The organism is Sulfurihydrogenibium sp. (genome assembly GCF_027448985.1).
Taxonomy (GTDB): Bacteria; Aquificota; Aquificia; order Aquificales; family Hydrogenothermaceae; genus Sulfurihydrogenibium.
The window spans coordinates 1-48,249 of record NZ_DAIDMN010000002.1 but is presented as its reverse complement, the minus strand read 5'-3'; the positions used below and the strand labels follow the sequence as shown (position 1 = coordinate 48,249).

General features: G+C 33.0%; 45 protein-coding genes and 2 other RNA genes. 17 read left to right on the top strand and 30 right to left on the bottom strand.

Translation table 11 applies throughout. The features are described from left to right. The 3 genes from NE054_RS00505 to NE054_RS00495 form a co-directional block, all read right to left on the bottom strand. Window positions 1–653 (bottom strand): Sir2 family NAD-dependent protein deacetylase (locus NE054_RS00505; RefSeq protein ID WP_297887072.1); only part of this gene is annotated, 653 nt, incomplete at its 3' end. Beyond that, window positions 653–2,026: an ATP-binding protein gene (locus tag NE054_RS00500; RefSeq protein ID WP_297887070.1), complete on the bottom strand. Its 1,374-nt coding sequence runs from the start codon at window positions 2,024–2,026 to the stop codon at window positions 653–655. The genes NE054_RS00500 and NE054_RS00505, both read right to left, overlap by 1 nt. Window positions 2,027–2,085: 59 nt before the next feature. Then, on the bottom strand, window positions 2,086–3,432 hold the full coding sequence (locus NE054_RS00495; RefSeq protein WP_297887068.1) for a glucose-6-phosphate isomerase: 1,347 nt from the start codon (window positions 3,430–3,432) through the stop codon (window positions 2,086–2,088). Window positions 3,433–3,531: 99 nt separating this feature from the next. Between NE054_RS00495 and NE054_RS00490 the strand changes: the two genes are divergently transcribed. Next, window positions 3,532–5,136: a PEGA domain-containing protein gene (locus tag NE054_RS00490; RefSeq protein ID WP_297887066.1), complete on the top strand. Its 1,605-nt coding sequence runs from the start codon at window positions 3,532–3,534 to the stop codon at window positions 5,134–5,136. 32 nt (window positions 5,137–5,168) lie between these two features. On the opposite strand, the gene NE054_RS00485 is transcribed toward NE054_RS00490, so the two are convergent. The 5 genes from NE054_RS00485 to kdsA form a co-directional block, all read right to left on the bottom strand. Then, complete coding sequence (locus NE054_RS00485; RefSeq protein ID WP_297887064.1) at window positions 5,169–5,486, bottom strand: cytochrome c; 318 nt, start codon at window positions 5,484–5,486, stop codon at window positions 5,169–5,171. Window positions 5,487–5,499: 13 nt separating this feature from the next. Then, window positions 5,500–6,705 carry a molybdopterin-dependent oxidoreductase gene (locus NE054_RS00480; RefSeq protein WP_297887062.1) on the bottom strand — a complete coding sequence of 402 codons (1,206 nt, stop codon included), beginning with the start codon at window positions 6,703–6,705 and terminating at the stop codon, window positions 5,500–5,502. Between the two features lie 95 nt (window positions 6,706–6,800). After that, window positions 6,801–8,057 carry a 23S rRNA (uracil(1939)-C(5))-methyltransferase RlmD gene (gene rlmD, locus NE054_RS00475; protein WP_297887060.1) on the bottom strand — a complete coding sequence of 419 codons (1,257 nt, stop codon included), beginning with the start codon at window positions 8,055–8,057 and terminating at the stop codon, window positions 6,801–6,803. After that, on the bottom strand, window positions 8,050–8,937 hold the full coding sequence (locus NE054_RS00470; RefSeq protein WP_297887058.1) for a hypothetical protein: 888 nt from the start codon (window positions 8,935–8,937) through the stop codon (window positions 8,050–8,052). Before NE054_RS00470 ends, rlmD begins: the two co-directional genes overlap by 8 nt. Next, window positions 8,927–9,715 (bottom strand): 3-deoxy-8-phosphooctulonate synthase, encoded by a 789-nt coding sequence (kdsA, locus tag NE054_RS00465; protein ID WP_297887056.1) that lies wholly within the window; start codon window positions 9,713–9,715, stop codon window positions 8,927–8,929. Before kdsA ends, NE054_RS00470 begins: the two co-directional genes overlap by 11 nt. 103 nt (window positions 9,716–9,818) lie before the next feature. On the opposite strand from kdsA, the gene NE054_RS00460 reads away from it, so the two are divergent. Continuing rightward, window positions 9,819–10,967, top strand: a complete 1,149-nt coding sequence (locus NE054_RS00460) for a TolC family protein (protein WP_297887054.1) — start codon at window positions 9,819–9,821, stop codon at window positions 10,965–10,967. A gap of 23 nt (window positions 10,968–10,990) precedes the next feature. Here NE054_RS00460 and NE054_RS00455 read toward each other — a convergent pair whose 3' ends face one another. Next, entirely contained in the window at window positions 10,991–11,416 is a 426-nt protein-coding gene (locus NE054_RS00455) for a pyridoxamine 5'-phosphate oxidase family protein (RefSeq protein WP_297887052.1), read from the bottom strand. A gap of 76 nt (window positions 11,417–11,492) precedes the next feature. After that, window positions 11,493–11,897 (bottom strand): adenosylmethionine decarboxylase, encoded by a 405-nt coding sequence (speD, locus tag NE054_RS00450; protein ID WP_297887050.1) that lies wholly within the window; start codon window positions 11,895–11,897, stop codon window positions 11,493–11,495. A 227-nt stretch (window positions 11,898–12,124) separates the two neighbouring features. Between speD and tig the strand changes: the two genes are divergently transcribed. The 9 genes from tig to NE054_RS00405 all read left to right on the top strand — a co-directional run bounded on the left by tig (window position 12,125) and on the right by NE054_RS00405 (window position 22,959). Then, window positions 12,125–13,420, top strand: a complete 1,296-nt coding sequence (gene tig / locus NE054_RS00445) for a trigger factor (protein WP_297887048.1) — start codon at window positions 12,125–12,127, stop codon at window positions 13,418–13,420. Next, window positions 13,413–14,021 (top strand): ATP-dependent Clp endopeptidase proteolytic subunit ClpP, encoded by a 609-nt coding sequence (gene clpP, locus NE054_RS00440; protein ID WP_297887046.1) that lies wholly within the window; start codon window positions 13,413–13,415, stop codon window positions 14,019–14,021. Before tig ends, clpP begins: the two co-directional genes overlap by 8 nt. Then, complete coding sequence (clpX, locus tag NE054_RS00435; RefSeq protein ID WP_297887044.1) at window positions 14,022–15,239, top strand: ATP-dependent Clp protease ATP-binding subunit ClpX; 1,218 nt, start codon at window positions 14,022–14,024, stop codon at window positions 15,237–15,239. Window positions 15,240–15,241: 2 nt separating this feature from the next. After that, complete coding sequence (gene yihA, locus NE054_RS00430) at window positions 15,242–15,826, top strand: ribosome biogenesis GTP-binding protein YihA/YsxC (RefSeq protein ID WP_297887042.1); 585 nt, start codon at window positions 15,242–15,244, stop codon at window positions 15,824–15,826. Between the two features lie 3 nt (window positions 15,827–15,829). Further along, window positions 15,830–16,597, top strand: a complete 768-nt coding sequence (trpA, locus tag NE054_RS00425; RefSeq protein ID WP_297887040.1) for a tryptophan synthase subunit alpha — start codon at window positions 15,830–15,832, stop codon at window positions 16,595–16,597. Beyond that, window positions 16,598–17,218 carry an imidazole glycerol phosphate synthase subunit HisH gene (gene hisH / locus NE054_RS00420; RefSeq protein ID WP_297887038.1) on the top strand — a complete coding sequence of 207 codons (621 nt, stop codon included), beginning with the start codon at window positions 16,598–16,600 and terminating at the stop codon, window positions 17,216–17,218. 361 nt (window positions 17,219–17,579) lie between these two features. Continuing rightward, on the top strand, window positions 17,580–18,749 hold the full coding sequence (locus NE054_RS00415; protein WP_297887036.1) for a TolC family protein: 1,170 nt from the start codon (window positions 17,580–17,582) through the stop codon (window positions 18,747–18,749). Continuing rightward, window positions 18,746–19,798, top strand: a complete 1,053-nt coding sequence (locus NE054_RS00410; protein WP_297887034.1) for an efflux RND transporter periplasmic adaptor subunit — start codon at window positions 18,746–18,748, stop codon at window positions 19,796–19,798. Before NE054_RS00415 ends, NE054_RS00410 begins: the two co-directional genes overlap by 4 nt. Beyond that, window positions 19,795–22,959, top strand: coding sequence for a CusA/CzcA family heavy metal efflux RND transporter (locus NE054_RS00405; protein WP_297887032.1), 3,165 nt, complete (start codon window positions 19,795–19,797; stop codon window positions 22,957–22,959). The genes NE054_RS00410 and NE054_RS00405 overlap by 4 nt, the downstream gene beginning before the upstream one ends. 33 nt (window positions 22,960–22,992) lie before the next feature. On the opposite strand, the gene glnA is transcribed toward NE054_RS00405, so the two are convergent. The 3 genes from glnA to NE054_RS00390 all read right to left on the bottom strand — a co-directional run bounded on the left by glnA (window position 22,993) and on the right by NE054_RS00390 (window position 26,355). Next, window positions 22,993–24,414, bottom strand: a complete 1,422-nt coding sequence (glnA, locus tag NE054_RS00400; RefSeq protein WP_297887030.1) for a type I glutamate--ammonia ligase — start codon at window positions 24,412–24,414, stop codon at window positions 22,993–22,995. A gap of 28 nt (window positions 24,415–24,442) precedes the next feature. Continuing rightward, window positions 24,443–24,781 carry a P-II family nitrogen regulator gene (locus NE054_RS00395; protein WP_297887029.1) on the bottom strand — a complete coding sequence of 113 codons (339 nt, stop codon included), beginning with the start codon at window positions 24,779–24,781 and terminating at the stop codon, window positions 24,443–24,445. A gap of 149 nt (window positions 24,782–24,930) precedes the next feature. Beyond that, window positions 24,931–26,355, bottom strand: a complete 1,425-nt coding sequence (locus NE054_RS00390; protein ID WP_297887028.1) for an aldehyde dehydrogenase family protein — start codon at window positions 26,353–26,355, stop codon at window positions 24,931–24,933. Between the two features lie 192 nt (window positions 26,356–26,547). On the opposite strand from NE054_RS00390, the gene NE054_RS00385 reads away from it, so the two are divergent. From NE054_RS00385 to typA, 3 genes are read left to right on the top strand one after another with little or no spacing between them, the layout of a single operon-like run. Then, complete coding sequence (locus NE054_RS00385) at window positions 26,548–27,831, top strand: ammonium transporter (RefSeq protein ID WP_297887027.1); 1,284 nt, start codon at window positions 26,548–26,550, stop codon at window positions 27,829–27,831. Between the two features lie 13 nt (window positions 27,832–27,844). Then, window positions 27,845–28,528, top strand: coding sequence for a gamma-glutamyl-gamma-aminobutyrate hydrolase family protein (locus tag NE054_RS00380; protein ID WP_297887026.1), 684 nt, complete (start codon window positions 27,845–27,847; stop codon window positions 28,526–28,528). 29 nt (window positions 28,529–28,557) lie between these two features. After that, the gene (typA, locus tag NE054_RS00375; RefSeq protein WP_297887025.1) at window positions 28,558–30,390 is read left to right on the top strand and encodes a translational GTPase TypA; all 1,833 of its coding nucleotides are present in this window, start codon (window positions 28,558–28,560) and stop codon (window positions 30,388–30,390) included. Window positions 30,391–30,418: 28 nt separating this feature from the next. Here the strand turns inward: typA and NE054_RS00370 are convergent, their stop codons facing one another. The 15 genes from NE054_RS00370 to NE054_RS00300 form a co-directional block, all read right to left on the bottom strand. After that, the gene (locus tag NE054_RS00370; RefSeq protein WP_297887024.1) at window positions 30,419–31,639 is read right to left on the bottom strand and encodes a sigma-54 dependent transcriptional regulator; all 1,221 of its coding nucleotides are present in this window, start codon (window positions 31,637–31,639) and stop codon (window positions 30,419–30,421) included. After that, entirely contained in the window at window positions 31,636–32,460 is an 825-nt protein-coding gene (locus NE054_RS00365) for a hypothetical protein (protein WP_297887023.1), read from the bottom strand. The genes NE054_RS00370 and NE054_RS00365 overlap by 4 nt, the downstream gene beginning before the upstream one ends. Before the next feature lie 8 nt (window positions 32,461–32,468). Beyond that, the gene (gene gmhA / locus NE054_RS00360) at window positions 32,469–33,053 is read right to left on the bottom strand and encodes a D-sedoheptulose 7-phosphate isomerase (protein ID WP_297887022.1); all 585 of its coding nucleotides are present in this window, start codon (window positions 33,051–33,053) and stop codon (window positions 32,469–32,471) included. A gap of 25 nt (window positions 33,054–33,078) precedes the next feature. Next, window positions 33,079–33,429, bottom strand: a transfer-messenger RNA (tmRNA) gene (ssrA, locus tag NE054_RS00355). A gap of 49 nt (window positions 33,430–33,478) precedes the next feature. Then, entirely contained in the window at window positions 33,479–33,913 is a 435-nt protein-coding gene (locus tag NE054_RS00350) for a universal stress protein (protein WP_297887021.1), read from the bottom strand. Between the two features lie 15 nt (window positions 33,914–33,928). Further along, window positions 33,929–34,939: a YeiH family protein gene (locus NE054_RS00345; RefSeq protein ID WP_297887018.1), complete on the bottom strand. Its 1,011-nt coding sequence runs from the start codon at window positions 34,937–34,939 to the stop codon at window positions 33,929–33,931. Between the two features lie 94 nt (window positions 34,940–35,033). Next, window positions 35,034–36,935: a DUF3488 and transglutaminase-like domain-containing protein gene (locus NE054_RS00340; protein WP_297887016.1), complete on the bottom strand. Its 1,902-nt coding sequence runs from the start codon at window positions 36,933–36,935 to the stop codon at window positions 35,034–35,036. Then, entirely contained in the window at window positions 36,932–37,825 is an 894-nt protein-coding gene (locus NE054_RS00335; RefSeq protein ID WP_297887014.1) for a DUF58 domain-containing protein, read from the bottom strand. Before NE054_RS00335 ends, NE054_RS00340 begins: the two co-directional genes overlap by 4 nt. Further along, window positions 37,789–38,712, bottom strand: a complete 924-nt coding sequence (locus tag NE054_RS00330; RefSeq protein WP_297887012.1) for a MoxR family ATPase — start codon at window positions 38,710–38,712, stop codon at window positions 37,789–37,791. Before NE054_RS00330 ends, NE054_RS00335 begins: the two co-directional genes overlap by 37 nt. 2 nt (window positions 38,713–38,714) lie before the next feature. Next, on the bottom strand, window positions 38,715–39,557 hold the full coding sequence (gene panC, locus NE054_RS00325; RefSeq protein ID WP_297887010.1) for a pantoate--beta-alanine ligase: 843 nt from the start codon (window positions 39,555–39,557) through the stop codon (window positions 38,715–38,717). Beyond that, the gene (locus NE054_RS00320; protein WP_297887008.1) at window positions 39,557–39,991 is read right to left on the bottom strand and encodes a hypothetical protein; all 435 of its coding nucleotides are present in this window, start codon (window positions 39,989–39,991) and stop codon (window positions 39,557–39,559) included. The genes panC and NE054_RS00320 overlap by 1 nt, the downstream gene beginning before the upstream one ends. A 19-nt stretch (window positions 39,992–40,010) precedes the next feature. Beyond that, on the bottom strand, window positions 40,011–40,685 hold the full coding sequence (locus tag NE054_RS00315) for a rhomboid family intramembrane serine protease (RefSeq protein WP_297887006.1): 675 nt from the start codon (window positions 40,683–40,685) through the stop codon (window positions 40,011–40,013). Beyond that, window positions 40,672–41,889 carry an MFS transporter gene (locus tag NE054_RS00310; protein ID WP_297887004.1) on the bottom strand — a complete coding sequence of 406 codons (1,218 nt, stop codon included), beginning with the start codon at window positions 41,887–41,889 and terminating at the stop codon, window positions 40,672–40,674. The genes NE054_RS00315 and NE054_RS00310 overlap by 14 nt, the downstream gene beginning before the upstream one ends. 12 nt (window positions 41,890–41,901) lie before the next feature. After that, window positions 41,902–42,888, bottom strand: a complete 987-nt coding sequence (locus NE054_RS00305) for an NAD(P)H-dependent glycerol-3-phosphate dehydrogenase (protein ID WP_297887002.1) — start codon at window positions 42,886–42,888, stop codon at window positions 41,902–41,904. Between the two features lie 77 nt (window positions 42,889–42,965). Beyond that, the gene (locus NE054_RS00300) at window positions 42,966–43,658 is read right to left on the bottom strand and encodes a ChaN family lipoprotein (RefSeq protein WP_297886999.1); all 693 of its coding nucleotides are present in this window, start codon (window positions 43,656–43,658) and stop codon (window positions 42,966–42,968) included. Between the two features lie 37 nt (window positions 43,659–43,695). Here NE054_RS00300 and mutS point away from each other — a divergent pair, with 37 nt between their 5' ends. The 3 genes from mutS (at window position 43,696) to NE054_RS00285 (ending at window position 47,681) form a co-directional block, all read left to right on the top strand. Continuing rightward, window positions 43,696–46,263, top strand: a complete 2,568-nt coding sequence (gene mutS / locus NE054_RS00295) for a DNA mismatch repair protein MutS (RefSeq protein WP_297886997.1) — start codon at window positions 43,696–43,698, stop codon at window positions 46,261–46,263. A 75-nt stretch (window positions 46,264–46,338) separates the two neighbouring features. Then, a complete protein-coding gene (locus NE054_RS00290; RefSeq protein WP_297886995.1) occupies window positions 46,339–46,539 on the top strand; it encodes a YgaP-like transmembrane domain in 201 nt (66 codons plus the stop codon). After that, window positions 46,536–47,681, top strand: a complete 1,146-nt coding sequence (locus NE054_RS00285; RefSeq protein ID WP_297886993.1) for an exonuclease SbcCD subunit D — start codon at window positions 46,536–46,538, stop codon at window positions 47,679–47,681. Before NE054_RS00290 ends, NE054_RS00285 begins: the two co-directional genes overlap by 4 nt. A gap of 2 nt (window positions 47,682–47,683) precedes the next feature. On the opposite strand, the gene rnpB is transcribed toward NE054_RS00285, so the two are convergent. Then, an RNA gene (rnpB, locus tag NE054_RS00280) (RNase P RNA component class A) lies at window positions 47,684–48,026 on the bottom strand. A gap of 30 nt (window positions 48,027–48,056) precedes the next feature. After that, window positions 48,057–48,249, bottom strand: a 193-nt coding sequence (locus NE054_RS00275) for a YraN family protein (protein WP_297886991.1), incomplete at its 5' end; no start/stop codon positions are given.

Here is a 48,249-nt window from a genome sequence, read left to right as displayed (position 1 = left end):
ATTGTAAGGTTTGGTACTTTACTTTTACTCACCACTTTTTCTAACCAAATGCTATATCTAAACTCCTGACTTTCCGTTCTTGTTGGTATCCAGCTAAAATCTCCAAACATCAAGATGTTAGGTCTTGCGATTCTTCCACAGTTTTTACACACAGGTAAAGGTTCTAACGCTGTAAAACTATCCATATCAACTTTTACTTCTACTTCTTCCGCTGACCAGATATCATCACAGCAAGGTAATATACACTGTAAATGGTGGATACTTCCGTGAATTTCAACTATGTTTTTTTCATCAAAACCGGCTTTTTGAAACTGTCCATCTACATTAGAAGTAAATACAAAGTAGTCGTTGTTTTTACTTTCTACCAACTTTTTTAACAGATAAAATCCTTCGTGAGGTTTTGTATTTCTGTAAAGATTCAATCTGTGACCATAAAATGCCCATGCTAATTTAGGATTTTCTATAAACCATCTTGGATTTGCTAAATCTTGAAAGTTAAGTCCAAGTTTTTTTGCGTAAGGGTAAGCTTTCCAAAACCCTTCTCTTCCTCTAAAATCCGGAAGTCCAGAATCTACTCCCATTCCAGCTCCGGCTGTTATCAAAACACTTTCCGCCTCTTGTATAACCCTTTTTGCTTTTTCTATATTGTCCATCAAAACTCCTCCAAGCTGAAGAGAAAAATATTTTTATTCTTTTTACTAAAATTTATCAAATCTTGTGTAAATCCTCTCCTTGAAAAAATTGCAAAGTATTCATCTTTTTCTTTGTAACCTACTTGTTCTGATTTAACTTTTAAATCCTCTAAAACATTTAAACCAACAGGACTGTCCCAGTATTTACACTCACCAAACAGTATCTCCTTTTCTCCTAAAGCAACTACATCTATTTCTGTATCTTTATCCCACCATTTACCTATTCTTTTAATAGAAAAGGGTAAATCTAAATTTTGTATCAAGAAATCTTTTGAAACATCTTCAAATATTGAGGAAACGTAATGTCTAAACTCTGTTTTTATTTTGTTGATGACAAAGTCGTATCTTTCTGTTTCTAAATAACTTTGATATGGAAAAACGTATCTAAACCAGAAATTGAAAAAGTTATCTTTTATAAAGTAAAGTCCCTTTTTACTCTTATTTGGGTTTTCTTCCGTTATAGGTATTTCTCGTTTTATTATTTCAAGTTCTATTAGTTTTTCTATGAAAGATGTTAAATTTTTCGTTTCCATACCAACTTTTGAAGCTATTTTTCCAATTTTATGTTCTCCTTGTGAAATTACCTGTAGTATTGAAAAGTAGGTAACAGGGTCTCTAACTTCATCTTTTAGGATAAATTTTGGTTCTTCGTAAAGGAAACTGTTCTTGTAAAGGATAGATTCTTTTATATTTTCAAAAATATCTTTGTTTTCATCTATAAACTCAATGTACTTTGGTATTCCACCAATTACACTATAAAACTGAAGAAGTTTATCATTGTCATTTAAATTAAAGAATTTTTTAAAATTAAAAAAGTTCATTGGCTGAAGTCTTATTTGAGAAGTTCTTCTGCCGTACAGTGGACTGGAATAGTTTAAAGCTATATCATACATAAGACTTATCAGTGAACCTGAAATGATAAACATTACATCTTTATTTTTGAGAACCGTATCCCATATACTTTGAAAAATAGAAGGTATGGCTTTGTTTACTTTTGCAAGGTACTGAAATTCATCTATCACTATTATTATTTTTTCTTCATACTCTTTTTGGAATATATACTTAAATAAAGTTTCCCAATCGTTTATTTGTAGAGATTTTAATAAGTCGTCTTTTAGGCTGTCTGAAACTATATTTTTAAATCTATCAAGTTGTAGTTTCTCACTTTGTAAATCTGCTAAGAAGTATATTGATTTTTTGTTTTCTATAAACTTTTCAATAAGGGTTGTTTTCCCTGTTCTTCTTCTTCCGTATATTACAACAAAAGAAGAGCCTTTTTTTCTGTACTCTTTTTCAAGAGTTTGAAGTTCGCTCTCTCTGTTTATAAATCTCATAAGTTTTCCTTTTTTTTCGTTTTGAAATTATTATAATCTAAAAACGAAAAATTCAAAAGTTATTCTACCTTTAAGGTATACTTTTCTTTGTCAAGATTTTCAAATTCTTTTAATTTATCTTCGTAACCTTTTCTTCCCATTAAGCCGTAGGCAAAGTTTTTACCTTCTTCAACCGCTGGTTGGTCAAAAGGATTTATTTTGTATAGGTATCCGGTAAATCCGGTTGCAAGTTCGTATATGTAGATAAGCATACCAAGGTTGTATGGATTTAGCTCATCTATCGTTATTGTAAGGTTTGGTACTTTACTTTTTGTTAAAGCTGCTCTTGTACCAAGTAGTTCAATGTCAAGAATCTCTTTTAGTGTGTATCCGGATAGATAGGAAATATCGTCTGGTATATCAGAAGGTATTTTAAAGTCCCTTAAAGAGTTTTCAACTTTTATAAATGTAATTATCTTATCTTTAGGTCCTTCTCTAAATAACTGTATCTGAGAGTGTTGGTCTATACTACCAATGGCTTTTAAAGGTGTTTGTCCAAAACCTTCTTTACCAAGACTTTCTGCCCACAACTGTCTGTACCAATCTACAAATGAAGATAATCTTTCAAAGTATGGCATCATAACGGATATGGATTTTCCTTTCTTTTGGGAAACTATGTAATGAATAAGTCCTATGAGGTAAGCCGGATTTTCTAACACATTAGAGTTTTCACTACATATTTTATCCGCACTTTTTGCCCCTTCCAAAAGGCTGTCTATGTCTATATTACATACTGCCGCTGAGAGTAGTCCTACTGCTGTTAAAACTGAAAATCTTCCTCCGACCTGCGGTGGAATATCCAAAGTTTTTATTCCTTCTTTTTGACCAAACTTTCTTAAAAAGCCTTTTTCTGGGTCCGTGGTAAAGATAAAATGATTTTTGTAATTCTCCCCAAGAAGTTCTTTTAGGGTCGTATAAATGATGGCAAAGTTTGCCATGGTTTCTACCGTTGAGCCAGATTTTGTTATTACGTTAAACATAGTTTTTTTAACATCTATTAAATCAAGAATGTTACCAAATTTTTCTGGGTCAACGTTATCCATGATATAAAACTTTGGAAATTCAAAGTTGTTGTAGTTAAATCCGTTGATAGCTTCTTGAAGCATCTGATTCCCAAGAGCTGAGCCACCAATTCCTATAACTACGAAGTAATCAAAATTTTCCCTTATTTCTTTTGCAATAGCCTTTATTTCCTTTGTATCCTGGTAAGGCAGTTGTGTAAAGTAAAAACTGTTTTCCCTCTCTCTTTGAATTTTTTCATGGATTTCTTCTACGATGAATTTGTACTCTTCAAACTCTTGAAAAAGTATTCCATCCTTTTCACCGATTAATTCTGCCATTACGTTTGTATAGTCTATCTTTAACATCTTTTCCCCCTATCTGTTGGTTTACAATATTTTATGATAAAAATCAAAAATTTGTTTTATAATAATGTTAGTAAATACTAACTATATGAGAGGTGTGGTATGAGAAAGTTTTTTTCCGTCATTTTAGTAGCTTTTTTTTCGGTTTTTCTTTTTTCCTGTGAAGGAAAGGGAAAACTCTCAATAAAAGAGCCCCCTGGAGCAGATGTTTACATTAACGGTAAGCTGGTTGGAAAAACTCCTTTGGAAATTGAGTTGAAAGAAGGAAAGTACAATGTAGAAGTAGCAACGTCTGAATTTGATAGAGATAGACAAACTGGTGTTTGGGTTTACTACGATAAAACAACGGAGCTGTCATTTAAACCAAGACCAAAAGGTATTCTTGAAGCAAACACCATTCCACAAGGTGCCATTGTTATGGAAGGTAGAAACTACCTTGGTACTACACCATTTAAAGATTACCTTGATGTAGGAAAACATCTTATAATTTTTAAGCTTGGTAATGTAGGAACTTCCAGAAAGGTTGTTATTGAGTACGGTAAAACTACAACTTTAAATGTGAATCTTCAAAAGGCAGTTGTTCACTTAGATACAGAGCCAAAAGATGCAGTTGTTTACGTAGATGATAAAAAGTTGGAAACTATCCCTGCAACGGTTGAGCTGGACGAAGGAGTTCATAAAATAACTGTAGAAAAAGACGTTTACAAGGATTCTTTTACTTTAAAGTTTAAAAAAGGTGATGAGTTTAATGTCAAGTACACTCTGGAAGATGTTCAGCTTCCTCCCGTTCAAGCTTACGGTCCTCTTGCAATAACAAAAGATTATAAACATTTTGTTTCTCTTGGAAAAGCCGGAATATACTTTTGGGATTTGAGTGATTTAAAACCTCACGTTTCTTTATGGGACCCTGATGATATAAGAAACTTTGATAAATTTACCACTTTTGCCGTTTCTGATGATGGAAAGTACACAACCGGATTAAAACCAATAAAAGCTTTAGCTTATAAATATAAGGATATGAAAAATCCTGTTAAAGTGTTGGTTTGGGATAACTCAACATCTATGGTTGTTTTGAATAAACTTTACGATGCTAATGTATCTTATATGGCTTTTGGAAAAAATGGCGGTAGTGTTTATCTTTTTGGAAAAGATGGAAAAGGCTTTATAATAGATGCTAAATCCGGAAATAAGATTAAAGATGTATCCATCGGTGAAAGTATATCCGTTGTAAAAGGGTATTTAAATAAGATATACATAGGCTTAGAAAGTGGAAAGTTGATGGTTTACGATACAACTTCGGACTCTGTTGTTTCTACAAATCCGGTTCATAACGGAAGAATAAACGACATTCAAATATCAAAAGATGGAAAGTACTTAATAACAGCATCTAACGATAAAACTGCAAAAGTTTTAAACATAAATGATTTATCAGCTGTGAAAACTTTCTCTTCATCTTCTGCTATACTTTCTGCTAACTTATCACCATCCAACAGTAAAGTGGCATTATCAAAGGCAGATAAAACGGTTGATGTGTTGTCTTTTGATGGAAATAAACTCTACACGATAACAAACTTGCCTGCTGTAGCTGTTTCTGTGTTGTTTACTTCTGAAGATGTTGTACTGACTGCTTCTTCTGTTGAGAATCCGGTTCTAAACCTTTGGTACAACGGAAAACTACTTAGAAAATGGGTTCAAACAATAGAGTAGAGAAAAAAGAGTCCCCTGCGGGACTCTGCTTTTTATTTGTTAGTGTAATTTTCATTTAAATACTGGATAATCTTCTCAGCGTTCTCCTTGGAAATTGGAGCTTTAAATTCGTCTATCATCTGGTAAACAACTGTTCTCCACATGTCTTTTCCGGATTTTCCTTTCGCTTGTCCAAAGATGTATCCTGGAGAATGACACATTAAACAGTTTTGTTCAAACACATCTTTATATTTTCCTTCTTTCATCTGCCAGTTGTAGTATGGTAAATCTATTTTGTAAATATCTTTTTCTTCTGCTTTTACAAAGCTTATAGATAAAGCTGTAAGACTTAATATCAACAGTTTTTTCATAGCAAACCTCCTTTTAAAATACTTTTATTGTAATACTATCAATACCGTTCCACATGTATCCTCCCGGATTCCATCCGGCTTCAAATGGTTGTGTCTCACCGTTTTTATTTATAGCTTTTACCATTACCTTAATTTCACCTTTATTTTGTGGTTTAAAGTAGAAAAACCACTCTCTAAATGAGTACCTTCCAAGGTCTGGTCCTAAACTTGCCTGCTTCCAACTTTTACCACCATCTATTGATACTAAAACATCACTTATTCCGTAACCTTGGTCAAAGGCAACACCTGCAACTTTTATTACTTGTCCCAATTTTACAACCGTGTTATCTTCAGGTGTTCCTATAACAGATTTTACATTCATTTGAGTTATCATCCTTGCTTTTTTTGGTTTTTCACCTGGTTCTACACAATGACATGCGTTATCCGGAATGTGGTAAGCCGTTTCCATCCAGAAATTTTTTAGCTCCTGATTTAAAACCATAATATTTGTAACGGATTTAATCCAGTGAGTAGCGTACCATCCGGGAACTATCAACCTAAGTGGAAAGCCGTTAAGCATCGGTATTGGTTCTCCGTTCATTTCGTATGCAAGAATTAAATCTTCATATAAACATTTATCTATATGTAAAGACCTTTCTACATTAGGAGTTTCCGGATAGGGAGCTTTATCTAAACCTGAGAACGCTACTTCAATACTATCTTTTTTTACTCCTGCATAGTTTAAAACGTCAGAAAGTCTTACTCCCGTCCATAGAGCATTACCCATCGCTCCATGTTTCCACTGAATTCCTAAAGATGTTTGACTTTTCTCAAAGAAGGACCTTCCATTTCCAGAACATTGTAATACAGCGTAGTAGGATACTGGTTCAAACAGAGATTTTAAATCTTCCATAGATAAACTTACAGGATTTTTTACGTTTCCTGTTATTTTTAGTCTCCATTCTTTCAAATTTACCTCTGTTGGAATATTTGAAAGATGCCATCTTACAAAAAATGCATCGTTTGGTGTTATGGCTTTTGAAAAGTAACTTCTTGGTGTTTCAAGTAAAGGTGGTCTATCTGAATACATTATTAAGTCTGTTTTCTCCGGATACTTGACCGTTTTGGGATATTCTTGAAAATCAATAGTTGGAACCTCATCAGCAAATGCGTTTTTTAAAGTTAGACCTCCAACAGCAAGAAAAATAGATTTTTTAAGGAAATCTCTTCTTGAGTCCATTTTTTTACCTCCAATAAAGTTTGAAATCTAAAGATTATTATGAATTTTTGTTGATATTTTGTCCAATAGAAAATTCTTATATATGTATTTAAATTCTAAATTTTATCTAAAACAGACACACTTTCTATGTGATGGGTCTGTGGAAACATATCTATCATTGATATTTTGTTTACTTTAAATCCGGATTCTTGAAAATCCTTTAAATCTCTTGCTAAAGTTGAAGGATTACAAGATACGTATACAACTCTTTTGACAGATTCTATTGAAGATATCTCTTTTACTATTTTTTTATTTAGACCACTTCGTGGTGGGTCTAAAACTATCAAATCCGGCTTAAAATCTTTTGCATATTTTAGACCTTTGTCCGTCTTCCCTTTTAAAAATTTTAAATTTTTTAGGTTGTTGTGTTTTACGTTTGCTTTTGCATCTTTAACCGCTTCTTCGTTTGCTTCTATTCCAAGGACATCTTTAACATGAAAAGCGATAGGAATGGTAAGAGTTCCTACACCACAGTAAAAATCCACAACCTTTTTATAACCTTCCACATAAGATACAACTATATCTATCAAGTTTTTGACTTGATAAATATTCACCTGAAAAAAACTATCCATACTTACACGGTATTTGTATCTATCCACAACTTCAAAAACAACATCTTCACCTAAAAGCAGATGCCTTTTGTTTTTTGAGTAAAATCCTACTCCTTTTATTTTTTTATCTATTTCGTCTTTATATATATTTAAATCCGGAATTACATTTACTATTTGAGAATCATCGGTAAATTCAAACTTTATAAGTTTTTCATCTTTATAGTTTGAAAAAACTACGATTTGAGATACATTTAAAGCGTATTTAAGTAAAAACTTTTTCAAAGGCTGAATAGTTTGATTTAAATCCTCTTTTAAAAGATAACAGTAATCAACGTCAACTATTTCGTGAGAATTGTGTTTATAAAAACCAAAGTTTTTACCATCAAATTTAAACTGAGCTTTGTTTCTGTAATTAAAAGGATTTGAAGGATAAACATCTTTTATCTCAGTATCAATTTTTCCAATCCTTAAAAGTTGGTCTTTCAATATTTCTTTCTTTATTTCAATCTGTTTTTCGTAAAGTATATGCTGAAAATCACAACCTCCACAGACAGTGTAGTATTTGCAAGGTGCTTCTTGTCTAAAAACGGAAGGCTTTACAATTTTTACAGGTTTTGCTACTGAGTAATCTTTCTTTTCTTCAATTACCTGTATCTCTACCTCTTCTTCAGGTAATGTGTAAGGAACGAAGTAAACTTTATCTTCCTTTGCAAGTCCGTGTCCACCGTAAACAACCTTTTGAATCTTAACAACTTTACTCATTTTTTATTACAAGCTCCTTACTTTTATTTGACCCTTTATCTACGGCAACAACTTTATAAACATCAGATGGTTTATAATCTTTGTCAATAAAGTAGTACGTTTTTATTGGAACACTGTTTAATGGTTTATCATTTTTGTATATTAAATATCCTACCACATCTTTTGATTTACTTTCTTCCCACACGATGGTAGCTTCGTTTTTATCAACGATTATTCTTCCTTTTTCCGGTGGTAAAGGTGGAAAAATATCCTTAAAAACTTCACATACAGTTGGAGATTTTTGAGTTTCAGAAAATTTTGTAATTGAAACTGTATAGTAATAACAGTACTTTTTATCAAGCTCTACATCTTTATCTACGTAAAAATTTTTTGAAGATACGTAAGGTATTGGTAAAAACTCATCTTGGTTATAAACTCTGTATAAGTTTACTTGATTTTCTACGTAAAAGTTTATTTTCAGTCCATCTTCTACAATTTCTATCTTCGGTGGATTTAAAACTACTTTTGGAACCTCAATTTTTTTAATACATACAACTTTTGACGGCAAACTTTCTTTTTTCTTTGTTTTTACAACCACTTTATAACAGTTTTCTTTATCCTCAAAAGTATCAAAAAACCAGTATAGGTTATCTTTAGAATAAAGGATAGGATTTATCTTTTTTTCGTTTCTATAAAAAACAAAATTTACATTCTCATTAATAGGATTACCATCTCTATACTTTTTTTCATAGGAAAAGTATATCAAAGGACTATCATCATACTGTTTTACATGTATATCTTCAACTTCAGCCGGAACGAAAGATGGTGGTGGTTTTGGATTTCCCTTCACTCCGCAAGAAAATACAAAAACAGCCAAAAGTAAGAAAAGTTTAAATACCATTTTCTTCTACGAAAGCCTTTAATTTCAAAAGATTTTCAACCATTTTTGGAAACTCATTTAAAGGAATCTGGTTAGGACCGTCCGATAAAGCTTTATCCGGATTAGGATGGGTCTCAAAAAACAATCCATCGACTCCTACAGATACTGCAGCTTTTGCCAAAGGGTAAGCAAACTCTCTCTGTCCCGATGATGCCTTTCCAAGTCCTCCCGGAATCTGGACACTATGGGTAGCATCAAATATAACAGGAGCGTACTGTCTCATAATTTTTAATCCTCTAAAATCAACAACAAGGTTGTTGTATCCAAAGGTTGTTCCCCTTTCTGTAAGGTATATTTCGGTAGCACCACCAAACTTTAATTTTTCTACTATATTCTGTGTATCCCAAGGTGCTAAAAACTGACCTTTCTTTACATTTATCTCTCTTTTTGTCTGAGCCGCTGCTAAAAGCAAGTCTGTTTGTCTACACAAAAAAGCAGGAATTTGAATAATATCTACAACCTCTCCTACAGGTTTTGCTTGATAACTTTCATGAATATCGGTTAAAACAGGTAAACCATACTTTTCTTTAACTTCACTCAAAACTGACAATCCCCATTCAAGTCCTCTACCTCTAAAAGACTCTATACTACTTCTATTTGCCTTATCAAAAGAAGATTTAAAAACGAATCTTACATCCGGATGTTTTTCCTGTAAGGATTTTAAAACTTCAGCAACTTCAAAACATAACTCTCTACTTTCTATAACACAAGGTCCAGCAATTATAGTAAACTTTTTCATAACACAAAACTCCAAACAAAAATAAACGATTATTAAAATAGTGTATCATAGTAGTGGTTCAATAGGAAAAATGTTATAATTATCCATATTGGAGAGTTATAAGATGGTAAGAATCTTAATTTTTACACTTTTAGCACTGAAATTTTCTTTTGGAGAGAGTTTGGATGAGCTTATCGATTTGGCATTAAAGCATAATCCACAACTTAAAAAGATTGAAAAAGAACTTCCAGTACTAAAAGAAAAATCGGAAGTAGCGAAAAAACTTCCAAACCCTTCTTTTTCATTGTCTTACAACAGTGGAATAAATCTATCAATGAGGCAGTATGTTCCTTGGTATGAAAAGTTGGAGTTATCAAAAGAGATAGAGAAGCAAAACTACAGAGCTTACTTTTATATCTATCAAATAGAAAAAAATAAGTTAATCCGGCAGATAAAAGAAAACGCCTACCAAATAAAAGTTTACAGAGATAAGATAAACCTTATAGAAAAGTACCAAAATGATATTAACAACCTTTTAAAATTTAAAACAAATCAGTACGAGATTAATAAACTTAAAATACTTAATACCGATTTGGAAGTAGAAAAGTTGGATTATCAAAACCAAGTGGAGAAATTGATATCAAAAATAAAAGAGCTTGTTAATTACGATATAAAAGATGTCGAAGTAGATGAGATTAACATTGAAGAGAATTTAATTCTTGAAAAAGTTCTTAGAGAAGCGGAAGAATCAAGTCCTTTAGTGAAAAACTTAGAGGAAAACTTAAAAAAAGATAGACTTTCTTATAAACTTGCAAAAGAGATTTACTATCCGGATGTCTCCTTAGGTATAACATATAAATCTAAAGAAAGATTTCAGGATGCTTTTTCAGCAGGTATAAATCTTAATCTAAACTTTCCGTTTTGGAGAACGTTAGGACAAGAACAGGTAGTCCTTGAAAGAAAATTATTTTTAGTATCCCAACAAGAACAAAAATTACAATTATTAAACAACTTAAAAAGTACAATAGTTTCATTGTACGTAGACTACCAGTATAAATTAAAAAAATTAAAAGTGTTTATAGAAACAAAACAGGTTTACGAAGATGATTTTAAAAACAGTTATAAAAAATTTTCTTTATCGGAAGTTAATTTTCAAGATTTTTTAACATCTTTTAGTGAAAAGAAAAAATCAGATTACAGTTTATTAGACTTAAAATTAAACACAGCTATATCTATCTTAAAGATAAAAGAGTTGATTAATTTAGAAAATTAAGGCGGAAAATTTCCGCCTTTTTACTAACTTTTTAACGCTTTCAAAACCTTTTCATCCAACTCTAAGGCTTTTTGGACGTTTCCTGTATGCTCGAATGGAATAGTTCCTTTTACGGTAGCTCCCGGAAATAGATTATCGATAACATTTTCAACCTTAACTTCTAAAACAGAAACCGGAAATGGAATATCTTCTATAGCATCTTTTATTATCTGTGCTTTTCCATAAATTGTGGCTGCTATCTCAGGTCCGAAAACAGAAATCGCTACCTCCGGATTTACCTTTACGTTTTCAACAGATTTAGAATTCTTACTCAAAGCTACTCTTATAGTGTTTTCATCCTTTGCAACGAGCCAACTTACAAATGCAAGGTAAGGTTTACCATCTGACACCGTAGCAAAAACAGATGGTGTTAAATCATTTAAAAGTTTCATCAAATTTTCGTTTAACATAGAATACCCCCTAAAAGTTTTCATACAAACATAATACTACATCTTTACAAACAGGGTATCTATGTTTTACATCAGATTACAGGCTGGCTGCTAACTGCCATCTTTCTATGTTTACACCTTCCGGCTCTACCGGAACTACTCCTCTCTCAGCTATCTTTTCATCAACCCTTTTTGGTTTTAAGACTTTGATGATGTATTCCATAGCTTTAAAGGTTTTCTCTTTTCCTCCGCAGGTGTAAACATCAATAGCAGCATAACCATGCTCAGGCCATGTATGGATAGATATGTGAGATTCTTCTAAGAGAATTACTCCTGTTGCCCCGTGAGGATTAAATTGATGGAAATGAGATGATAACTTACTAAGATTTGCGTATTTGACAGCTCCTTCCAAAAGTGCTTTTACGTCTTCTACATGGTCGATTTTTTCAAAATCTACTCCGTAAAGGTCCGCTATGATATGCAGTCCGAGGGTTTTTTCCATTTTCTTTCCTCCTTAAAAGTTTTTTTCTTAAAAATTTTCGTCGGGCTAATACTGCCCATGGTAAAAAAACCTCCTTGCTAAGAATTTTAATTTTAAAATGAAAAATATATTATATGATAAATTTTAAATTTTTTAAATACTATTGCATAAAAAATATGCAAGTTAAAAATTTGAAAGGTATGATATAATTAAAATTTAAATTTGAAAAAAATGTAAGGAGAGAGTAGATGAACGTAGTTGTAGAAGCAAATGAATTAGTCAGAACATTAACTATTGAAGATGAAGGTGAGAAAATTAAAAACCTTGTAGAAGAGGTTGTTAAGGAACTATCAAAGTACGCAAATGTTCCCGGATTTAGGAAAGGTAATGTCCCCAAAAATATAATTAAGGCAAAGTATAAAAACGAAATTCAGGAAGAAGTTGTAAGAAACTATGTCAACAGATTTTTACCTGAGATATTGGAAAATCAGAATCTAAAACCTGTTACTCAGGAAATTTACTTTGGAGATATCAAATTAGAAAACGACCAGAAGATAGTTTTTAAAGTAAGTTTCGAAATAGCTCCGGATTTTGAACTAAAACCTTACGAAGGAATGGAAGTGGAAATTACAAAGTTAGAAGTAAAAGATGAAGATGTCCAAAAGTATATCAACAATCTCTTAGAGAAACATGCAGAGTATAAAAAAGAAGATAAAGAAGTTGAAGAAGGAGATTTAGTAAAGATTAAGTACCATATCATCTCTGAAAAAGGAGAAGAGGAAGAGGATGAATTTGAAGTTATTATCGGTTCTGGAACTTTGAGAAAAGAGATAGAAGACGCAATAAAAGGTAAAAAGGTATCGGACAAAGTAGAGCTTGAAAACATTCCTCTTTACAACGAAAAAGGAGAAGAGATAGGAAAAGCAAAAGTTGAGATAGAGATATTGGAAGTTAAGAAGAAGGTTATTCCGGAGTTTAACGATGAATTTGTTAAGAAAATAGGGCTTGGAGAGAATGTTGAAGAAGCAAAAAATAAAATAAAAGAAGAACTCCAAAAACAAGTAGAAAACATTAAAAAATTGGAAGCTCAGCAAAAAATATTAGATAAAATAGCTTCAGAGTACGATTTCCCTGTCCCAACATCTTTGTTGGAATTGGAGTTACAAAACTTAGCTCAAAGGTACGCTCAACAATTACAAGCTTATGGTATCAATCCAAACAGAGATATGTTGGAAGCAGCAAGGGAAGGTTTAACAAAAACAGCAATCAACAATATAAGAGTTATGTTTGTCTTAACGAAGATAGCAGAGAAGGAAGGACTAACTGTTTCAGATGAAGAGCTCGATAGAGAAATTGAAAGATTGGCTAAAAATTACAACATGACACCAATAGAGTTTAATGATTACTTAAAGGAAAGAAATTTAATTGAAGGTATTAAAAGTGATATTTTAAGACAAAAAGCTCTTGACATAATAACACAAAAGGCAAATATTAAAGAAGTTGAAAAACAAGAAGAAAAACAAGAAGAGGAGCAAAATGGATAAAATTTTAAATCAGTTAGTCCCAATAGTTATAGAACAAACACCAAGAGGTGAAAGAGCATACGATATCTACTCTAGACTTTTAAAGGATAGAATCATTCTACTGGGAACTCCTATAGATGACCATGTAGCAAATCTTATTGTTGCTCAGTTACTGTTCTTAGAAGCGGAAGACCCAGAAAAAGATATATACATGTACATAAACTCTCCTGGTGGTGTTGTGACAGCCGGATTGGCAATATACGACACTATGAACTACATAAAACCGGATGTTGTTACAATTTGTATGGGACAAGCAGCTTCAATGGGAGCATTTTTACTTTCAGCTGGTGCAAAAGGAAAAAGGTACTCTTTACCTAACGCAAGAATAATGATTCACCAACCACTTGGAGGATTTCAAGGTCAAGCTACCGATATAGAAATCCATGCAAGAGAAATTTTAAGATTAAAAAGAATGCTAAACGAATACTTGGCAAAACATACAGGACAACCAATAGAAAAGATAGAAGCAGATACGGAAAGAGACTACTTTATGTCAGCAGAAGAAGCAAAAGAGTACGGTCTTATAGATAAAGTAATATACAAAAGAGGTGAAGATAAGTAAATGAGAAAATGTTCATTTTGTGGTAAACCGGAAAATCAAGCTGAGGTTATGGTAGAAGGTCCAAATGGAATATTCGTTTGTGATAGTTGTGTAGAAAGACTTGCAGATATAGTAAAACAGGAGTTTGAGAATAAGAAGTTTGAAAAAGTAGCTGACCTTCCTACACCTGCTGAAATAAAGGCAAAACTTGATGAGTACGTTATAGGTCAAGAAAAAGCAAAAAAAATACTATCCGTTGCAGTGTACAACCACTACAAAAGGATATACCAAAAAGATTTATTCAAAAACAGTGGTGTAGAAGTTGAAAAAAGTAATATCTTACTTATAGGTCCTACAGGTTCCGGAAAAACATTACTTGCAAGAACATTGGCAAGAATACTCAACGTACCGTTTGCTATTGCAGATGCTACGAACATAACAGAAGCTGGATACGTAGGAGAAGACGTAGAAAGTATTTTAGCAAGACTTCTTCAAAATGCAGATTACGACGTAGAAGCGGCAGAAAAAGGAATCATATACATAGATGAAGTGGATAAGATAGCTAAAAAATCCGGAGAAAATCCATCAATCACAAGAGATGTATCCGGAGAAGGTGTTCAACAAGCACTTTTAAAAATCCTTGAAGGAACCATTGCAAACGTTCCACCTCAAGGAGGTAGAAAACATCCTCATCAAGAGTTTATTCAGTTAGATACCACTAATATCCTTTTTATTCTTGGTGGGGCGTTTGTCGGTTTGGAAGATATAATAAGACAAAGACTTGGTAAAAAATCCATCGGTTTTGGAGCTGAGATAAAAAGCAAAAAAGAAGAAGGAGATTTATTGGACCAAGTCCAACCGGAAGACCTGATAAAGTACGGACTGATTCCAGAGTTTTTAGGAAGAATACCTGTTGTAGCAACCTTAAAAGAACTTGATGAAGATATGCTTGTTAGAGTTTTAACGGAGCCAAAAAATGCCCTTGTAAAACAATACCAAGCGTTGTTATCAGTAGATGGAATAGACCTTGAATTTACTGAAGACGCACTAAGAGAGATAGCAAGAGAAGCTATAAAAAGAAAAACCGGTGCAAGAGGTTTAAGAGCCATAATAGAAGATATTATGTTAGAAGTTATGTATGAAGCTCCAAATCAAAAAACGTTGAAAAGGGTTGTTATAGACAAAGATGTAGTTTTGAAAAACAAACCACCAATTTACGTTTATGAAAAAGCAAGTTAAAGATGAGTATAAAAAATGTTAAATTTCTAAAAAGTGCAGTTAAACCAGAAGATTATCCACCTCCGGATAAACCGGAGGTAGCGATAGTTGGAAGGTCAAACGTAGGAAAGTCCTCATTAATCAATGCAATCTTTAAAAGGTCAATAGCAAAAGTAAGCTCAACACCGGGAAAAACAAGACTAATAAACTTTTTCACCCTTAACGATGAAATATACTTTGTAGACCTTCCAGGGTACGGTTTTGCATCTGTATCTCAAAAAGAAAGGTTAAACTGGCAAAAGATGATAGAGAATTACCTATTAAATAGGGAAAATCTTAAACTAATAATTATGCTTGTTGACACGAGGTACCCTCCAACTAATCTTGATATTCTTATGAAACAGTGGCTGGAAAGTTTTGAAAAACCATACATAGTTGTTGGAACAAAGATTGATAAACTAAATCAAAGTGAAAAAGCGAAAGCAAAAAAAATTATAAAAGAAATTTTAGACTTAGATGAAGGTAATGAAATTTTTTTAGTATCATCAAAAGAAGGAACGGGTATAGACAACCTTATAGTAGAGATATTTAAAAAAGTTAAGGAGTAAACCTTGATTAAGGAAACCTTTCAAAAGAAAAAGCCACTTATCTGTTATTTTATGGGTGGATATCCTTCTATTGAAGACAGTGTAAAAACAGCTTTCACTTTGATAGAAAACGGAGCAGATATTTTAGAGGTAGGATTTCCTTTTTCAGACCCTGTTGCAGATGGGGTAACCATACAGATAGCCCACGAAAAGGCTGTAAAAGATGGAATCACACCTTTAAAAGTGTTTGAAATAACAAAAACAATAAAACAAAAGTATCCAAATACACCTTTAATAGCGATGACCTACTACAATCCAATATTCAAAGCTGGTGAAGAAAACTTTTGTAAAATGGCAAAAGAAAATGGAATAGATGGTTTTATAGTTCCAGATTTACCACCTGAAGAAGGAGAAAACTTTAAGAAGATAGCAAATAAGCTTGGTTTATCTGTTGTATTCCTTCTTGCCCCTACTTCTGATGAGAAAAGGATAAATCTTGTATCTAAAATGAGTGATGATTTTATATACTACGTTTCATTAACCGGAATAACCGGAGAAAGACAAACTTTACCTTGGGAAGAGTTGAGAGAAAAGATATCTCAAATAAGAAAAATAACGGACAAAAAGGTTGCTGTAGGTTTTGGTGTTTCAAAAGGAGAGCATGCAAAGATAATTTCCCAGATAGCAGATGGAGTAATAGTAGGAAGTGCGATAGTAAAACTCCAAGGAAAAAAAGATTTTGAAGGACTAAAAAATTTGGTGATAGAGTTAAAATCAAACATAGAGGGATAAATGATAGCTCTTGTTGATTATGGAATGGGAAATCTAAGAAGTGTAGAAAAAGCCCTTGAAAAAGTGGGATTTCAAGTGAAAAGGACTTTTAATCCAAAAGACTTGGATTGTGCTGATGCTATTGTTGTTCCCGGAGTTGGAGCCTTTGGAGATGCAATTCACAACCTTGAAAGACTTGGATTGAAAGAAAAGATTGTTGAGTTAATAAAATGTGGAAAACCGTACCTTGGTATCTGTCTTGGTCTTCAGATACTTTTTGAATATGGTTATGAGTTTGGACAACACGAAGGTCTTGGCATCATAAAAGGAAGCGTAGTGAGGTTTGATGAGAAACTACCTATTAAAATTCCCCATATGGGTTGGAATCAAGTTTGGTTAAAAAAACCTTCCAAGATGTTTGAATCTATAAAAGATGGAGAGTTTTTCTACTTTGTCCACTCTTACTATGCAAATCCAGATGACAAAAGTGTGATAGCTTCTACAACAGATTACGGTATAGATTTTTGTTCTGCTGTAGAAATAGACAACGTGTGGGCTGTTCAGTTCCATCCGGAAAAAAGCCAAAAATCCGGATTAAAACTTTTAGAAAATTTTAAAAATTTTGTTTACAAAAATTCATAAGTAAAAACTAAGATTGTGATATAATATGAGTATGGGAATTTTCAAGTTTTTGTTTATCTTTTTGGTTATGTTTTCAACTCTTTTTGCTCAGGTAAGTAAAGATTATAATGCTTATAATGATACAGCTTGTTATTTAATGTGTGAACATGAATCTCTTGACCAGATTGAAAATGACACTGATATAAAAATTTTGTTTAACAATGAAAATTCCTTAAAGTACCCTTTGTATAATCAGAATTTTTTCGGAGTTTTTACTAAGAATCGTGATTTATTTTCATCTAAACCCTTTAAACCTCCCCGTAGCTAAAACTTCTAAAGTTCTATAAATTTAAACCAATACCATTTTTACAGGAGGATTTTTATGAAAAAGTACATTCTTACAATTTTTATGTCATTTTCCTTTGTGTATGCTGAGAGTTTTGATGATGTTTTGTCTAAGGCTTTGGAAAATGACTTGGTAAAGAGTAAAGAGTACGAGGTGAGGAGTTTTGAAGGTGAACTACTAAAAGCAAGAAGTTTGCAAAATCCTCAAGTTTACACTGAGTTTGGTAGGTTAATATCAAAAGGTAGTAGCTCTTTCAACTTAACGGAGTTTTCTATATCTCAACCTTTGTACTTGTACGGAATCAGAAGTTATAAAGTTAAGGAAGCGATGGGTGTCGTTGAGAGTGCAAAGTACAACTTTGAGATGTTTATAAATGAGTATAAATCTGAGGTTTATAAGCTATTTTATGAAAGTTTGTACAAAAAGGAAGTTTTAAATGTAGCAAAACAGGAGCTTGAATTTTCTAAAAATATATATGATTTTGTGAAAAAGACCTATGACCTTGGAGAGATATCAAAGGTAGATTTTTTGAGGTCTGAGAAAGATTACAGTATCGCAAAAATAAACTATGAAAAATCTCAAGCTGATTATGTAGAATCTTTAAAAAGGTTGTCTTCTTTTGTAGGGTTTGATGTTTTAGATGTTGAAGGTGATTTTTACGATGTTAGGTCTATAAGTCAAATTGATTTTAGTAAAAATCCGGAAGTTAAATTTTATCTGAAAAGTCAGGAGGTACTTTCCTCTCAAGAAGGCTACTTTAAAGCCTTAGCTAAACCTCAAATTTCTGTTGGATTTATTACGAAGGAAGCAAGTAAGAATATCTACGAATCAGGATTTTTTGTATCTGCAACACTTCCTGTTTTCTATAGATACACTGGTGAGCTTGTTAGTATAAGGAATAAAAAATTACAGTATGAAAACCTTGTTCAGTACACAGTTCAAAAATTACAGCTAAAGTATGAATCAATTTATAAAACTCAAGAAAGCCTAAAACAGCAACTTTTTAAAATTGATAAAGAAGTTTTTCCGACTTTGGAAAAACAGCTTCAACTGGCGGAAAAAAGTTATAAACTTAAAGTAATTACTTTGTTTGAGCTAACAAGTATAAAAAACGATTATTTCCAAACATTGAAGTACAAGCTTGAGCTGTTAGATGCACTTCATAAAAATTACTCTGAATACATAAAGATAGGAGGTCAAATATGATTAAAAAATTTGTTTTGTTTATAGTTTTAGTTAGTTTTTTCTATTCTTATGGGAAAGAAGTTAAACTAAATCCAGAGGTAGAAAAAAAGTTTGGTATCAAGACTATCCAAATTAAAAAAGAAGATGTTTACGATAAAGAAGAGTATCCGGGTGTTGTTATAGAAGACCCAACAAAAACTGTTTTAATATCTTCTCCTGTTGAAGGTGTGATAGATGCTTTATTTGTAAAGAAAGGAAGTTTTGTGAAGAAAGGTCAAGTTGTTGCTACTGTTGTATCTCCGGAAATAAATCAAATACTGTCTCAGATAGAAGTTGCAAAAGTTAAAGTTCAAACAACTAAAAACATATTAGACAGAGACCAACTCCTTTACAAAGAAGAGGTTATTCCTTATTCAAGATACTTTTCTTCAAAAGTAGAGTACGAAAATGCTGTTGCAAACTTAAAAGCTTTGGAGAAAACATTGTTATCCTACGGAAATGTAAAAAATGGAAAACTTCTGATAACATCAAAAGTTTCTGGTGTTGTTTTGGATATTTCCGCTTTTGTAGGTTCTTCTGTAAGTGTAGGAAAGGAGATAGGGAAGATAGCTGATTTAAGTGAAGTTTTAGTTATAACTCAGGTTCCACCTGAAAAAGTGAAAAATATAAAACTAAACGACGATGCGATTATAGTAAGTCAAGATAATCAGGAGTTTAAGGGAAAAGTAATCTTAATTGATTACCAGTTAAACCCTCAAACGAGAAGGAATGAAGTAAGGGTTATAGTAAAAAATTCAGGATATACACTAAAACCAAACATGTTTGTTAATGTAAGATTCCTAAAAATCCAAGAATCCGGATTTGTAGTACCAAAAGCAGCTGTTATAGTAAGTTCATACAAAAACTACGTAATAGTTAAAGAAAATGGCGTATACAAACTCAGGAATGTTGTTTTAGGTAAAAGTGCAGATGATAAAGTGAATGTTTTAAGTGGCTTAAAAGAAGGAGAAGAAGTTGTTGTTTCCGGAGTAAACCTACTTAAAAAGGAACTGTTGGAGGAAGAAAAATGATAAATTTTATCCTATCAAATAGGATATTAGTATTAATATCTTTGATTTTTATAGTTGGATTTGGTTTTTACTCTTACAAAACTCTTCCTGTTGATACATTTCCAGACCCAACTCCTATTCAAGTAAACATATACACAGAAGCTCCAGGTTTGTCTGCTGAAGAGGTTGAATCATTAATAACCAAAAAAGTTGAAACTGTAATGTCAGGAATTAAAGATGTAACAGGTGTAAGAAGTGTATCCATAGCTGGATTATCACAGGTTACAGTCTTTTTTAAAGATGGAGTGGATATTTTCTTTGCAAGAAGATTGGTTATGGAGAAGTTAAACGAAGTTGAATCTATACTGGACCAAAACTATAAACCTGTTTTAGGTCCAAATGCTTCAGGTCTTAGTTTCGTTATGTTTTACGTACTTGATAGTGATAAGTACACACTTAGTGAGTTGAAAAGTATTGAAAGGTGGAAAGTCAGACCTTTGTTAAAGTCTGTTGATGGAGTTGAAGATATAATGGAATGGGGACCAGATAAAGCTTACCTTATAAGACCTGACTATAACAAAATGATAGCCTACAACCTATCCTTAAACGACCTCATTCAACAGTTAAAGGAAGGTGCTGGAGTAGCAGGTGGTGGTTATGGGATAATAAACGGAAGAGATTTGGTTTTAAGAGGAATAGGCTTTATAAAAAGTGTAGATGACATAAAGAATATCACCGTTAAATCGGCTGATGGTTTTTACATAAAAGTATCGGATATAGCGGATGTTGAGGTAGGAGAAGTACCAGGTAGAAGAGGAATTTTCTCTTTAAACGGAGAAGAAAGCCAAGGAAATATAGTTGTAAAAAGAACATTTACAAACACAAAAGAAGTTATAGCAAACGTTTATAAAAAATTACAGGATGTTAACAAGGTTTTACCGGAAGGTGTAAATTTAAAAGTTATCTACGACCAAGCATACCTTATAGACAAAGCCATACATACAGTAGAAAAAGCGTTAATAGAAGGTATAGTTTTAGTTACCTTGGCTATGATTTTTTATTTAGGTAATTTTAGAACAGCTTTGGTTGTAGTAGTCTCAATTCCTATAACCCTTTTGATTGCATTTGTGTTTATGAAACAAGCTGGTATTTCAGGGAACTTGATGTCTTTTGCTGGACTTGCAATAGGTATGGGTCTGTTTGCCGATGCTTCCGTCGTTGTTATAGAAAATGTTTACAGGCATCTACATCACAATCTTGAATTTTCAAAGTCAAAATCCGGAAAGTTGGAAGTACTGTCCTTATCTGTAAAAGAAGTTTTTAGACCTGTTGTTTTCGCAGTTTTTGTAATAGCTATGGTATTTATACCTATATTCAGTTTTGAATCTGTGGAAGGAAAGTACTACAAACCTCTTGCAACCACCATCATATTTGCTTTATTTGCATCGTTGTTTGTTGCTTTCGTGTTTATGCCTGTACTTGCATACTACTTTATAAAGGCGGAAAAAGAAGAAGAAACTAAGATTATGAAATTCATTACAGACAAATACCAACAGATTCTAAGGTTTACCTTAAAATACTCAAAAGCTGTTATAGCATCGGTTGTGGTTGCGTTTTTGATATCCATAGGGCTTTTAACAAGGATAGGGACAGAGTTTGCTCCGGTTTTAGATGAAGGGGCATTACTGGTTAAAACTTACCTTGACCCTAACATTACAAGAGAAGAATCTAAAAATGTTGCATCTTTCGTGGAAAAAACTGCAAAATCTTTTCCAGAAGTGAAAGATGCTTTTACATTGATAGGTAGAGCTGAAAAGAGTGACCCGGAAGATATAAACTACATGGAAACTTTTATAACACTAAAACCATACAACGAATGGAAAACGTTTAAAGAAAAATCTCAGTTGGAAGATGCTTTAAGGAAAAAGTTAGAAGAGTTACCGGGTGCAAAGTTTAGCTTTACACAGCCAATTCAGATGAGGATAGATGAGCTTTTATCGGGAGTAAAATCAACCGTTGCAATCAAGGTTTTTGGTGATGATTTGGAAGTTTTAAATGAGATAGGAAATCAGATAGAAAGTGTAGTTAAGAAAACCCCCGGCTCAATTGATGTTGAAATGGAAGTTTCAAAAGGTAAGCTACAGCTAAAAATCTTTCCTAAAAGAGACCAGCTGGCTAAATTCAACTTAACAGTTGAACAACTACTTAAAATAATAGAAGAGGCTATAGCAGGTATAGAAGTAAACAACCTAAGGGAAGGACTTATATCTTACCCCATTATAATGAAGATTCCAGATAAAGACATAAACGATATTGAAAGATTTTTAAATATTCCGATTTTAAGTACTGAAAATAAAATTGTAACTTTATCACAAGTTGTTGATATAGAGATTTCTGAAGGATTTTTCAAAATTAGACATGAAAATGGTCAAAGGTACGCTTTAGTTCAAGCAAACCTAAAAGGTAGAGATTTAGGAAGTTTTATCAATGAACTTAGACAGAATATAAATAGCTCTGTAAAGCTTCCGGAAGGTTATTATATTCAATTTGCTGGTCAGTTTGAAAACCAAGAAAGAGCTATGAAAAAACTTTCTATCGTTATTCCAATAGTAATCTTTCTAATTTTTATAATCTTGTATATAAACTACAACTCTGTAAAAGATAGTTTGATAGTTATGTTAAACGTTCCTTTTGCTGTTATCGGTGGTATAGTTGCTCTTTACATCTCCGGATTTAACCTTTCTGTTCCGGCTGCTATAGGTTTTATAGCTGTATTTGGTATAGCTACACTAAACGGTGTTGTACTTATCTCATACATCAGGCAGATGTTGGAAGAAGGAAAAGGTATAGATAAAGCCATAGAGATAGCAACAAAACTAAGATTAAGACCTATACTTATAACAGCAACAGCTGCATCTTTGGGATTGGTTCCTATACTCATTACAAGTGATGTGGGTTCGGAAACTCAAAAACCTATAGCAACTGTTGTTATAGGTGGTATATTCACTTCAACTATGTTGACTTTACTTATTCTTCCTGCTGTTTATAAACTTTTTTACAGAGAACCAAGTCCTTACCAAACTTACAAAAGACCAAACAGATTTCAAAGAAAGTATCAAAACTTAAAAAGTAGTTTAAGAAAAGGTTACTTTCGTATTAAAGAAAAATTTGGAAAACAGTAGAATAAAGAAGGGGCTTTAAAGCCCCTTTTTGTTTTATACATCAAAGTAAAGTTCAAACTCTTTTGGATGTGGTACTAATCTAATTGCATCAACTTCAGCTTGTTTCGTTTCAATCCACATGTTTATAAAGTCTTCGTCCATTACACCACCTTTTAGTAAAAACTCTTTATCTGCTTTTAGAGAATCTATAGCTTCTTGTAGTGAGCCTGGTGTTTGTGGGACATTTGCAAGCTCTTCCGGTGGAAGTGAGTATATATCTTTATCTAAAGGTTCTCCCGGATGAATTTTGTTTTCTATACCATCTATTGCAGCCATTAAAATAGCTGTGAATGTTAAGTATGGGTTAGATGATGCATCTGGAAATCTTACTTCTATTCTTTTTGCTTTTGGAGATTCTGTACCAACAGGTATTCTTATCGCAGCAGACCTGTTTCTTGCAGAGTATGCAAGTCTTACAGGTGCTTCAAATCCGGGTACAAGTCTGTGGTAAGAGTTTGTTGTAGGGTTTGAAAATGCACATATAGCTTTTGCGTGTTTTATAATTCCACCTATTGCATACAATGCTATTTCAGATAATCCGGCGTATCCATTTCCTGCAAAAAGGTTATTACCTTTTGACCATATTGAGAAGTGAACATGCATACCTGAACCGTTATCTCCGGCTAATGGTTTTGGCATAAATGTTACAAATTTTCCATATCTAAATCCTACGTTTCTCAGTACGTACTTGTATTTTTGTATATTATCACCAGAGCCTATTATGTCTGAAAATCTAAAGTTAATCTCTCCTTGTCCTGCTGTTGCAACTTCGTGGTGCTCTCTTTCAACAGTTATTCCTACTTCTTCAAGGGTTTTAACCATTTCCATTCTGATGTGGTGAGTTTTGTCTAATGGAGAAACAGGGAAGTATCCTCTTTTGTATGGTATTTTGTATCCAAGGTTTGGATTTTCGTCTCTGCCTGTATTCCACCAACCTTCTTCCGAGTCTATTTGGTAGAATGCGTGGTTTGGTCCACTTCCAAATCTGATATCATCAAAGATGAAAAACTCTGCTTCTGGTCCAAAGTATGCAATATCTCCTATTCCTGTTGACCTTAAAAATTCAAGGGCTTTTTTGGCTATCTGTCTTGAATCTCTTGAGTATGGTTCTTTTGTGATAGGGTCCACAACATCACAGATTAGGGATAATGTTGGTTCATCGATAAATGGGTCTATAAATGCAGATTTAGGGTCTGGAATTAGGAGCATGTCCGATTCTTGAATACCTTTCCAACCTCTTATAGATGAGCCGTCAAAAGGAATACCTTCTTCAAATGATGAAAGGCTAAACTCGTGAGTAGGGATAGTTAGGTGTTGCCACTGACCAAACGGGTCTGAAAACTTAAAGTCGATAAATGTTATACCTTTTTCAGATATAACACGCATAACATCATCTGGTGTTTGACACTGTATCATCGTTAAACCTCCTGTATAATATAAATTTTTATACTGCTTCTGGTCCTCTTTCTCCGGTTCTTATTCTTATTACATCGTCTATTGGGATTATAAAGATTTTTCCATCTCCTATTCTTCCGGTTCTGGCTGCTTGCATTATTGCTTCCACCACCTTTTCCACTTGTTGGTCATCTACTACCACTTCTATCTTTAGTTTTGGTAGAAAGTCTATCACATACTCCGCTCCTCTGTAGAGTTCCGTATGACCTTTTTGTCTTCCAAATCCTTTAACTTCGGAAACTGTCATACCGTAGATGCCTATGTTTGTTAATGCATCTTTTACTTCGTCAAGTTTAAATGGTTTAATAATCGCTTCAACTTTTTTCATCTCTGTAAACCTCCGGATTTTTTATATTCAATTTTCATGCCAATTGTTAAAAGTGTTTTAAATTCAAATTCTTTAAATATTTTAGCATTAATTTTATCTGTCTTTGTTGCATATTTTTTGTGCAAACCATAGGGTTGGTTGCACAATTTTTATGCATTTAAGTCAAAGGCAACGACTTTTATCTCTGTGTAGTCTTCTATTGCAAATTTTGGTCCTTCTCTTCCTATTCCGCTACCTTTTACACCACCATAGGGCATGTTGTCTGCTCTGAATGTTGGAATATCGTTTATCATCACTCCTCCAACATCTACTTCTTCTATTACTTTCCATGCGTTTTTAAGGTTGTTTGTAAACACTCCTACTTGTAATCCGTAGTTTGTTTTGTTTACAAGAGAGATAGCTTGGTCTATGTTTTCAAATCTTTTTACCGCAACAACCGGAGCAAAGGCTTCTTCGTAGAAGAGTTTTGAGTCTTCCGGAACATCTGATATTATGGTTGGTTTTACTAAGGTTTTTTGTGTTTCTCCTCCAAATTCTATTTTTGCTCCTTTTACCAACGCTTCTGATATCCATGTTTGTATTCTATCTACTTCGTTTATTGATATAACTGGTCCTACATCTGTGTTTTCGTCCATAGGGTCTCCGTATTTTAGTTTTGATGCTTCTTCTTTTAGTAGTTTTTCAAATTGGTCTGCTACTTTTTCGTGGACTAACACTCTCTGGACTGATATACAAACTTGTCCGGCTAATGCAAATCCTCCTAAAACCGATTTTTTGGCAGCAACTTCAAGATTTGCGTCTTGGTCAACTATAACAGCGGAGTTTGAACCAAGCTCCATAACTATTTTCTTAAGTCCTGCTTGTTTTGCTATTATTTCTCCGACTTTTAAACTACCTGTAAAGGATACTACTCTCACATACGGATGGGTTGTCATAGCTTGACCTACATCTGCAAATCCGGGAATGATTGATACGGCTTCTTCCGGAACTCCTGCTTCTAAAAACAGTTGACATAGCATTGTTGGAGAAAGAGGTGTTTTCTCACTTGGTTTTAGTATAAAAGGACATCCGGCTGCGATAGATGGAGCTATTTTATGGGCGGTTAAGTTGACAGGAAAGTTGAAAGGTGTAATAGCTGATACGATACCTGCCGGAACTCTAAAGTAGTATCCTCTTTTTCCTTTTCCGTTTGGAGATGCGTCAAAATGAACAACCTCGCCACCTATCCTCTTTGCTTCTTCTGCAGAAAATGTGATTGTGTTTATAGCTCTTTCCACTTCTATCCTTGACTCTTTTATGGTTTTTCCGGTTTCCAGTGTTATTGTCTTTGCAAACTCTTCTTTTCTCTTTTCAAGAAGGTCTGCTACTTTCATCAGTATTTTATACTTTTCATAAGCTGTTAATTTTTTTAGTTTTGAAAGACCTATTTTTGCTTTTTCTACTGCTTGATAGACATCTTCTACGGAGCCTTTTGGTGCTTGTCCGATTACTTGCTGATTGTATGGATACAAAACCTCAATAATTTCATCTTTAAAAATTTCTTTTCCTCCAACTATCATAGGTAGTTTTATCATTGTAAACCTCCGGTTTTTATTAATAATGATAACTTAAATTTTTATAAAATGCATAAAAATAAAGTTGCTGAAAATTTGTGCAATGTTTGTAAGATTTAATTTTTTAAAGTCAATTTTATCAAAGATTTAAAATTTGGCATAAAAATTGCTTTTTAGAGCTTGATTAATCTAACAGTTTGGAGGTTTTTTAGGTTGAGAAGATTTTTGCCTTTTGTATTTTTACCTTTATTTAGTTTTGCTGAGGAATCATCAAAAATTGATAGTGGTAATACAGCATGGATGCTTGTTGCAACAGCATTGGTTATGCTTATGACTCCGGCAGGACTTGCCATCTTTTATGGTGGAATGTCAAGGTCAAAAAATATTTTAAACACCATAGCGATGAGTTTTTTAGCTTTTTGTATAACTTCTTTGATTTGGATTTTTTGGGGTTACTCTATAGCCTTTGGTTCGGATATTTTTGGAATATTTGGAAGTTTGGAGCACGCTTTTTTATTAGGGATAAATATAAACGATATTTTACCGGATAGTCGTATTCCTGTTTTAGTTTTTGTTTTGTTTCAGCTAACTTTTGCTGCTATAACTGTTGCTTTGATAAGTGGGTCTATAATCGAAAGGGTAAAATTTGAGTTTTGGCTTATTTTTATTGTTTTATGGGTTACTTTCGTATATTCACCTATTGCCCATTGGGAATGGGGTGGTGGATTTTTATCAAAAGTCGGAATACTGGATTTTGCTGGTGGATTAGCGATTGAAACAGCATCCGGAATTGCTGGACTTGTTTTGGCTATCTTATTGGGAAGAAGAAGAGATTATGGTAAAAAAGCTATAGTTCCTTCTTCAGTAGTTCTTACTACCTTAGGAGCAGCTTTACTGTGGTTTGGATGGTTTGGATTTAACGCAGGTAGTGCATTAAAAGCTGATGGACTTGCTACTTACGCTTTTTTGAATACAAATACGGCAGCTGCTGTTGGTGCTTTGTCTTGGATGTTTACAGAGTGGTTTAAGTTTAAAAAACCAACATTGCTTGGAGTTGCTTCTGGTGCGGTATCAGGTCTTGTTGCTATTACACCAGCAGCCGGATACGTCGGAATGTTTGGAAGTATAATCATTGGAGCTGTTGCCGGAATTATAGGTTTTGTTGGTGTATTTTGGTTAAAGAATAAGTTAAAATACGATGATTCTCTTGATGTTTTTGGTGTTCATGGACTAAATGGTATATGGGGAACATTGGCAACCGGATTATTTGCAAATCCTTCTATCAATCCGGGAGGGAAAGGGTTATTTTTTGGTAATTTCTCTCAGGTTTTGGTTCAGCTTGGTGGTATTTTTGTTGTTATTCTATACACAGCTATAACAACGGCTATCTTATTTTTCGTTGTATCCTTTATAACAAAAGGTGCGAGAGTTTCTGCTGATGAAGAAACGTTGGGACTTGACGAAGCTATCCATGGAGAAAGAGGATTTGAGTTGTAAAAAGGAGGTTAAGATGAAAAAGACTCTTGCTATAAGACATGTAAAAATTGAACACTTAGGACTTATAGAAAGTTATTTAAAATCAAAAAATTTTAAAATAGATTACGTCGATACAGCAGAAGGTCAAGTTTTAAAAGAGCCTTTGGAAAATTACAACTTAGTTGTTGTTTTAGGTGGTTATATGGGAGCTTATGAAGATAATTTGTATCCATTTTTAAGCTATGAATTTAAAATCATGGAAGAAGCTTTAAAAAAAGATATACCTTTACTTGGAATATGTTTAGGTTGTCAGATGTTAGCAAAAGTTTTGGGAGAAAAGGTTTATAAGGGAGAAAAAGGAAAAGAAATAGGATTTTTTGATATAGAAAAAGTTTCAGATAATCCTTTGTTTTCCAATTTTCCTAAAACTTTTAAAGCATTTCAATGGCACGGTGATACTTTTGATTTGCCAAAGGGAGCGGAAAGAGTTTTTAAAAACGAAAACTATGAACAAGGATTTGTTTATAACAAAGCTGTTGGATTTCAATTCCATATAGAAGTTGATGAAAATATGATAAATCAGTGGGTAGAAACATATAAAAAAGAAATTTTAGAAGAAAATATAAATCCGGATAGAATTATCTCTGATGCTAAAAATTGTATTCCTCAGTTAAAAGAATTACTTTTCAAGTTTTTAGATAAATTTGTGATAGAATAATTAGCTTTATTTTTTTAAAGGAGAGTTTTATGAACTTACAAAAGGAAATTTTAGAGACTGATAAACTTTACAGAGAAGATATCAGAAACATTGCAATCATTGCCCACGTTGATCATGGAAAAACAACTCTTGTAGATGCCATGTTGAAGCAATCCGGACTTTTTAGAGAGAACGAAGAAGTGTTAGAAAGAATGATGGATAACATAGACCTTGAAAGAGAAAGAGGCATCACCATTATGGCTAAAAATACAGCTGTAAGATACAAAGATTACAAGATAAACATAGTTGATACTCCGGGACACGCAGACTTTGGTGGAGAAGTGGAGAGAACTTTAAAAATGGTAGATGGCGTTATCCTTTTAGTTGATGCTGCAGAAGGTCCAATGCCTCAAACCAGATTCGTCTTAAAAAAGGCTTTAGAAGCAAAACTAACACCGATAGTTGTTATCAACAAAATAGATAGACCAGATGCAAGGATTCAAGAAGTAATAAACGAAGTTTACGACCTTTTTATAGATTTAGATGCAACAGAAGACCAACTTGAATTTCCAATACTTTACACTATAGGAAAAGAAGGAATAGCAAAAGAAGATTTAAACGACGACTCAAAAGATTTAAAGCCACTGTTTGAAAAAATAATAGAGTACATTCCTGCTCCAACATACGATGAAAAATCCGGATTACAGTTTCTTATAACTTCTTTAGATTACGATAACTTTGTAGGAAGGCTTGCCATAGGAAGAATATTTAACGGTACAGTAAAACAAAATCAGCAAGTTGCAGTAGTAAAAAGAGATGGTAGAGTAATAAAAGGAACTGTAAGGGCTCTATACACGTACGAAGGTTTAAAAAGAATTGAAACAAAAGAAGCAAAAGCTGGTGATATTGTAGCAATAGCCGGATTGGAAGATATAACGATAGGAGAAACTATAGCCGATGCGGAAAATCCAGTTGCGTTGCCACCTATTATGGTTGAAGAACCTACGATATCTATGATTTTTTCCGTTAACGACTCACCTTTTGCAGGAAGAAGTGGAAAATTCCTAACATCAAGGCACCTACGGGAAAGACTTTATAAAGAAACCCTAACAAATGTGGCTATAAGAGTAGAGGATACTGAAAATCCGGATTCTTTCTTGGTTATGGGAAGGGGAGAACTGCAACTTGCAATCCTTGCGGAGATGATGAGAAGAGAAGGATATGAGTTCCAAGTGTCAAAACCGGAAGTTATCGTAAAAGAAGAAAATGGAAAAAAGTTAGAACCGGTAGAAAGAGTTTTGATAGATACTCCGGAAGAGTACGTTGGAACAATAACACAGAAATTAGGTTCAAGAAAAGGTCGTATGGTTAACATGATAAACCATGGCTTTGGTAGAGTAAGACTTGAATTTATAATACCTTCAAGAGGACTGATAGGATACAGGTCTGAATTCAAAACAGATACAAGAGGAGAAGGTTTATTAAACACAATCTTTGAAGGTTGGGAAGAGTGGCAAGGTGAAATAAAAACAAGAATAAATGGAGCGTTGATAGCTGACAGAAAAGGAGTAGCAACCCCATATGCAATATTTGGTTTACAAGATAGAGGTGTTTTCTTTATAGACCCGGGAACGGAAGTTTACGAAGGAATGGTAGTTGGAGAACACAGTAGAGAAAATGACCTTGATGTAAATGTTACAAGAGAGAAAAAGTTAACCAACATGAGAGCTTCCGGCTCCGATGAGAATATTAAAATAATTCCGGCTAAAAAGATGGATTTTGAAAAGGCAATGGAATGGATAAACGAAACCGAGTTGATAGAAGTCACCCCGGATGCAATAAGAATAAGAAAGAAAATCTTGGAAGCCAACAAAAGAAAATAAGTTTAATGGGAGCTTTGAGCTCCCTTAATCACATCTGTATGTTATACTGCTTTAGTTTTCTCCATAAAGAGACATAGCTGATTCCAAGTATTTTAGCAGCGAGTTTTTTGTTCCCTTTGGCTTTTTTCAATGCTTCTACAATTCTTTTTTCTTCACTAAATAAAACTTCTTCTGATACTTCTAAGGATTTTTTATCTTCGTTGAAATAAACATACTCAGTATTTAAATCTTCCACATCTATAAAGTCTTTTGTAGAAAAAATACTTACAGCATCTAAAAATGCTCTTAACTCTCTAACATTCCCAAGCCAATCCCTTGACATTAAAACTTCCATTGCTTTTGGTGTTATCCTTTTCCCTTTTTTTGACAAAATACTGTTTACTATCAACGGTATATCTTCCTTTCTCTCTCTTAAAGGTGGTATTTCAATCCGGATAGCACATATTCTATAAAACAGGTCGTTTCTAAAGTTTCCACTTTCCATCTCTTTAAGAAGATTTTTGTTCGTTGCTGATATAATCCGGACATCCACCTTTTTTGATTTGTTTGCTCCAAGTCTTTCAAACTCTTTTGTATCAACAAAAACAAGAAGTTTTGCTTGAGATGTTAAAGAAAGGTCCCCTACTTCATCTAAAAACAACGTTCCACCATCTGCAATTTCTACCTTTCCAGGTTTAGATGTTACCGCTCCTGTAAATGCTCCTTTTTCATAGCCAAAAAACTCCGATTCAAAAAGTGTATCCGGAATAGCGGAACAGTTAACAGATACGAACTTGTTTCTTGACCTTTTACTGTTTAAATGAATCCATTTTGCTAATTTTGATTTTCCTGTTCCAGTTTCTCCGGATATTAACACGGATATGTCATGTTGTGCAACCAACGAAGCTCTTTCTAATAGCATTTTCATTTTTATATTTTGAGTGTTGAATACGATAAAGTCATCACTTACTTCATTCTCGCTAAAGTCCATAAATTGAATAAAGTACCCTCTGTGTTGACCGTAATAATCAAACAGTTTATCCACTTTAAAATAACCTTTGTAAAGATTTCCATTTTTGGTTTTCAAGAAAGATACAAAACTAGAAAGCTCATCTATATCTTTCAAAGACCTATCTAAAATTTTGTCTAACTTCTCTCCGATAATCTCGTAATTTTTGTAGTTTAAAAGTTCTACAAGAGTCTGGCTGATTCTTTTTACAACTAAATCTTTATCCGTTATTATTAGATTAAGCTCATCTATAAAATTCATTGTTTAGTTTCACTTTCTAACTTTGACATAAGCTTATTATAAGCATCTATATTATTTTCCTCTTTATAAATCTTTGCAAGGGCAAGAATTAAATTTTTTTCGTTTGGATATTTATTTACAGCTTGTTCTAAATATGACTTGATTTGTGAATCTTTGTACCCGGATTTAAGGTAAATATCTGCCAAAAGTTGTAATGCAGGTAGGTAATCACTTTTTATCTTCAAACTGTCCTTTGTAGATTCAACTGCTAAAGGTATTTGTCCTATTTTGTAATAAAGCTGTGCTACCTTAAATTTAGTTTCAAAATCAGACTGGTTTTCTACAAAAGCCCTTAGATAAAAGAATATAGCATACTTGTAATTTCCAACGGATTCATACTCTTTTGCCTTTTGTAAAAAGTATTCATAACGGCTCATCGGTAACTGTGTTTGATTTGTAGTAGGTTGAGGAACTGTTGGAGGTGGAAGATTTAAAGTTTTGTCTATGGTCTGTTTTAAATCCGGAAGATTTATACTTTTTTCTGCAATCTCATTTATTAACTCTTCTTCATTTTTTACTTCTTTAATATCCAAAGATAAACTTGTTTTTAAAGTTTCTTCTACCTTTTTAACAACTTCATCAATGTTTATATACTCTTGGTAAACATTTATAAAATTTTCTTTTTTTCTCTGGTTTTTATAGTAGTCGTAAAATAGATAACCAATTATAGTGTAAGAAATCAAAATACTCATTATCCCTACTTTTAAAGCAGAAAATTTCCTTTTTCTCTTTTCAGAAACATCTACCAAAGGATGAACATCAAAATCTTTTTCATTACTCATGATAAACCTTAATCTTCAATTTCTCCGGATAGGTACATATCTATGACTTTACATATCGAATGTTCCAAAGTTAGATGAACTTCTTGAACTCTTGCTGTGTTATCTGACTTTACTATAAAAGCTTTGTCCACAAGGTCTTTTAATTTTCCACCATCTTTTCCCAAAAATCCTACTGTGAAAATTCCCATCTCTTTTGCAACTTTTACAGCTTCTATGACATTCTGAGAATTACCACTTGTAGAGATTCCTATAAGGATATCACCTTGATTACCTAACGCTTGAACCTGACGAGAAAATATTTTTTCAAATCCGTAATCGTTTCCTATAGCTGTTAATGCTGATGTATCGGTTGTTAAGGCGATAGCCGGATATCCTTTCCTTTCTTTTTCAAATCTTCCAACTATTTCCGCTGCGAAATGTTGACTGTCTGCTGCACTTCCACCATTTCCACAGATAAGAACTTTTTTCCCGATTTTTAATCTTTTAGCGATAAGTAATCCTAAATTTACTATATCTTCCGCGTACTCATAGACAAAATCTTTTTTTAAATTGGCACTTTCTTCAAAAAGCTGTATGATTAGATTTTCAAGCATAAGAAAATTATATCAGATTTTTTATGAGTGGAGGCGGGGGGAATCGAACCCCCGTCCGACAAGAGCTTTAGCAGGAGGGCATCTACATGCTTAGCCTGTGTTTGGATTTCGCTTCTCTCTTTCCCACAGGCAGGAGGAGAGAAGCTATCCCCGTAAGGTTTCGGAGATTACCTCAGGGGAGGTTGGTAATCCCCTATCCTGTATGTCTTACGCCCTATCCCAGCCTACAGGCAAGCCAGGTAGGACGTCGCTGCGCTAATTAGGCAGCGAGAGCGATTTCGCGTTCGGGAATTGTTTGTTTTTGGTTTTTTACGTAGTGACCTTCTACGGCATGCTTCCCTTTGCCAACTCTTGCCGTCGAACCCGTATCGCCCCCATATTCAATTGGATAAATAAATATATACTTTTTAAAAAATTTTTCAATACTATTTTACAACCAACACACTCTGATTTGCATATTTCACAAGTTCAGATGATGTACTTCCTAAAAGTAATCTTTTGAATCCTCCAATTCCTCTATGTCCTACAACTATAAGGTCCGCTTTTATGTCATCTGCATAGTTCATCATCTCTTCTGATGGGTTTCCTTCTAAAACTTTATAGGTGGCTTTTAATCCGGATTCTTCAACTAACTTAATGGCTTCTTTTAAAAACTTTTCTTCTTTAGTTATCTCTTCTTTTTCGTACTCTTCCAGTTCTTCTGGTGTTATATAATCAACAATACCAAATTCTAAAGGTTTAACCACACCAACAACATATATCTCTCCTAAAGTGCATTTTGCTATCTCGATAGCTTTTTTTAGAGCTTTTAAAGAGTATTCTGACCCATCGTATCCTACAACTATTTTTTGGAAAGCCATAACACGTTCCCCCTTTTACCCTAAAAATTTGTGAACAACTAAAGTTACAATGTATCCTACCACAAAAAGATAGATAAAAACAATTAAAGCTGAGTATATAGGTTTCATTCCAGCTTTTTTCATCTTTTCTAAGGATGTTTCTATTCCAAGGGCAGCCATTGAAACGGTAAGTAAAAATGTATCAGCTTGGTTAATCATATTAACCGTTTGTTTTGGAAAAACTGACAAAGAGTTTACTCCTACCATAGCGATAAACCCGAAAACGAACCAAGGAATAGGTATCTCCCTTATGTTTACACCGTGAGTTGCATGTTTCTTAGCAAAGTAAAAGCTTAGAAATAGTAAAAGTGGAGCAAGCATAACAACTCTTGTTAGTTTTGCTATGGTTGCTGTGTTTCCTGCTTGGTCCGATACTGCAAATCCAGCTGCGACAACCTGAGCAACTTCGTGAACTGTTGCTCCTGTGTAGATTCCATAGGTTGAGTCATCTAATCCCGGAAGTAATCCGGATTTATAAACAGCCGGATATAAAAACATGGCTATAGTTCCAAAAATCGTTACAGTAGCAACAGCCATCGCAGCTTGATGCATCTGCCCTTTTACTATAGGAGATGTTGCCAGTACTGCAGAAGCACCACATATGGAAGAACCAGAAGCAATCATATAACTCATTGAAGTATCAAGACCAAAAAATCTTTGTGATATAAAAACAGTTAATACAAAAGTTGATATAAGCATAAAGGCATCTACAACCAAACCTTCTAAACCTACATCAATAATATTTTGAAATGTAAGTCTAAATCCTAAGAATATGATTGCAAATCTTAAAATTTTTTTCAGTGAAAAGTTTATTCCGGGTTTTAAGACTTCAGGAAGTTTTATAGTGTTACCTATAACCATACCTATGATAATAGCTATAATCAATGGACTAAAATTTACGGTGGATTTTACAATCTCTAAATTGGAAATAAACATTGCAAAAAGTGCCAAAACACTACTAAAAATAAGTCCTGCCAAATACTGCATACATTCCCTCCAAAGAGTTAAAGTTGTTTGTATATTTTAAACCTTACAGATTTGATTTTAATTTTAAATTTTCAATAGGTGTATTGAGTTTTTATTAAAAAGAATTTAGTAAACTTATAAGTTTTTTGTATTCATCTTTAGTTATCTTTTCATCTTTAAAGATAAACTTTTCATACTCTTTTACAAATTTTAGAGCATATTCTTTTATTTGAGAATCTTCTATTCTCATGACAAACTCTTCTAATCCTTCATTTTTGTTTTTAATGTAGCCGTATTTTTTTAGTTTTTTTAAGAACTTTTCTAAAGCTCGTTTTTCGTAAGGTTTCCTATAAATGTTTATAAGGTTAAATACAATGTATGATATTAGAACGATGAAAACTAAGTAGAGAAGTTTGTTTTTTTCAATGTTGAAATCTTTGTTTATCTTAGGTGCTGTTAATGTTGTTAATCCGGATTTTACTTTGTTTATAAGTTCAATCTGCTTTGAAAAGTCGTAGTTTACAATAAATGTTGTGTAGTAGTAGTCTAAAAGTTCAAACATAACCTTTATTTTGTTTGGTTTGTAAAGCTGTTCTACAGCTAAGTCTCTTATTGGGGGTGTTGGGTCGTACTTTATCCATTTTCCATCTATGTAAGCTTCAACCCATACGTGGGCATCTTTTTCTCTAAAAATGTAGTATCCTCCGGCTTGGTTGTACTCTGTCGTTTTATAACCACCAACAACTCTGGAAGGAATACCGTTTAATCTAAGTAGTACCGCCATCGCAGATGCAAAGTATTCACAGTTTCCTTTTTTTGTTTTAAATAAAAACTCTTCCAACGGACTATCACCTGTAGGAAGGTTTTTAAGAGAGTAAGAAAATGTTTGTAGGTAGTTGTAAATTTCTCTTGCTGTTTGTTGTTGGGTATCCTTTTTAAACTTTTCCGCTAAGACTTTTATGTTGGTTGATAAATCCGGAAGTTGTAAATACATAGAAGGGTTTAAAGTTTGAGAGTAGTTATCTGTTAAAACAGATTCACCACTGTATTTAATTTTAGAAGTTATCATCTTGTCTGTTTTATACACCAAATCCGGAGATTTAAAAATGATAAATCCCGAAGGTTGAGAAATACTGTATGGAATGTCTACCGTAAACAGATACTGTTGATATGTAGGTTCTAAATAAATGATGTAATTTAACTTTTGTCCGTAAAATCTGGTAAACTTTGTCATAAAAAAGTTGATTTTGGTACTCCAACTTTTACCATCAAAGTAATCAAAAACAACACCCCGTAAGTAAAGCTCATTAGATGTTTTTTCCATAACAACCCTTGCAACTAAGGAATCGTCCTGTTGTATGTTAGAAACTTCCCCAAGACCTACCTTGTCAGAAAATCCGGTTTTTCCTTTTCCTTGAGTTTGTAAAAAGTTAAGCATTGGATAGTTGGTTCGTGGAAGTGTAAAAAACAGGAAAATTTTAAATGGAATTGCAAGTAATGGAATGATTGATGTTTTTATTAAAAGAGATTTTAGTTGAGTTATGTTAAAAACCATATTTGGGTCTTTTTGGTAGTAAGAAAGTAAAATAACTCCGTAATTTAAAAAGAATGTGTAAAAAATCAGATAACCTAAAAACACCATATTTATTGATAAAAGGGTGTATCCTGATAAAATAAGAGCTATCATCAGGAAAATTTGCATGTAGTCTCTGAATTTTTTTTCTTCAAGAAGTTTTAAACTTAGTAAAACTGTAATAGTGTCTATGGCAGGTTGGACTATGTTGTTGGTGTTTATCTGCATAAACATAAGTAAAGCAGATAAAATTCCGGTTGTGTTTAGAATAAATCTTGAAACAACAAAATGTTTATAAAAATCTCTATAAAAAGCAACTAAAAACAATAAAGAAAAAACAATACTGTACAACGCAGACAGTTGAGAAAAAATTATACCGTAAGCTGTCAAACTTCCTACGTAAGCGTTTATCTTAACAAGGTTGGCGATAGATATTTGTTTCATATCTTCATCATCCCATAAGTGGCAAATTTTGATAGGAGTTTTTCTCTTTCTGATTTTAGGTTTATGTTATAAACATGGTTTTCAAACTTTATGAATGTATTTTCAAACTGTTTGTAATTTATTGTGATATAAGTTAAAAATGATAGTTTTTCTTCCAATGTTAGATTTATTTTTTCAAATTCAACTATTACCGGTTGAGATTGTAAAGCTGAAAATACTTTTTCCTTTAATTTTTCAGATTTTGCAGACGATTTCCAATCTATGTATTTTATGGGTGTTGTTAAAGTGTAATCTCTTACTCCTAAAAAATCTCCTTCGTAACCTATATTTTCAGATGTTGTTTCACCTTTTTTCTTGGAAAGTTCAGAGTATGTAAAGTATAAAGGATATTTTTTAGGCTCGGGATATACAAATTTTTTGTAATCTACTTTCAAGGTTTTACATCTTATAAAGAAGTTAAACGGAAATACGGAACATATTTTTACAGAGTTTATTTCTAACAAGCCTCTTTTGGATACTAAAAAATTTATGTTTTTTTCATCTTCTGTATCTACCACAGGAAATAAAACACTTTTATCTTCTAATATAACTTCAATCAAAAAAGAGCTTAGGAATTTTTTGTTGTTTTTAAGTTTTACTTTTAAAACAAACTCTCTGTTTGAAAAAATTTCCTCCGGAAAATCCAAATCTATCTGTAAGTTTTCTATATTTCTTTTTCCAAAGAATCCGGATAGTCCCATAAAACTCAAAAAAGCTGAAACGATGAAAAACAGTAAGTTGTTGTTTGTGTTTACAGCTGCAAAGCCAATAAATACTGTGGTAAGTATGTATATCCATCCGGCTTTTGTTATTTTTATAACGGATGGATAGGAATACTTTCTACTATCCATTTTACTATCTCTTCTTTTTGACCTTCAAACTCCGGTTTAAACATTACTCTGTGAGGTATTATGTATTTGTACAGTTTTTTTATGTCTTCCGGAATGATAAAGTCTCTTCCTTCAAAGTAAGCGTTTGTTTTTGCTGTACTTACAAGAGCAAGAGTTCCTCTTGTTGACAATCCGGATTCAAGATACTTACTTTCTCTTGTAGCCCACACTATATCAAGGATGTAATCTGCCATTTTATCCGATACATAGACTTTTTTTATCTCTTCTTGTATTTTTAATATATCTTCTTTTGATAGGAACGGTTTTATTTTGTAAAGTTCTTCCCTTTTGCTTCCCCCTTTTATCACCTCTTTTTCCGCTTCTCTTGATGGATAACCTATTGATATTTTCATTAAGAATCTATCAAGCTGTGATTCCGGAAGTGGAAAAGTACCGTACTGCTCGGAAGGGTTTTGAGTTGCTATTACGAAAAATGGTTGAGGTAGTTTATACGTTGTTCCATCGGCTGTAACTTGTTTTTCTCCCATTGCTTCAAGTAATGCTGACTGGGTTTTTGGAGTTGCCCTGTTTATCTCGTCAACAAGTAGAATGTTGTTGAATATTGGTCCGGGTTTAAACTCAAACTGATTTTTCTCTTTGTTGTATATAGATACACCGATAATATCGGAAGGTAGCAAGTCCGAAGTTGCCTGAACTCTTCCGTAATCTAATCCTAAAACTTTTGCAATTCCTATTGCTAATGTAGTTTTTCCAAGTCCTGGTAGGTCTTCTATTAAAAGATGTCCTTTTGAAAAGAAGGTTATTAAGGTAAGTTCTATCGCTTTTTCTTTTCCGTGAAGGTACTGTGATAAAAAAGCTGTAATCTCTTTTATTAAACTTTTTTCCATCTTTACAACTCTATGTTATCTATTAGTCTTGTGTTTTCTATATAAACTGCAACTGCAATGATATCGCCTTTTTCTGCTGTTTCTTTTGGTTTTAAACTGCTTTTGTCTACAAGTTCTACATACTGAATTTCTTTTAACAATGGTGCTTTTTTTATAGTATCTATGACTATTTCTTTTATTTTTTTAGAGTTTTTCTCTCCACTTTCAAATAGTTTTTTACCTTCAATAAGTCCTTTGTATATAAACAAAGCTGAATCTCTCTCTTCTTTTGATAGATAACTGTTTCTTGAAGACATTGCAAGTCCATCGGGCTCTCTTACGATAGGGCATCCTATTACGTTAACTGGTAGGTTTAAATCTTTAACCATTCTTTCAATGACTTTTAGCTGTTGATAATCTTTTTTCCCAAAGTATGCGTTATCTGGACAAACGATGTTAAACAGTTTTAAAACAACTGTTGTCACTCCTTTAAAATGTCCGGGTCTAAAATCTCCACACAATCCTTTTGAAAGTTCAACCACTTCAACATAAGTTTGGTATCCTTCCGGATACATGTCTTTATAATCCGGATAAAAGATAAAATCAACACCTTCTTTTTGGCATAGAGTTTTATCTCTTTCAAAATCTCTTGGATACTTATCTAAATCTTCATTTTTACCAAACTGTAAAGGATTGACAAATATACTTACTACCGTTATATCGTTTTCTTTTTTAGAGCATCTTATCAAGGAAAGATGCCCTTCATGTAAGTATCCCATCGTTGGAACAAATCCTATCCTTTTACCTTCTTTTTTTAGAGAAAGGGTTAAATCTTGCATCTGTTTTGGATTGTTTATTACCTGCATTACAGTGCTCCTGATGTTAGGTATTTTATCAGTTTTTCATTCTGTTTCTTATTTAAAACAGATTGGACAGATTTAAAAAGGTTTATATCCAAAACGGTCATCTCTGACTTTAATTTTGCTATCTCTATGATTAGGTTTTTTACTTTATCCGGGTCCGAATTTCCGTACACAAGTTTTTTTAGTTCCTCTTCTTTATCTTTCAGTATCCTTGCTTTTCCAAGCATGATAGGAAAGTATTTGTCGTACTCTGATTTTATAGCATCTATCTGTTTTTGTGTTAACTCTAAATCTGTTTTTTGAAGCATGACAATGTTGTAAATGTTAAAGGGTTCAACTAAAAAATACTTATCCATCCATGAGTAATCTTCCTTAGGTTGAGCAAAAACTTCAAACAGTAAAATCAAAATAAAACCAATCGTTAAAGTTAGTCTCATTTTCTCTCCATATGTGGTCTTAATATCTTATCGCTGAATAGTGGATTAACTTTAGATTTTTTGTATAAAGTTTATCAACTAAAATCCATCCGGCTATAAATCCACCTATATGGGCATACCATGCAACACCACCTAAATTTGTAGGTATAAACATGGCGTATAAAATTTGAATTACAAACCAGTACCCTATAAAGAACCATGCAGGTAGTACAAAGAAAAAGAATATAAAAGGAGGAATTACTGTCAAAATTTTTGCGTATGGATAAAGTTTCATATAAGCAGCTAACACTCCACTTATTGCTCCTGATGCTCCGACCATAGGTATATTCAAGCTTCCTTCTAAAATAGCTACTGCTGACTGTAAAAAAGCAGCTACCAAACCACTACCAAAGTATAAAACTAAAAACTTAAACCTTCCCAAAGCATCTTCAACATTGTTCCCAAAAATCCATAAAAATAGCATATTACCAAAAATGTGAGCAATGCTACCATGAATAAACATATGGGTAAAAAGATTTAATACATTTAACTCAACAATATCCATAGGTAAAAGTCCATACTGGTGAACAAAGATTTCAAGCTGCTGTGGAGGTAAAGTTAATTCGTAAATAAATACTCCTACATTTATACTTATTAACAAAACCGTTAAGTAAGGAAAAGAGTTGGTTGGTATATTGTCTTTAATTGGTAACATTTTTTACTCCCTTTGAAGGCATTTCCATTGTAGAAACAAGTATTAGCCACATTACAGTCAAAACAATCAAGAATAGAAAGTTTAACTTTGCTGATTCATCAACTTTTAGTAAAAGTCCACCAATTGCTCCACCTACAAAAGCACCAACAAACTGGGCTGTGTTAAAGACTCCGGATGCGGTTCCTTTTACATGAGGTTTTGCGTACTTACTCATCAAAGAAGGCATTATAGGTTCAAGCATCATAAATCCGGTAAAGTAAACTACAATAGCAAGAACGGTAAGATAGAAGTTTTCTTTAAAAATCAAAAACATTATAAAAGATAATATAAGAATAAGGATACCTAACATCTTAACTTGTTTTATCTTTCCTTTTTTCTCCGCTATTATCGTAGAAGGAACCATTACTGTAAGACCAACAAAAAACATTAAAAGATATATTTTCCAAATATCTTTTAAATCTATACTGTGTTGATGAGCGAATATTAAAGGTACTGCTGTAAATACAGCTGTCAGAGTCATATGAAGGACAAACATTCCAAAGTCCATTTTAAGTAAGTTTTTATCCTTTAAAACAACTGAAAGATAAGAGGATGTAAATTCAGCATCCTCATGGTGTCTTACAATCGGAGGTTCTTTGATACCAAATATCACATAAGGAAGAGAGATTAATCCAAGTATTCCGGTAAACAAAAACACTCCAGTTAACCCAAAGTAAGAGGCAATCAATGGACCCAGCACCATACCAAACGCAAATGCCATTCCTATTGACGCTCCAATAGTTGCCATTGCTCTTGTTCTAATCTCTTCTCTGGTCATATCAGCCAAGAGAGCAATAACAACCGAAGATACAGAACCAATACCCTGTAAAAATCTACCAATAACTAATAGGTGAATGTTTTCTATGTAAGATGCGTAAGCTGAAAGAAAACTACCTAATACAAAGATAATTGTACTTGATATTATGATAGGTTTTCTTCCTATTTTATCACTCCACAAACCGTAAGGTATCTGGAATATTGCCTGTGTTAAACCATACGCACCTATCGCAAGACCTGCCCAAAATGCATCTGAACCTGGCATATTTTTAGCATAAATACTTAAAACCGGTAAAGCTAAAAATAAACCTAACATCCTCAGAGAGAATATAAACGCAAGCCCAAGTGTTATCTTCTTTTCTTCTAGTGTAAAATCTTTATCTATCAATTTAAATCCTCCTTAAAACTCCGTTTTTAAGTCTCTCATCATTAGCATAGTGGCTGCTTCTTTTGGGTTTAATCCTTCGTATAAAACTTTGTACACCATCTGTGATATAGGTAATTCTATCTTCTTTTCTTTTGCTATTTTATTTACAGCTTTTGCTGTTGTATATCCTTCTACTACCTGTCCTACTTCTTTTATCGCATCTTCTACTTTGTATCCCTTTCCAATGAGTATTCCAAATTTTCTATTTCTTGATAAATCTCCTGTGGCTGTAAGAATCAAATCTCCTAATCCGGATAAACCATAAACCGTTTGAGGATTCCCTCCGTAAATATTTGCTATCTTACTTATCTCATAAAGACCTCTTGTTATCAATCCTGCTCTTGCGTTGTTCCCAAATTCAAGACCATCACTTATTCCACTTGCTATTGCTATAACATTTTTTACAGCTCCACCAACTTCGGCTCCTATAACATCCTCCGATAGATAAACTCTAAATGTTTTTGTACTCAAATATCTCTGTAAATCCTTACCAATCTCCAAATTTCCGGCTAAAACGACCGCTGTAGGAAGCCCCATTATAACCTCTTTTGCAAAAGATGGTCCAGACAGTGCAAATATATATTTTGAATCCACTTTTAAACTTTCTACTATGATATCAGACACTAACTTTAAAGAATTTATCTCTATTCCCTTTGATGCTGAGATGATAGGCTTTTTAATATTTAACTTCACGTTCTCAAGAGTTTTTCTTATAAATTGAGTAGGTATTGCAACTATAACAACATCCGAATCGTCTGCCAATTTTTGTAAATTTTCATAAGGAATAATGTTATGAGCAAGCATCACATTTGGATGGTACTTTCTATTTTGATGGTAATCTTTTATATCGTTTAAAACATCTTTGTCTATATCCCATAAAAAAACATTTTTAAAGTTATAACTTAAAACTTGAGCTAAGGCTGTTCCCCAGCTTCCGGCTCCGATAATACCCAAGTTCAACTAAGAGAAAACCTCCAGATGATAATAATAAATTTTACCACACTTTACCATTTGAAAATTGGCTTGTAAAAGGAAAATTAATCGTAAATAAAAATTCTCATATCTTTATCTAAAATTTGTAATATCCTTTTTATTCCGTCGGTATGACCTTTTCCTACTAAGGCGATAACTATGTAATCCGGATATTGTTTTTTTATCTGATAAATTTTGTAAGCCATAGAGTAGTTCCAAGCAAGTTGAATGTCAAAAAAAGCTTGTTTGTTTTTAATCTGAGGATGATTTTTAATTACATCTTCCAACTCTTTGATTTCCTGTTGTGTTAATTTTGGAATAGGTTTTGGTATGTAAGGGCTGTCTATATTTTCAATACCTTTTTCTTTTATATCTTTTAAAACTTCGGAAGGAATGTTTAAAGCAAAAACTTTAATCCGATTTTCCTTTGCAAAGTTAAGTATATCTTTGTAATATTTAAAGTCAAACCCCCATCTCTTTTTATACTCGGTTTTTTCCAAAAACTCTTTTTCAGATATCTTTCCTTCTACAAAATCATCTAAGTACTTTTGAAAAGGTTGTTGAAACATCTCCATGGCTATTACAACTTTTTTGTTGTAGTTGTAAAAATCTTTTATAACAGACAGTTGTATCCTATGGTCGTTTTCATCTGTATGTATCTCTCCTACGAGAATAACATCGTAACTTTTCAAAGCATTTGAAAATGTTAAAATAAATCCTATAATAAAAGCTACAATTGGAGATAAATAAAGTTTCATGATAATAATAATACAGTAAAACTTTGAGGATTGGTAGATGGAAAATTTAACTCCAATGGTAGCTCAATACCATAAGATTAAAAACGAGTATCAGGACTGTTTACTTTTGTACAGACTTGGTGATTTTTACGAGCTATTTTATGAAGATGCAATAATAGGCTCAAAAGAGTTAAACATTGTTTTGACAAAGAAAAAAATCAGTAAAGATAAAGACATTCCAATGTGTGGTATTCCTTACCATTCTGCTGATAGCTACATAACAAGACTTGTATCAAAAGGTTATAAAGTAGCTATATGTGAGCAACTTGAAGATTCTTCAAAAGCAAAGGGAATAGTAAAAAGAGATGTAATAAGAGTAATTACCCCCGGAACATACTTTGATAATGAAAAATTAAAAACAGGACTTATGGCAGTTTATAAAAAAGCAGATAAGTACGCTGTTGCATATTTAGACCTTGGAACCGGAGAATTTTACGCAAGTATCCTAAACAAAGAGGATTTAATATCTTTTGCCAACAAGTTTTCTCCAAAAGAGATACTAACTCCACAAGATTTAGATATTTCCTTTTTAAACCAAGATTATAAAAATTTCTTTACAACAAAACTACCGGAAGAATTCTTCAATAAAGACTCAGAAAAATCACTTTTAGACCATTTTAAAACAAGAAGTTTACTGTCGTTGGGATTCAACCAGTTTGAAGAAGAATTTATTATTAAGCCATTATCGGCAGTATTTAAGTATGCTAAAATCACTCAAAAATCTTTCTTTCCTTATATCTCACCACCTAAACCATACCGTGAAGATAGGTATATGAAAATAGATTACTCCACTATAAAACATTTGGAACTAATATCTTCTCAAGAGCATAACCCGTCATTACTTTCAGTTGTAAACAAAGCAACAACCGGAATGGGAAAGAGAAAAATAAAATTTATGCTACTTCATCCTTTACTTAAGGTAGAAGAGATACAAGAAAGACAAGATACAATCCAAGAACTTACCCAAAATCATACTTTAAGAGAAAGTATTAGAGAGCACTTAGACAAAATATACGATATAGAAAGACTTGTTGCAAAAATAACATCTAACACTCTTACCCCAAAAGATATGGTAGCACTGAGAGAGTCTTTAAAAAAAGTAAAAGACCTAAAACAGTTTAAACCCAACTCTAAACTTTTAAAATCGTTGATAGAAGGTCTAAACCCTCATACAGAGCTTGTTGAAAAGTTAGAAAATTATCTTGAAGATAATCCACCTTTCCATTTGAAAGAAGGAGGACTTATAAAAAAGGGAGTTGATGAAAGACTTGATGAGTTAAAAACGTTAAAAGAAAATGCGGAAGAAATAATAAATCAGTATCAACAACAAGAAAGAGAAAGAACCGGAATATCAAGCCTTAAAATAGGTTTTAACAAGGTTATGGGATACTATATAGAGATAACAAAACCAAACCTAAAATTTGTACCTTCCGATTATAAAAGAAAGCAAACCCTTTCCAATGCAGAAAGGTTTACCACATATTACCTCCAACAGCTCGAAGATAAAATACTCTCAGCTGATGAGAAAATAAAAGCTCTTGAATACGAAATATTTAGCCAAATAAGAGAAGAGGTTGTAAACCAATCTTACGAAATAGAAGAAACTGCAAGAGCTTTGGGATACATTGATGCCTTAGCAGGATTGGCTCAAGTTGCTGTAGAAAAAGGATGGATAAAACCAAAAGTCCATACCGGATACCATCTTCATATAGAAGAAGGATATCACCCAACTGTTGCAAATTACTCAAAAGACTTTGTACCAAACAGTGTTTATTTCGATAAAGAAAGATTTTTCCATGTAATCACTGGACCTAACATGTCCGGAAAAAGTACATACATAAGACAAGTGGCTTTACTAACAATTCTTGCTCAAACAGGTTCTTTTATTCCGGCTTCATCAGCTGAAATAAGTATAGTAGATGCTGTATATACAAGGATAGGTTCAGGAGATAACCTTGCAAAAGGACTTTCAACTTTTATGGTTGAGATGTTAGAAGTGGCAAACATTCTAAACAATGCAACAGAAAACAGTTTAATCGTTTTAGATGAGGTAGGAAGAGGGACGAGTACTTACGATGGAATAGCCATAGCTTGGTCCGTTTCAGAGTACATAGCGAAAAATATAAAAGCAAAAACATTATTTTCTACCCATTACCATGAACTAACTCAGCTGGAAAAGGAGATTAACGGATTAAAAAACTTTTATCTTGCAATAAAAGAGGAAGAAAACGGAGAAATAAAATTTTTATACAAAGTTTTAGAAGGATTTATAGACAAAAGTTATGGAATACATGTTGCAAAGTTGGCAGGATTACCTATATCAGTTGTAGAAAGGGCAAAAGAGATACTGAGCCAGCTGGAAAACAAAAAAACTCAAAACTATCCGGAACAACAACTTCAACTTTTGTTTGAAGAGATAAGACAGCCAATCAATGATTACAAATCAGAAAAAAATGACCAACTTATAAACTTTATAGAAGATATAGATATAGCCACAACAACTCCACTTCAAGCGTTGATGATACTAAACCAGTTGAAGAGTATGATAAAAAGTCTGAAAGATTGATTTTCTAAAAGTTGCTGAAAATGATAATTTTGATATAATTAAAATTTAGAAAAAATTTATCAGGAGGTAAGCAATATGACACCATTAAGAATTCAAAGGATAATGATGAGTATAATCCTTATAGCCGGATTACTTTTAGATTTAAATGGTGTGGAATGGGGTAAGTACCTTATATGGTTTGTTGCATTGATGTCTTTATTTGCCGGAATAACAGGTTTTTGTCCATCTGATGTTATTTTAAAGAGAATAACCGGTAAACAAACTATGTGCGGATGAGATTTTTACATCTAAGTGATACACATCTTGGGTATCACCAGTACGGTTTAGTAGAACGGGCAAAAGATTACTTTGATGTTTTTTTAGATGCTGTAGATAAAGCTATAGATTATAAAGTTGATTTTATTATTCATACGGGAGATTTCTTTCATACTCACAGACCATCAAATGAAACTTTATTACAAGGTATTGAGATTATCAAAAGATTAAAAGACCATAATATACCGATTTTTACAATAGCCGGAAATCATGACAGAGGAAGTGGCGTAAGAGATAAATCAGCATTAGAAGTTTTGAGCCATTTAGGACTAAAAGTTTTAGAAAGTAGTGTAGATGATAGTTTGGGTGTTAATGTATTTGGAATTAAGTATGTATCCCCACTGTTTATAAAAAAACTGTTAAATCTAAATGAAATTTTTGAAAATCTCTATGAAAAAGCCCAAAACAAAAACAATTTTAACATTTTGATGCTTCATCTTGAGTTTGAGCCGTTTTTTCAATCGGGATTAAAGTTAGAACAACAGTTAAAAGAAGGTATGTTTGATTATATTGGAATAGGACATTACCATCAAAGACAAGAGCCGTTAAACATAAACGATACAACGGTAGTTTACAGTGGCTCTACCGAGTATACCCAATTCAATGAAAAACAGTATGTAGAAAAAGGATGTTACTTGGTTGAGGTTGATGGTAAAAAATGCAAAACTAATTTTATTCCCCTCAAAACAAGAGAGTTTTTAAGTTTTTCTTTTGATGATGAAACCTTTCCTCAGACCTTAGAAAGTTTGAAAAATTTGGATTTTGGCTCTTTTGTCAAAAGTCCGATTCTTTCTTTAAAAGGGACAACGAAAAACTTCTTAACAAAGAAAGATGTACTCTTGAGATTAGAAAAAGAAAACTTAATCAACAAGTTCCTTTATATCAACTGTGAGGTTGTAAATCACTCAAAAACTGTTTTAGATTTTCAAATACTCGATGATGTAAATAATTCAACTACCATAAAAGAAAAACTAAAAGAGTTATTAGATGAAGAAGATTTAATAAATAGGTTAGAAAGTGTTATTGAAAAAACAAAAGGTTTTGACGATTTAAAAGAGTTAGAGCAGTTTATAGAAAGTCACGAAGATTTATTTAAGTTGTGAGAAGCTACGGCTTTGGAGTAAGCCGGATTCTGTTTTAGCGGTCATTTTTCTAAGCTCCCTACCCGAAGGCATCGGTCGGGCAAACCTGATAGCGCCTTCCTACTTGGGATTGCTCCGGGAGAGGGTTGCCAACCTACGATGTCACCACCGTAGGTAGTGGGCTCTTACCCCACTTTTTCACCCTTGCCTCCATGTCCACACCTGTAAGGTGTGCGGATTGGCGGTCTGTTTTCTGTGGCCCTATCTGTGAGGTTACCCCCACCTGTCTTTCGACAGCTCCCTGCCCTGTGGAGTCCGGACTTTCCTCACCGGATATAAATCCGGTGCGAACCGCCTCAAAGCCGTAGCTTAAATAATAATAAAAATATGTATTTTTCAATAAAAGTCAAAGGTAAATGCGTTCTCAATGTGGTTTATCTGGTTTTGATAGATTGCTAAAACATCAAATCTTATGGATTTATCCAACAAATTTTTTTGATAAAGGTAGTGCTGTGCTGTTTTTAGAATTTTTTTTATTTTTGCTTGTGTGATACTCTCTTGTGGTAATCCAAATTTTTTTATGGATAAA

Bases quoted from the DNA above. Each gene is read 5' to 3' on its own strand.
- NE054_RS00500 (WP_297887070.1), bottom strand. From the start codon at position 2,026: ATGAGATTTATAAACAGAGAGAGCGAACTTCAAACTCTTGAAAAAGAG.
- NE054_RS00495 (WP_297887068.1), bottom strand. From the start codon at position 3,432: ATGTTAAAGATAGACTATACAAACGTAATGGCAGAATTAATCGGTGAA.
- NE054_RS00490 (WP_297887066.1), top strand. From the start codon at position 3,532: ATGAGAAAGTTTTTTTCCGTCATTTTAGTAGCTTTTTTTTCGGTTTTT.
- NE054_RS00485 (WP_297887064.1), bottom strand. From the start codon at position 5,486: ATGAAAAAACTGTTGATATTAAGTCTTACAGCTTTATCTATAAGCTTT.
- NE054_RS00480 (WP_297887062.1), bottom strand. From the start codon at position 6,705: ATGGACTCAAGAAGAGATTTCCTTAAAAAATCTATTTTTCTTGCTGTT.
- rlmD (WP_297887060.1), bottom strand. From the start codon at position 8,057: ATGAGTAAAGTTGTTAAGATTCAAAAGGTTGTTTACGGTGGACACGGA.
- NE054_RS00470 (WP_297887058.1), bottom strand. From the start codon at position 8,937: ATGGTATTTAAACTTTTCTTACTTTTGGCTGTTTTTGTATTTTCTTGC.
- kdsA (WP_297887056.1), bottom strand. From the start codon at position 9,715: ATGAAAAAGTTTACTATAATTGCTGGACCTTGTGTTATAGAAAGTAGA.
- NE054_RS00460 (WP_297887054.1), top strand. From the start codon at position 9,819: ATGGTAAGAATCTTAATTTTTACACTTTTAGCACTGAAATTTTCTTTT.
- NE054_RS00455 (WP_297887052.1), bottom strand. From the start codon at position 11,416: ATGTTAAACGAAAATTTGATGAAACTTTTAAATGATTTAACACCATCT.
- speD (WP_297887050.1), bottom strand. From the start codon at position 11,897: ATGGAAAAAACCCTCGGACTGCATATCATAGCGGACCTTTACGGAGTA.
- tig (WP_297887048.1), top strand. From the start codon at position 12,125: ATGAACGTAGTTGTAGAAGCAAATGAATTAGTCAGAACATTAACTATT.
- clpP (WP_297887046.1), top strand. From the start codon at position 13,413: ATGGATAAAATTTTAAATCAGTTAGTCCCAATAGTTATAGAACAAACA.
- clpX (WP_297887044.1), top strand. From the start codon at position 14,022: ATGAGAAAATGTTCATTTTGTGGTAAACCGGAAAATCAAGCTGAGGTT.
- yihA (WP_297887042.1), top strand. From the start codon at position 15,242: ATGAGTATAAAAAATGTTAAATTTCTAAAAAGTGCAGTTAAACCAGAA.
- hisH (WP_297887038.1), top strand. From the start codon at position 16,598: ATGATAGCTCTTGTTGATTATGGAATGGGAAATCTAAGAAGTGTAGAA.
- NE054_RS00415 (WP_297887036.1), top strand. From the start codon at position 17,580: ATGAAAAAGTACATTCTTACAATTTTTATGTCATTTTCCTTTGTGTAT.
- NE054_RS00410 (WP_297887034.1), top strand. From the start codon at position 18,746: ATGATTAAAAAATTTGTTTTGTTTATAGTTTTAGTTAGTTTTTTCTAT.
- NE054_RS00405 (WP_297887032.1), top strand. From the start codon at position 19,795: ATGATAAATTTTATCCTATCAAATAGGATATTAGTATTAATATCTTTG.
- glnA (WP_297887030.1), bottom strand. From the start codon at position 24,414: ATGATACAGTGTCAAACACCAGATGATGTTATGCGTGTTATATCTGAA.
- NE054_RS00395 (WP_297887029.1), bottom strand. From the start codon at position 24,781: ATGAAAAAAGTTGAAGCGATTATTAAACCATTTAAACTTGACGAAGTA.
- NE054_RS00390 (WP_297887028.1), bottom strand. From the start codon at position 26,355: ATGATAAAACTACCTATGATAGTTGGAGGAAAAGAAATTTTTAAAGAT.
- NE054_RS00380 (WP_297887026.1), top strand. From the start codon at position 27,845: ATGAAAAAGACTCTTGCTATAAGACATGTAAAAATTGAACACTTAGGA.
- typA (WP_297887025.1), top strand. From the start codon at position 28,558: ATGAACTTACAAAAGGAAATTTTAGAGACTGATAAACTTTACAGAGAA.
- NE054_RS00370 (WP_297887024.1), bottom strand. From the start codon at position 31,639: ATGAATTTTATAGATGAGCTTAATCTAATAATAACGGATAAAGATTTA.
- NE054_RS00365 (WP_297887023.1), bottom strand. From the start codon at position 32,460: ATGAGTAATGAAAAAGATTTTGATGTTCATCCTTTGGTAGATGTTTCT.
- gmhA (WP_297887022.1), bottom strand. From the start codon at position 33,053: ATGCTTGAAAATCTAATCATACAGCTTTTTGAAGAAAGTGCCAATTTA.
- NE054_RS00350 (WP_297887021.1), bottom strand. From the start codon at position 33,913: ATGGCTTTCCAAAAAATAGTTGTAGGATACGATGGGTCAGAATACTCT.
- NE054_RS00345 (WP_297887018.1), bottom strand. From the start codon at position 34,939: ATGCAGTATTTGGCAGGACTTATTTTTAGTAGTGTTTTGGCACTTTTT.
- NE054_RS00340 (WP_297887016.1), bottom strand. From the start codon at position 36,935: ATGAAACAAATATCTATCGCCAACCTTGTTAAGATAAACGCTTACGTA.
- NE054_RS00335 (WP_297887014.1), bottom strand. From the start codon at position 37,825: ATGGATAGTAGAAAGTATTCCTATCCATCCGTTATAAAAATAACAAAA.
- NE054_RS00330 (WP_297887012.1), bottom strand. From the start codon at position 38,712: ATGGAAAAAAGTTTAATAAAAGAGATTACAGCTTTTTTATCACAGTAC.
- panC (WP_297887010.1), bottom strand. From the start codon at position 39,557: ATGCAGGTAATAAACAATCCAAAACAGATGCAAGATTTAACCCTTTCT.
- NE054_RS00320 (WP_297887008.1), bottom strand. From the start codon at position 39,991: ATGAGACTAACTTTAACGATTGGTTTTATTTTGATTTTACTGTTTGAA.
- NE054_RS00315 (WP_297887006.1), bottom strand. From the start codon at position 40,685: ATGTTACCAATTAAAGACAATATACCAACCAACTCTTTTCCTTACTTA.
- NE054_RS00300 (WP_297886999.1), bottom strand. From the start codon at position 43,658: ATGAAACTTTATTTATCTCCAATTGTAGCTTTTATTATAGGATTTATT.
- mutS (WP_297886997.1), top strand. From the start codon at position 43,696: ATGGAAAATTTAACTCCAATGGTAGCTCAATACCATAAGATTAAAAAC.
- NE054_RS00290 (WP_297886995.1), top strand. From the start codon at position 46,339: ATGACACCATTAAGAATTCAAAGGATAATGATGAGTATAATCCTTATA.
- NE054_RS00285 (WP_297886993.1), top strand. From the start codon at position 46,536: ATGAGATTTTTACATCTAAGTGATACACATCTTGGGTATCACCAGTAC.